This is a genomic window from Rhizobacter sp. OV335 (assembly GCF_900142965.1).
Lineage (GTDB): Bacteria > Pseudomonadota > Gammaproteobacteria > Burkholderiales > Burkholderiaceae_C > Rhizobacter.
Genome location: NZ_FRCQ01000025.1, coordinates 1 through 57,671, shown reverse-complemented (window position 1 = coordinate 57,671; position 57,671 = coordinate 1). Strand labels below are relative to the sequence as shown.

Sequence of the window (57,671 nt, the reverse complement as noted above, 5' to 3'; positions counted from 1 at the left end):
CACCGGATCGACACCGCGAAGCTGAAGCGGGTGTTCGCGCTGCTGCTGTACAGCCTCGCGAGCTACATGCTCTACAAAGGCATCAAGGGGCTGGCCGGCTAGTTCGTCTCGAAGCGGATGCTCGCGAGCGTCACGTGGTTGCCGCCGCGGCGGCGCGCCTCGGCCAGCGCCGCATCGGCAGCGTTCAGCAATTCTTCCTGCGTGTGCGCCGTGTGCGGGAAGCTCGCGACGCCCATCGACACCGTGAACCCGAGGTCGCGCCCGTTCAGCATCACGATCTGGGTCGCGCACTGGCGGCGCAACCCCTCCATCCGCGCATGGGCGGTGGCCAGGCCGACGCCCGACAGCAGCACCGCGAACAGGTCTTCCTCGAGCCGGCACGACGCATCCATCGCCCGGGTGTTGCTGCGCAGCAGCCGGCCCAGCGCCTCGAGCACGCGCTGGCGTGCCTCGGGGCCCAGGGCCTTGACCTCGTCGGCCAGCGGATCGAGCGCCACCGACACCAGCGCGAACTCGCGGTGCTCGCGCGACGACAGGTCGACCTCGCGGCGCAGCTGGTCGTCGAAGTGCGCCCGCTGGTACAGCCCGGTCACCGTGTCGCGCAGGCCCTGGTCCTGCATCTCGCGGCGGAAAGCCTCACTCGCCTGCTGCTGCTGCTCCAGCTGCTGCAGCGCGAGCTGCAGCTGGGTCTCGTGCTGGCGCTGCAGGGTCTGGTCGAGCCACAGGCAGCACAGGTAGCGCGGCGCGCCGCCGTCCTGCGCCGCGAGCGCCTGGCGGGTCACGCTGAACTCGCGCCGCCCGCCCTTGCGCTCGATGCGGTGCTCGCTGACCTGCGGCAGCGTCTGCACCATCGCCGACTGGTCGGCGGTGCGCAGCGTGGCGGCCTGGGCCGGGTCGAGCCAGTCTTCGTCGGACAGGCCGTCGGTGGTGCGGCCGACCAGCGTGTCCATGCGGCCGTTGGCATAGACGTAGCGGCCGGAGGCGATTTCCTTGATGGCCAGCGGGGCGTCGAGCCGGTCGGCCAGCGTGAACACCAGCGCCCCGAGCGCCTGGGGCGCGAGCCCGAGCGATGCGGTGAGCGCGCGCGCGTTGTCCACGCGGGCGGGCACGGCCAGGGGCTTGGTTTCAGTCATGCGGTGGGGTCGGGTGTGCTGCTTTGAAGCGGCTGGGCGTCCTCTTCACCCCTTTCAGCCGCTTCCCATGTCTCTTCTGTTCATCATAGCGGCAGCAGCTTGCGCCGCCCCCCTCACTCGCGGGGTATCTGAGACTTTCAGCCCCTCATTTACAGACCTTCGGCCTGTCAGCCCATCAGCACCTGCATGCTGCGCTCGTATTGCCCGGTCAGCTGCTCGAACAGCGCCAGCAGCGTCTCACTGGCCTCGCCGAGCGCGCGACGCCCGGGCAGCGCGGCCGCCTGGCCGCCGGCACGTGTCAGCGCCAGCCAGGCGTCGCTGGCCGCGGCCAGCGATTCGCGGATGTCCGGCGCACTCAGCGGGATGTCGTCGAGGTAGCGCATCGCGTCGTCGAAGGCGCTGCCGGCCTCGTGGCCGAGCGCGCGCGCCCGCGCCGCCGCGTCGCCGTCCAGCAATTCGGCCAGCAGCACCTGCTTGGCCCAGCGCTGCGACAGCATGCGCTGGCGGCCGCAGACGTTCAGCACATGCAGCGTCGCGACCAGCCCGGCCGTCTCGAGGTTGCTGGTGAGCTGGTCGGCCTGAACCAGCACGCGCTCGGCGAGCACGTCGACGTCGGCCACCAGCGCCCGCACCGGCGGGTCGGCGAGCGCCGCCTTCAAGCGCTGCCACGGCACCTCGACGGCGGTCAGCAGGTCGCCGAAGGTGGCCTGCGACACCGCCTTGCGCAAGGCCACCATGTTGGCGTCGACGCGCGTGCGCGATTCGTCCAGCAGCCCGGCATGCGCGCCGCTGTCGACCCCCAGCGCGCTCAGCGCATACAGCTTGACGATGCGCTGCGACAGCATGCGCAGCTGGCCGGCGCGGTTCACCGCCTCGGCGTAGCGCGCCGCCTCGATCACCTGCTGCGACACCTGGCCGACGCGCTGGTTGCTGTGCATCGAGGCCGTGCGCAGCACGCGGAAGGCCTCGTCCTCGGACACCTGGCGCGCCCGCATCAGGATGCCCTTGGCGCGGTCGACCAGCTTGCGCTCCTCGAAGCGGTGCGTCACGTCGTCGAGCGCCGCCTGCCGCTTCTGCTCGTGCTCGAAGCGCGCCTGCGCGAGCTGCAGCACCGGCCGCAGCCGCGCCGGCGCGTAGCCGTTGACGACATAGGCGTGGATGCCGCTCGCGAGCGCACGCTCGATCTTCTGCGCGTCGGGGTCCTGCGTGAACAGCACCACCGGCCGCGGCGCGGTGGCCGCCAGCAGCGCGCAGGCGTCGAACACCGCCGCATCGCCCGGCGCATCGTGGCAGACCAGCACGTCCGGCCCGAGCCGGATCGCTTCCCGCACCAAGTTGCCGCAGGCCACCGCACCAAGCACGTGAATCCCGCTCGATTGCAGGTCGGCCTGCAAGGCAGGCAGGCCCTGGGACGGGCCGAGCAGGATCAGGGCAGAGGTCATTCGAAAAGGCGGTCCGTCAGAGGAGGATGCACTCGGTCGTGCAAGGACCGAACCATACCAGCGCGCCCTGCGGCGCCCCTTGGCATGGCGCTTGCAATGCATCGGTCGGGTGTGACGCTGCACCCGACCTTGCCACCGCACCGCGGGTGATGCTCACGACGAAGTGGGCATTCATGTGCCAACAGCTTCGGCGCTGCACATGTCAACCTCGTTCAAGAGCTTCCTGCGCGCGGGCCACGGCCCGACGTTGTTCGCGGCCTTCCTGTATTTCGCGTTCTCCTGCTGCATCTGGGTGCTGAACGGCGCGATGGCGCCCTTCATCAGCGAGACCTTCTCGCTGTCGCCGGCGCAGAAGGGGCTGATGCTGTCGGTGCCGATCATCGCCGGCGCGCTGATGCGCTTTCCGCTCGGCGTGCTGGCGCAGTACATCGGCCGCAAGCGTGCGACGCTGGTCGAGATGGGGCTGATCGCGGTCGCGATGCTGTTCGGCTTCTTCTGCGTGCACAGCTTCAACGAGCTGCTCGCGATGGGCGTGCTGCTGGGCATCGCCGGGGCGAGCTTCGGCGTCGCGCTGTCGCTCGGGGCCGGCTGGTTCCCGCCGCAGCACAAGGGCCTCGCGATGGGGCTGGTGGGCGCCGGCAACGTCGGCACCGCGGTGTCGGTGCTGGTGGCGCCGCCGCTCGCGCAGTGGCTGGGCTGGCAGGCGGTGTACGGCGTCGCGGCCGCGGCGATCGCGGTGCCGATGCTGGTGATGATCCTGCTCGCGAAGGAGCCGCCCGATGTCGACAGCCATGCGAGCCTGCGCGAGCACATCGCCTGCCTGTTCGAGGGCGACGGCTGGGCCTTCAGCCTGATCTACGCGGTGACCTTCGGCGGCTTCATCGGGCTCACGACCTTCCTGCCTTCCTATTACTACGACCAGTTCGGCGTCAGCAAGGTGCAGGCGGGGCAGCTGACGATGCTGGCGGCCTTCATGGGCGCGGCGTTGCGCGTGGTCGGCGGCTGGCTCTCCGACCGCTGGGGCGGCGTCAACACGCTGACGGTGGTACTGCTGGTGGTGGCCGTCTGCCTGGTGCTGACCGGCCTCGCGACCGGCTCGCTGGTGGTCACGACGCTGCTGCTGATGCTGTGCTTCGCCGCGCTCGGGGCCGGCAACGGCGCCCTGTTCCAGCTGGTGCCGCTGCGCTGGCCGATGGCCACCGCGGTGGCCGGTTCGATGATCGGCGAGATCGGCGCGCTGGGCGGCGGGCTGGTGCCGAACGCGATGGGGCTGTCGAAGCAGTACCTCGGCACCTATGCGTGGGGCTTCGTGCTGTTCGCCGCGCTTTCGCTGGTGATGCTGGCGGTGATGCGCGCGCTGCAGATCCGCTGGACGCGGACCTGGGCCGAGAAAGGCGGGCGCGCGAGGCCGGTGGTCGAGGCCGGCGACCTCGGGCTGCGCACGACGCGATTGCAGCCGCACGAGGCCGCCCGATGAACGAAGGATTTTCAGCGCGGCAGGAACAGCAGCCAGTAGATGAGCAGCAGGTTCAGCAGCACCGAGACGCCGAGCGCGATGCGCCCGAGCAGCCGCGGGTCGCGCTGCGCGAGCGGCGTGGCGGGCGGCGCGGCGAGTTGCCGCGAGGCGCCGCGCTGCAGCGCGAGCAGCAGTTCCTCGGCGGTCTCGAAGCGCTGCCGCGCATCGAGCGCGACCGCCTTCAGCACGACGTGATCGAGCCAGATCGGCACCTCCGGGCGCAGTCGCGACGGCGGCTTCGGGTCGCTGCGGAAGCGCCCGCGCTGGTAGGGCTGCACCTCGCCGTACGGCAGCCGGCCGGTCAGCCACTGGTACAGCGTGACGCCGAGCGCGAACAGGTCGCTGCGCGCAGTGGCCGCCTCGCCGGCGGCGTTGTCGTCGCTCGCCCACTGCTCCGGGTTCATGTAGCTGGGCGTGCCGGCATGCAGGCTGCGCAGCACGCGCGGCTCGCGGCCCGAGACGGCAACGCCGAGGTCGAGCAATCGCCACTGGCCGTCGTCGCCGCGGTGCAGGTTGGCGGGCTTCACGTCGCGGTGCACGACGCCCAGCCGGTGCAGGCGCGCCAGCGCGCCGGTGATCGCGACCGCCGCATCGACCGCATCGCTGACGCTGCCGCCCTCGCCCGCCGCCAGCAACTGCTCCAGCGTGCGGCCGGCATGCCAGTCGTAGGCGACGTAGAAGGCCGTCGGCTCGCGCAGTTCGCGCAATCGCACGAAGCCGTCCGCAGCACCGACGCGCGACGCCAGCCAGGCCTCGTGCGCCAGCATCGCGCGCTCCTGCGGGTCGTTGGCGCGCGACAGGTGCAGCGTCTTCAGCGCGACCAGCGGCGCGCCGGGTTCTTCGCTGCGCGCCTGGTACAGGCAGTGCACGCCGTTGTCGGCCACGCGCGCAGTGATCGTGAAGCCGTCGAGCCGATCGCCGACCTTCAATCTCGGCGGCACCGGCAGGTCGCGGCCGCGGCGCAGCGCGTCGTTCAACTGGCCTTCGTCGAGCCCGCGCACGCGCAGCACCAGCGCGGTCGCGTTGTCGCGCCCGCCGGCGGCCAGCGCGGCGCGCACCAGCGCCTCGGCCGCCTCGCGGGCCGAGCCATCGCGCGCCAGCGCGGCCAGGCGGCGCGGCGCGAGCAGGCCGTGCACGCCGTCGCTGGTCAGCACGAACAGGTCGCCGGTCTGCAGCTCGGCCTGCAGGTAGTCGACGCGCACGCCGTCGTCCAGCCCGATCGCGCGGGTCAGGCGCCCGCGCTGGTCCGGGTGGTCGAAGCCGTGGTCCTGCGTCAGCTGCACCAGCTCGTCGCCGCGCAGCAGGTGGGCGCGCGTGTCGCCGACGTGCGCCAGCGTGAAGCCGTGGCCGCGCAGCACCAGCGCGGTCAGCGTGGTCATGCCCATCGCGTCGTGCGCGCTGCGCTGGCGGCGCCGGTTGTGGTCGACCAGCCAGCGGTTCTGCGCGGCGATCACGCGGTCGAGGATGGCGGTGGTGTGCCAGGTGTCGGGCGCGGCGAAGTAATCCTGCACGACGCTCATCGCGGTGGTCTGCGCCGCCTCGAGGCCGAGCCCGCCGGACGACACGCCGTCGGCGATCGCCGCGATCAGGCCGCGCGCCGCGTCGTCGCCGTCGGGCACGAGGCAGGCGGCGAAGTCCTCGTTGCGCGGGCGCGGGCCCGCGAGGCTGAAGTGGCCGATCTCGACGTCGAAGCTCATGGGCCGCGAGCGTACCGCGTGTCCGGCTGGCACCCCCTTTGCTTTTATCGCTGCGCACGCAGCTGGAACTGGAGCTTCACATGAAGAAGATGAAACTCGTGATGGTCGGCAACGGCATGGCCGGCGTGCGCACGCTGGAAGAGCTGCTGAAGATCGCGCCCGACCTGTACGACATCAGCGTCTTCGGCGCCGAGCCGCACCCGAACTACAACCGCATCCTGCTGAGCCCGGTGCTGGCCGGCGAGCAGACGCTCGACGAGATCGTGCTGAACCCGCTGAGCTGGTACGAGGAGCACGGCATCACCTTGCACCTCGGCAAGAAGGTGGTCGACGTGGACCGCCTCAAGCGCGTCGTGCGCGCGGCCGACGGCACCGAGGAAAGCTACGACCGGCTGCTGGTGACGACCGGCTCGAACCCGTTCATCCTGCCGATCCCCGGCAAGGATCTTGAAGGCGTGATCGCCTACCGCGACATCGCCGACACCAACACGATGATCGACGCAGCCACCCGCTACAAGCATGCGGTGGTGATCGGCGGCGGGCTGCTGGGGCTGGAGGCCGCCAACGGCCTGATGCTGCGCGGCATGCAGGTCAGCGTGGTGCACGTGGCGCCGTGGCTGATGGAGCGCCAGCTGGACGACACCGCCGGCAAGCTGCTGCAGAAGTCGCTGGAGGCGCGCGGCCTGAAGTTCCTGATCGGCGCGAACACGCAGGCGCTGATCGGCGACCGCGACGCCGGCAAGGGCGGCCGCGTGATGGCGGTGCAGTTCAAGGACGGCACCGAGGTGCCGGCCGACCTGGTCGTGATGGCCGCCGGCATCCGCCCGAACACCGAGCTCGCCGAAAAGATCGGCCTTCATTGCAACCGCGGCATCGTCGTCACCGACACGATGCAGACGGTGACCGACCCGCGCATCTATTCGGTCGGCGAATGCGCGGCGCACCGCGGCATCGCATACGGGCTGGTGGCCCCGCTGTTCGAGCAGGGCAAGGTGTGCGCGACGCACCTGGCGGAGTTCGGCATCGGCCGCTACACCGGCTCGCAGACCTCGACCAAGCTGAAGGTGACCGGCATCGACCTGTTCTCGGCCGGCAACTTCATGGGCGGCGCCGATTGCGAGGAGATCGTGATGAGCGATCCGTTCGGTGGCGTCTACAAGAAGCTGGTGATCAAGGACGACAAGCTGGTCGGCGCCTGCATGTACGGCGACACGGTGGACGGCAGCTGGTACTTCAAGCTGCTCAGAGAGGGCCGCACCATCTCCGACATCCGCGACAAGCTGATGTTCGGCGAATCGAACATCGGCGACACCGGGCACGAGGGCCACAACAAGGCGGCCGCGATGGCCGACAGCGACGAAGTCTGCGGCTGCAACGGCGTCACCAAGGGCACCGTCTGCAAGGCCATCAAGGAGAAGGGCCTGTTCACGCTGGAGGAGGTGCGCAAGCACACGAAGGCGAGCGCGTCGTGCGGCTCGTGCACCGGGCTGGTCGAGCAGCTGCTGATGTTCACTGCCGGTGGCGACTACTCGGCGACGCCGAAGAAGAAGGCGATGTGCGGCTGCACCGAGCACAGCCACCAGGAGGTGCGCGACGCGATCCGCAACGAGAAGCTGCTGAGCATCGACGGCGTCTACAAGACCCTGGCGTGGCGCACGCCGAACGGCTGCTCGAGCTGCCGGCCGGCGGTCAACTACTACCTGATCAGCACCTGGCCGAAGCAGGCACAGGACGATCCGCAGTCGCGCTACATCAACGAGCGCAGCCACGCGAATATCCAGAAGGACGGCACCTACAGCGTGATCCCGCGCATGTGGGGCGGCGAGACGACGGCCGACGAGCTGCGGCGCATCGCGGACGCGGTGGACAAGTACAAGATCCCGACCGTCAAGGTGACCGGTGGGCAGCGCATCGACCTGCTGGGCGTGAAGAAGGAAGACCTCGTCAACGTGTGGAAGGACATCGGCATGCCGTCGGGCCATGCGTATGCGAAGGCGCTGCGCACGGTGAAGACCTGCGTCGGGTCGGAGTGGTGCCGTTTCGGCACGCAGGACAGCACGCAGATGGGCAAGGACCTGGAGCGTGCGCTGTGGCGGATGTATGCCCCGCACAAGGTGAAGCTGGCGGTGAGCGGCTGCCCGCGCAACTGTGCCGAATCGGGCATCAAGGACGTGGGGGTGATCGGCGTCGATTCGGGCTGGGAGATCTACGTGGGCGGCAACGGCGGCATCAAGACCGAGGTGGCGCAGTTCTTCGTGAAGCTGAAGACGGCCGAGGAGGTGCTGGAATACAGCGGCGCCTTCCTGCAGCTGTACCGCGAGGAAGCCTGGTACCTGGAGCGCACGGTGCATTGGATCGGCCGCGTGGGGCTCGACTACGCGAAGAAGAAGATCCTCGACGACGCCGAGGGCCGGCAGGCGCTGTGGGAGCGGCTCAAGTTCTCGCTCGATGGCGAGCCGGATCCGTGGTTCGATTTCGACAAGGCACGGGTCGACACGCGGCAGTTCACGCCGGTTGCCGCTGCACAAGGAGAAGCACGATGAGCCAGTGGCAAGCCATCTGCCGCGTCGACGACATCCCGGTGCTGGGTTCGCGCCGCGTGGCGCGCGATGCCGGCGTCGATGTCGCGATCTTCCGCAACGACCAGGACCAGGTGTTCGCGCTGCTCGACCGCTGCCCGCACAAGGGCGGCCCGCTGAGCCAGGGCATCGTGTTCGGCACCAGCGTCGCGTGCCCGCTGCACAACTGGACGATCGGGCTGGACGACGGGTGTGCTCGTGCGCCGGACGACGGCTGCACGCCTCGGTTTGCGGTGCAGGTCTCGAATGGCGTGGTGCATCTGGATGCGCTGGAGCTTGCTCAGCATGCGATCGATCTGGTACGGCCGGTGGCGGGGCCCAAGGTCATTCCGGTGGTTGCGGGCTGATGGCTCGACACACCGTTCGCCCTGAGCCTGTCGAAGGGCCCGATCGTCCTGAGCTTGTCGAAGGACCTGAACAGGGACTGAGCCTGTCGAAGGCCCGTCCGTCGAAGGGTTGTGCCCGAAGCGCGCAAGGCCTTCGACAAGCTCAGTCCGACCCTTCGACAGGCTCAGGGCGAACGGGGTTTCCTTGCAACTGCCGAGTCCTTTCGAGGACCTCTTGGGCTCAGGGCGAACGGTTCCGTGATGCGACGGGCAAGCAAGATGCGTGAAACCCGCTCCACCTGCCCGTATTGCGGCGTCGGCTGCGGCGTGATCATCGAGTCGCAAGGCGACCAGATCACCGGCGTTCGAGGAGACCCTGACCACCCGGCGAACTTCGGCCGCCTGTGCACCAAGGGCAGCACACTGCACCACACGGCGAGCGCCGCGATCACGATGCAGTCGAGGCTGCTGCAACCGATGCAGCGGCTCGAACGTGGAAAGGCAGCACGACCGATCACCTGGGACACCGCCCTCGACCTCGCCACCGAGCGCTTCGCCAGCACGATCGAGCGGCATGGGCCGGATGCCGTCGGGTTCTACCTGTCCGGCCAGCTGCTCACCGAGGACTACTACGTCTTCAACAAGCTCGCCAAGGGCCTCATCGGCACCAACAACGTCGACACCAACTCGCGGCTGTGCATGAGCAGCGCGGTCGCGGGCTACAAGCTCACGCTCGGGGCCGATGCACCGCCTGCCTGCTACGACGACCTGGGGCTCGCCAGCACGCTGTTCATTGCCGGTGCCAACACCGCCTGGGCGCATCCGATCCTGTTCCGGCGCATCGAGGACGCCAAGCGCGCCAACCCGGCGATGAAGATCATCGTCGCCGATCCGCGCCGCACTGAAACCGCCGAAGCCGCGGACCTGCACCTGCCCCTGCTGCCCGGGTCCGATGTCGCTCTCTTCAACGGCATGCTGCACCTGATGCTGTGGGAAGGGCTGGTCGACCAGGCCTACATCGCGGCGCACACCGAAGGCTTCGCCGTGCTGCGCGACCGCGTGCGCGAGTTCACGCCGAAAGACACCGCCCGCCTCTGCGGCATCGACGAGGCGGCGCTGGTGCAGGCGGCACGCTGGTTCGCCGATGCCAACGGCCGCACGCTGTCGCTGTACTGCCAGGGGCTCAACCAGAGCCGTGCCGGCACCCTCAAGAATGCCGCGCTGATCAACCTGCACCTCGCCACCGGGCAGATCGGCAAGCCGGGGGCGGGACCGTTCTCGCTGACCGGGCAGCCGAACGCGATGGGCGGCCGCGAAGTGGGAGGGCTCGCGAACCTGCTGAGCGGGCACCGCGACCTGGCGAACCCGGCCCACCGCGCGGAAGTCGCTTCTCTATGGGGCGTGCCCGATGTGCCGGCCGTGCCGGGCAAGACCGCGGTCGAGATGTTCCAGGCAGCAGCCGATGGCGAGATCCGCGCGCTGTGGATCACCTGCACCAACCCCGCGCAGTCGATGCCCGACCAGGCCACCGTGCGCCGCGCGCTCGAACGCGCCGAATTCGTCGTCGTGCAGGAGGCGTTCTCCACCACCGCCACCTGCGCCTACGCCGACCTGCTGCTGCCCGCCACCAGCTGGGGCGAGAAGGATGGCACCGTCACCAACAGCGAACGCTGCATCAGCCGCGTGCGCCCGGCCATCGCGGCGCCCGGCGAGACCCGCCACGACTGGGCTGCGGCCACCGATTTCGCGCGCCGGCTCGAGGCGCGGCTGCGGCCTTCGCTGCCATCCTTGTTTGCCTACGCCTCGCCGGAATCGGTCTGGAACGAGCATCGCGAGACCACGCGGGGGCGCGACCTCGACATCACCGGGCTCAGCTACGAGCGCCTCGAGACCGGGCCGGCACAGTGGCCCTTCCCGGCCGGCGCGTCGGTCGGCCTGGCCCGCCTGTACGAAGACGGGCGCTTTCCGACCGACTCCGGGCGCGCCCGCTTCGCCGACACGCCGTTCGAAGCGCTGGCCGAACCGCGCGACGCCCGCTTTCCGTTCTCGCTGACCACCGGCCGGCTGCGCGACCAGTGGCACGGCATGAGCCGCACCGGCACCATCGGCCGGCTGTTCGGCCATGTGCCGGAGCCGTCCATCGAGATGCACGCGCAGGATCTCGCGCGGCTGAAGCTTGCCGACGGCGACCTCGTCCACGTCAGCTCGCGGCGCGGCAGCATCGTGCTGCCGGTGCAGGCCAGCGACCAGGTGTCGCCCGCCCAGGCCTTCGTCGCGATGCACTGGGGCGACGAGTTCGTCGGCGGCCAGACCGGCAGCACGCCGATGCATGGCATCAACGCACTGACGACCTCGGCCTTCTGCCCGCGCTCGAAGCAGCCCGAGCTGAAGCACACCGCCGTCAAGGTGCTGAAGGCCGAGCTGCCGTGGCGGCTGCTCGGCGTCGCGTGGTTGCCCGACGACGAGGCGCTGCGCGTGCGCGAGGCGCTGAAGCCGCTGATGCATGGCTTCGCGTTCGCGAGCTGCGTGCCGTTCGGCCGCGAGCGCAGCGGCGTGCTGTTCCGCGCCGCGGCGTACGAGCCGGTGCCCGACGCCGTGCTCGACCGCATCGAAGCCCTGCTCGGCCTGGCCGCGCCCGAGGTGCTGCACTACGCCGACAAGCGCCGCGGCCAGCGCCGCGCGATGCGGCTCGCGCGCCAGGCCGGCGACGAAGCACGGCTCGAAGGCTTCATGCTCGCCGGCGACACCAGCGCCGAGGTCTGGATCAAGCCGCTGCTGCAGGACGAACTGCCGGCCCAGGCCTACGGCCGCCTGCTGCTGAGCCCCGGCGCGCGCGCGCCGGTCGCGGTGCCGGCCAGCGGCAAGCAGGTCTGCACCTGCTTCAACGTCACCGAGCCGGCCATCGTCGCCCAGCTCGAACGCTGCAGCGGGCCGGCCGACGAGCAACTCGCGCAGTTGCAGGGTGCGCTGAAATGCGGCACCAACTGCGGTTCGTGCATCCCCGCGTTGAAGCGCATGGTTCGGTCACAGCTCGCAGTCTCGACCGCTGCCTAGAATCGCCATCGAACAACAACGATGGAGACAGCATGACGATGATGACGCGCGCAGCCTTGCTGCTGGCCTGCGCCTGCAGCCTGCTCGCCGCCTGCGCCACTGCGCCCGCCTCGCTCGCCGACTACCCGCCGATGGCGGCCGGATCCGCCCCCGGCGCATCGCCCGAGGCCCTGGAGACCGCGCGCGCGATGGGCCGTGGCGTGAACCTCGGCAACATCTTCGACGCGCCCACCGAGGGCACCTGGGGCCTGCGCTACGACAGCGCGCTGGTCGACAAGATCGCCGAGGCCGGCTTCACCAACGCCCGGCTGCCGGTGCGCTGGAGCAACCATGCGTCGGTCGACGCCGAGGCGCGCATCGACCCGGCGTTCTTCAAGCGCGTCGACACGGCCGTCGATGCGCTGCTCGACAAGGGCCTCGTCGTCGTGCTGAACATGCACCACTACCGCCAGCTCGACGGCGATGCGCTCGATGGCGACGAGGCCCCGGTGGCCGCCGGCCTGCATGCGCTGCGCTTCCTGAACATGTGGAAACAGATCGCCCAGCACTACGGCACGCGGGGCCCCAAGCTGGTGTTCGAGCTGTACAACGAGCCGCACGGCGCGCAGACCTCCAGCTGGAACGACCTCGCCGCCCGCGCACTGCAGGTGGTTCGTCAGAGCAACCCGACCCGCATCGTCGTCATCGGACCGACCCAGTGGAACAGCGCCAATGCCTTGTCCAGCCTCGTGCTGCCGAACGACGCGAACCTGATCGTCACGGTGCACAACTACGAGCCCTTCCACTTCACGCACCAGGGCGCCGAATGGGCGAGCGGCGCGTCGGCCTGGCTGGGCACCTCGTGCTGCGACGCGACGCAGCTCGCGCAGATGCGCGGCCCGCTCGACACCGCACTCGCGTGGTCGCTGCGCCACCGCTATCCGATCTACCTCGGCGAATTCGGCGCCTACGGCAAGGCCGACATGGCGGCGCGCGCCACCTACACCCGCCGCCTGCGCGACGAGGCCGAGCGCCGCGGCTTCAGCTGGGCGTATTGGGAACTGGCCTCGGGCTTCGGTGTCTACGACCCCGCGGCACGCGCCTGGCGCGAGCCGCTGAAGAACGCCTTGCTGGGCCCCTGATCCCTCCTCTCTTAATACATGCCTCATCAAATCGTCGACGCGTTGGCCCGGTACTTGCGAAACCCGCTCAGGGAGAGCCCATGAGCATCACGAACTACATCAAGGAAATCGGTCGCGGCAAGGAAGGCGCCCGCTCGCTGTCACGCGAGCAGGCCCTCGACCTGATGAGCCAGGTCCTGGACGGCCAGGTCAGCGACCTCGAACTCGGCGCCTTCGCGATGGCGATGCGCATCAAGGGCGAATCGGTGGATGAACTCGCCGGTTTCCTGCAGGCCACCGCGGCCCGTTGCCTGCCGATCGCCTGCGATCGCACCCTGGTGGTGCTGCCTTCGTACAACGGCGCGCGCAAGCTGCCCAACCTGACACCGCTGCTCGCGCTGATGCTCGCGCAGGAAGGCGTGCCGGTGCTGGTGCACGGCATGCCCGAAGATCCTGGCCGCGTCACCACCGCCGACATCTTCCAGGTGCTCGGGCTGCCGCTCGCGCGCAATGCCGACGACGTGGCCCAGGCCTGGCGCCGCCGCGAGCCGGTCTTCATCCGCACCGACACGCTGTGCCCGCCGCTGGCCCGCCTGCTCGATGCGCGCTGGACCATCGGCCTGCGCAACTCCGGCCACACCGTCGCGAAGCTGCTCGACCCCTGCGCGCCCGGGCAGGCGCTGCGCGTCGTCAACTACACGCACCCGGAGTACGGCACGATGCTGACCGACTTCCTGCAGCGCACCACCGCGAACGCGCTGCTGATGCGCGGCACCGAAGGCGAGCCGGTGGCCGACCCGCGCCGGCTGCCGCGCATGGATGTGTTCATCGACGGCCAGCCGCGCACCGAGCTGTCGCTGTCGGCGCACGACGGCGTGCTGCGCGAACTGCCGGTGCTGCCACGCACCTGCGATGCGGCCACCACCGCGATGTACATCCAGTCGGTCATCAGCGGCGAGAAGCCGGCGCCCTCGCCGCTGACGCAGCAGGTGGCCTGCCTGCTCGACGGCCTCGCGGCACTGGAACGGGCGCACCCGAAGGAGAAGACGGCATGAACGAATCAATGCAGCCCGGCGGCGTGACGCCGGGGAATGTGACCCTGGTCGGCGCCGGCCCCGGCGACCCGGAGCTGCTGACGCTGAAGGCAATCCGCGCGATCCGCGCCGCCAGCGTGCTGCTGGTCGACGACCTCGTCAGCGACGGCGTGCTGCGCTATGCACGGCGCAGCGCGCGCATCGTCCACGTCGGCAAGCGCGGCGGCTGCGCGAGCACGCCACAGGCCTTCATCGAAAAGCTGATGGCCGCCGAGGCGCTGAAAGGCGAACGCGTGGTGCGGCTGAAGGGCGGCGACCCGTTCGTGTTCGGCCGCGGCGGCGAAGAGATGCAGCACCTGCGCGCGCAGGGCATCGCGGTGTCGGTGGTCAACGGCATCACGTCGGGGCTGGCCGCCGCGACCTCGCTCGACGTGCCGCTGACGCACCGCGACCATGCGCACGGCGTCATCCTGGTGACCGGCCATGCGAAGGAATCGGGCGCCTCGCCCGACTGGCCGACGCTGGCCGCCGCGGCCGCGCAGGGGCTGACCCTGGTGATCTACATGGGCGTGGCGCAAGCGGCCTCGCTGCAAGCGGGCCTGCTGCAGGCGCTGCCGGCGCAGACACCGATCGCCGTCGTGCAGCACGCGAGCCAGCCGCAGCAGCGGCATGCCACGAGCACGCTCGGCGACCTGGCCGGCCTGATCGAGCGCGAGCAGCTCGGCAGCCCGGCGATCATCCTCGTCGGCGAGGTGCTGCGCGGGCTGCAGGCCCGTGATGCCCTGCCGGAATCCCTCCAAATGGGGGTCTCCCGCGTCGCCTGAAGTGTGAGGCATCGCCGCATAATCGCCGGCCACGCAAGACCGCTGGCGGAGTGAGGACCTGATGCTCAAGATCGACAAGCTGAACCGCCTGACGGCTTCACACGGCCCGCTGGAACGCGGCCACGGCATGGTGACAGGCGTGATCGCGCTGGGGCTGTCCATCCTGTGCTTCCTGGGCGTGATCGCCTTTCACTTCCCCGAGTACCTGACGACGCCAGAGCTGCGCCCGAACTACAACGTCGGCGTGATACGGCAGGTGCTGCTGGTGGCGCTGGTGATCGCCGGCTCACTGTCGCTGTTCAACATCATCCGCGGCCAGGCACGCTGGCTGGCATTCGCGTCGTTCGTGCTGGTGGCCGCATCGCTGGCCTGGGGCGGCCACAAGGTGCCGGTGAAGAGCGACTTCCCCGACCACACGCCCTACCTCGGCCTCGACTGGTTCATCCTCGACCTGCTCGGCTCGACGCTGATCTTCGTGTTCATCGAGAAGCTGTTCGCGCTGCGCCGCGAGCAGCCGGTGTTCCGCGCCGAATGGCAGACCGATTTCCACCACTTCATCGTGAACCACATGGTGGTGGGTTTCGTCCTGCTGGCAACCAACCTGGTGGTGCACCGGCTGTTCGGCTGGGCCGCGCACGACGGCATCCGCGGCTGGGTTGCCGGGCTGAACTTCTGGGTCGCGCTGTTCCTGATCGTGCTGGTGGCCGACCTGGTGCAGTACTGGACGCACCGCGGCTACCACGAGGTGCCGGTGCTGTGGCGCCTGCATGCGGTGCACCACAGCGTGAAAAGCATGGACTGGCTGGCCGGCTCGCGCCAGCACATCCTCGAGCTGCTGATCACCCGCACGCTGGTGCTGGCGCCGATCTACGTGCTGGGCTTCAGCAAGGAAGTGATCGACGCGTACATCGTCGTGGTCGGCTTCCAGGCGGTGTTCAACCATGCCAACGTCAGCGTGCGGCTCGGCCCGCTGCGCTACGTGATCGTGACGCCGAACTTCCACCACTGGCATCACTCGCAGGACGACGAGGCGATCGACAAGAACTACGCGGCGCACTTCGCGTTCATCGATTACCTGTTCGGCACCGCGGTGAAGGCGGACCGCAAGTGGCCGGATCAGTACGGGGTGGTGGGGGACTACGTGCCCAATGGCTTCTTCAAGCAGCTGAAGTTTCCGTTCGTCTGGAAGGGTTGAGGAGCGCTCCGGCACCAACCCTTCGACACGGGCCCTCGACAAGCTCGGTCCCTGCTCAGGGCGAACGGTTTTTTCCCGTTCGCCCTGAGCTTGTCGAAGGGTCGGGCTGAGCCTGTCGAAGCCCTGTCCGCATCACGCCGCCGCTGGCCTCAGCGCCCGCGGCGCAGCCACCGCCAATATCCCCGCGAACAGCGACACCGTCGCGAGCCCGAGCGTCAGCGATGCGTGCTCCGCGATGATCCCGATCAACGGCGGGCCGGCCATCATCCCGAGGTAACCCACCGACGCGACCACCGCGATGCCATGCGCCGGGTTCGCGTCCACCTTGGCAGCCGCGCTGAACAGCACCGGCACCACGTTCGCAAAGCCGAGCCCGACCAGCGCGAAGCCCACCAGCGCCACCATCGGGTGCCCGATCAGCAGCACCGCCGCCATCGACACCGCGGCCAACGCCGCGCTGCCGCTCATCAGCACGGCCGGCGACACCCGCTCGCGGATCCAGTCGCCACCAAAGCGCGCCGCCGCCATCGCGGCACTGAAGCTCGCATACGCCAGCGCCGCGAAGCTCGCCTCGCTGGCCAGCTCCTGCTTCATGTACAGCACGCTCCAGTCGTACATCGCCCCCTCGGCGATCAGCCCCAGCGCGCCCAGCACGCCCAGCAGCGCCAGCAGCCCGCGCGGCAGCTCGAAGCCGCCCTTGTCGTCGGAGCCCGCGATCGTGCGCAGCATCACCGCCCCGGCCCCGCCGATCGCCGCCGCGCCCAGCACCGCCATCGCCACCAGGTGCGTCGCGCCGCCGACCTCGTGCGACAGCAGCAGGCTGCCCAGCCCCGCGCCGACCATGCCGCCCAGGCTGAACATGCCGTGGAAGCCGCTCATCAGGCTCCGCCCGGCGCGCTGCTCCAGCTCGCCGGCGGCCGCGTTGATCGACACGTCGAACAGGCTGGTGCCGACACCGAACACCACCATCACCGCCAACAACCCCGCATACGCATGCGACGACAGCAGCAGCGCCAGGCACAGCGCGGTCGCACCGCCCGACAGCAGCGCCGCACGCCGGGCGCCCAGCCTGCCCACCCAGCGGCCGGCCTGCGTCAGCGTGGCGACCGCGCCGACGCCGGCGGCCAGCATCGCGATCGCCAGCGCCTGCTCGCCGAGCGCGTAGTGCAGCTTGATGGTCGGCACGTGCACGCCGAAGCTCGCGAACAGCACGCCTGCCACGAAGAACTGCAGGCGCACGGCCCAGGTGGCCCGGGCCACGGTGGTCGAATCAGGATTCATCTTGGATGGGTGTGCAAAAGGGCAAACGGTTGCGGGCACGAAGAGCGGCCGATTCTAGGAAGCCGCGGCACCCTCACCTGTCACAGATTGCGCTGCCCGGATAATCCCGCGATGCATTCGTACGACGTGGTGGTGATCGGCGCAGGCGCGGCCGGCTTGTTCTGCGCAGGGATCGCCGGCCAGCGCGGCGCCCGCGTGCTGCTGGTCGACCACGCGGCCAAGGTGGCCGAGAAGATCCGCATCTCGGGCGGCGGGCGCTGCAATTTCACGAACCGCGACGCCGGCCCGGCCAACTTCCTCTCGGAGAACCCGAACTTCTGCCGCTCGGCGCTGGCCCGCTACACGCCGCAGGACTTCATCGGGCTGGTGCAGCGCCACCGCATCGCGTGGCACGAGAAGCACAAGGGCCAGCTGTTCTGCGACGACTCGGCGGAAGACATCATCGCGATGCTGCTGCGCGAATGCGAGCAGGGCCAGGTCACGCGCTGGCAGCCCTGCGCGGTCGACGCGGTGCGCGGCGATGCCGGGCGTTTCGAGCTCGACACCACGAACGGCACGGTGCGTTGCCGGCGCGTCGTGATCGCCACCGGCGGGCTGTCGATCCCGAAGATCGGCGCCACCGATTTCGGCTACCGCATCGCGAAACAGTTCGGCCACAAGCTGATCGACACCCGGCCGGCCCTGGTGCCGCTGACCTTCGCGGCCGCCGACTGGGCGCCGTTCGTCGAGCTGGCGGGGCTGTCGCTGCCGGTGGCGATCAGCACCGGCGCCGGCAAGGCACGGGCGCGCTTCGTCGAAGACCTGCTGTTCACCCACCGCGGGCTCAGCGGCCCGGGCGTGCTGCAGATCTCGAGCTTCTGGAAGCACGGCACGCCGCTGCAACTCGACCTGGCGCCCGACCGCGAACTGGCCGCGGAATTCCTGCACGCCAAGGCCAGCTCGCGCAAGCAACTGGGCAACGAGCTGGCAACGCTGCTGCCGGCCCGGCTCGCCGCCGCGTGGCTGCAGGCCCGACCGGACCTGTCGGATCGCCCGGTGGCCGACCTGAAAGACCGCGACCTGCAGCAGCTCGCCGCCGGCCTGCAGGGCTGGCAGCTGACGCCCGACGGCACCGAGGGCTACCGCAAGGCCGAGGTCACGGCCGGCGGCGTCGACACCCGGGAGCTGAGTTCGCAAACCCTGGAAAGCCGCCGCATGCCCGGCCTGCACTTCATCGGCGAGGTGGTCGACGTGACCGGCTGGCTCGGCGGCTACAACTTCCAGTGGGCCTGGGCCAGCGCCGCAGCCTGCGCCACGGCCCTCACCGACAGCCGCGACAGCCTGCAGCCCGTTGAAAGCGGTCACTGACACCCCGCTTGCATGACCAGGAACTATGGCTATAATCGCGGTCTTTGCTGGCAAACCCGCGCCGCGATTTCACTACAAATCTTCGTCCATGCCCCAGGCTGGATTCCGGAACCTCCTTCCTGAGAGCCCGGGCGAACGACAGTGAGACACCGAGCGCAAAAACTTCTGGATCTATGACTTCGATTCGCGTCAAAGAAAACGAGCCGTTCGACGTGGCTCTGCGCCGCTTCAAGCGCACCATTGAAAAGCTGGGCCTGCTGACCGACCTGCGCGCCCGCGAGTTCTACGAAAAGCCGACCGCCGAGCGCAAGCGCAAGAAGGCTGCGGCCGTCAAGCGCCACTTCAAGCGCATTCGCAGCATGCAGCTGCCCAAGCGCCTGTACTGATTCTTCGGCGCTGCCGGCCTGAACACCGGGCGCCCCAGATCCCCAAAGCCCGCAGCACGCGGGCTTTGTCGTTTTTGCCCCCTGCGAGCCACCCTCTTCTTCACGAGATCCTGCGATGAGCCTCAAAGACCAGATCACCGAAGACATGAAGACCGCGATGCGGGCCAAAGACGCCGCCCGCCTGCTGACGATCCGCGGCCTGCTCGCGGCGCTGAAGCAGAAAGAGGTCGATGAGCGCATCGTGCTCGACGACGCCGCGGTCATCGCCATCGTCGACAAGCTGATCAAGCAGCGCAAGGATTCGATCACGCAGTTCGCCGCCGCGAACCGCACCGACCTGGTCGACAAGGAAACCGCCGAGCTGGCCGTGCTCGAAGGCTACCTGCCGCAGCGCCTGTCGGCCGACGAGGTTGCCGCCGAGGTCGGCAAGATCGTCGCCGAGCTGGGCGCCACCGGCCCCGGCGACATGGGCAAGGTGATGGGCGCGGTGAAGACCCGCCTGGCCGGCAAGGCCGACATGGGCCTGGTGTCCGCCGCGGTCAAGCAGGCCTTGAGCAAATAGGTCGCTGACCATGAGCGATCCCGTCGTCCAGCAGCTCAGCGCCGAGGTCTGCGTCGCGCCCCAGCTCGAACCGGCCGCGATGGCCTGGGCCGCGCAGCAGGGCTTCAGGAGCGTGATCAACAACCGCCCCGATTTCGAAGGCGGTCCCGATCAGCCCACCAGCGCGGTGATCGAAGCCGCGGCGCGCGCCGCCGGCCTGCAGTACGCGCACCTGCCGGTCGCACCGGCCGTGCAGACGCCCGAGCAGATCGCCGAGTTCGCGTCGCTGCTGGCCGCGCTGCCCAAGCCGATCCTCGCGTTCTGCCGCACCGGCACGCGCTCCGGCAAGCTCTTCCGGGCCGCGACAGGCACCGCCTGATCCCGAGGCACGGCGGCCGTCCATGCGCCTGAAGCTGAAGGTCTTCCTGTTCGCGGTGATCCCGCTGATCGCGTCGCTGCTGCTGATCGCGGTCGCGGTGCGCCAGAAAGAGAACGACCTTGCCGCCCGCGAGCGCGCCGTCGTCGAGGCCGCGACGATGGCTTCCAAGCAGAACGAGCTGCGCCACTATGTCGACCTCGCGCAGAGCACGATCGCGCCGCTCTACGCCTCTGGCCGTGACGACGACGCGACCAAGGAGCAGGCGATCCGCCGCCTCGCGTCGCTCGACTACGGCAGCGACGGCTACTTCTTCCTCTACGACCTGGCCGGCAAGAACCTGATGCACCCGCGCCAGCCCGAGCTGGTCGGCCAGGACATGTGGGACATGCGCGACGCCAACGGCGAGCCGGTGATCCAGCGGCTGATCGCGCAGGCGCGCGAAGGCGGCGGCTTCGTCGAGTACCTGTGGCGCAAGCCCTCCACCGGGCAGATCACGCCCAAGCTCGGCTACGTGGTCGCGCTGCCGCGCTGGAACTGGATGTTCGGCACCGGGCTGTACCTCGACGACGTGCAGGCCACGATGAAGCAGCTCGACCAGCAGGTCACCGCCAACATCGCCGACACGATGTGGTGGATCGCCGGCATCGCGCTGCTGGGCACCGTGCTGATCGGAGGCTGCGGGCTGGCGCTCAACGTCAGCGAGCAGCGCATCGCCGATGCCAAGCTGCGGCTGCTGGCGCGCCAGGTCGTGCAGTCGCAGGAAGACGAGCGCGCCTACCTGTCGCGCGAGCTGCACGACAGCACCAGCCAGACGCTGGTGTCGATCAAGCTGCTGATGGAGTCGTCGGTCGCGCAGCTCGGGCCCGAGGCGCCGGCCACGCTGACCAAGGCGCTGGTGCGGCTGAACGGCGCGCTCGGCGAGGTGCGCGAGATCTCGCACCGGCTGCGCCCGGCCGAGCTCGACGTGCTGGGCCTGCCGGCCGCCCTCGCCCACCTCGGCGAGGAGTTCGGCGAACAGCGCCGCCTGCCGCTGCAGGTGCGGGTGCGCGGCGAGCCGCCCGAGGGCCTGCCGAACGAGATCAACACCGTGCTGTTCCGCGTGACGCAGGAAGCGCTGAACAACATCGACAAGCACGCGGCCGCGTCGCGCATCGCGCTGCGGCTGGCCTTCGGCGCCGGCGGCGTGCGGCTGCGGGTGATCGACGACGGCCGCGGATTCGACGTGGGCGCGATGCAGCAGCACCCGCGCCGCGGCATCGGGCTGCGCAACATGCGCGAGCGGCTCGCGTCGATCGGCGGCAACCTGAGGGTGTCGTCGCGCGCCGGCCGCACCGAGGTCGTCGCCGACGTGCCCGCCTCGGCCCTGCGCCGCTTCGCTGCCACGTCCCCATGACCCACCACGCCAGCGCCACCGTGACCCGCCTGCTGATCGTCGACGACCACCCGCTGGTGCGCGAAGGGCTGAAGGCCCGGCTGTGCACCGTGGCCGGCATCGACGTGGTCGGCGAGGCCGGCGATGCGGCCGAGGCCTTCGCGCAGCTTGCCGCGCACGAGGTCGACCTGGTGCTGATGGACATCGGCATGAAGGACGTCAACGGCATCGAGCTGACGCGCCGCCTGCTGGCCGAGCGGCCCGCACTGCGCGTGCTGGTGCTCAGCATGTACGACAACCCCGAGTACGTGAATCGCGCGATGCAGGCCGGCGCGCGCGGCTACGTGCTGAAGGACGCGCCGTCGACCGACATCATCGACGCGATCGCCGCGGTGCAGGCCGGCGAGACCTTCCTCAGCGCGGCGATCTCGGGCCGGTTGATGCGCGCGCAGACGCCGCGGCCGGTGATGTCGCTGCGCGAGAGCGAGATCCTCGCGTGCCTGGCCAAGGGCCGCTCGAGCAAGCAGATCGCGCAGGACCTGAACCTGAGCGTGCGCACCGTCGAATCGCACCGCCAGAACATCAAGCGCAAGCTGAACCTGGAGGGCCAGGCCGAGCTGATCAAGTACGCGGTCGAGCACTGCCGCGATTTCGGCGAAGCGCCTTCCGCCACGTAGTTTCACTTAGCTGTTTGACCCGTTGCCCGCCACGCCGGGTTGGGGTCTGATTCCACCCTGCCAAAAGAACCAGTCCTGGAGACGCCGTGCAACCCCTGCTGTCCCTGTCACGCCTGATCGATCGGCTGAACGAATTCGTCGGCAAGTGGCTCGCCTGGCTGGTGCTGGCCGCCGTACTGATCAGCGCCGGCAATGCCATCGTCCGCAAGGTCTTCAACGTCAGCTCGAACGCCTATCTCGAGATCCAGTGGTACCTGTTCGCCGCGGTGTTCCTGCTCGCCGCCGGCTACACGCTGCTGCGCCAGGAACACGTGCGCATCGACGTGATCTCGGGCCGCTTCTCGAAGCGCACGCAGATCTGGATCGACATCGTCGGCATCTGCGCCTTCCTGATGCCTTTCGTGATCGTCGCGACCCGGCTGGTGTGGCCGGTGGTGATCAGCAAGTTCAACAGCGGCGAGGTGTCGGGCAACGCCGGCGGGCTGATCCTGTGGCCGGCCTGGGCGCTGCTGCCGGTGGGGCTGATCCTGCTCGGGCTGCAGGGCGTGTCCGAGCTGATCAAGCGCGTGGCCTTTCTGAAGGGGCTGGTGCCCGACCCGACGAAGAAGGGTGGCGGCAAATCGGCTGAAGAGGAACTCGCCGAGTTCCTGCGCCAGCAGGAAGTGGCGGTGCGTGAGAAGGCGGCCCTCGAGACTCTCCAGAAGAACACGCAAGAGCGCAGCCAAGGGAGCACGAAATGATGGAGTTCATCTCCGCCAACATGGCGCCGATCATGTTCGGCAGCCTGATCGTGTTCCTGCTGTTCGGCTACTCGGTCGCGTTCTCGCTGGCGGCCTGCGGGCTGCTGTTCGGCTTCATCGGCATCGAGCTCGGGCTGCTGCCGTCGGCGCTGTTGCAGGCGCTGCCGCTGCGCATGTTCGGCATCATGCAGAACGACACGCTGCTCGCGGTGCCCTTCTTCACCTTCATGGGGCTGCTGCTCGAGCGTTCGGGCATGGCCGAGGACCTGCTCGACACCATCGGCCAGCTGTTCGGCCCGATCCGCGGCGGCCTGGCGTTCGCGGTGATCCTGGTCGGCGCGATGCTCGCCGCGACCACCGGCGTGGTGGCCGCGTCGGTGATCTCGATGGGGCTGATCTCGCTGCCGATCATGCTGCGCTACGGCTACGACCGGCGTGTCGCGTCGGGCGTGATCGCGGCCTCGGGCACGCTGGCACAGATCATCCCGCCGTCGCTGGTGCTGATCATCATGGCCGACCAGCTGGGCCAGAGCGTCGGCGACCTCTACAAGGGCGCGTTCATCCCCGGCTTCGTGCTGACCAGCCTCTACGTGCTCTACATCGTCGGCGTGACGGTGTTCCGCCCGCACTGGGCACCGGCGCTGCCGAAAGAGGCGCGCACGATCCGCGAGGCCGATGGCAGCAGCGGACTGCGCTCGCTGGCCGTGGTGGCGGTGCTGTCGGTGGTGTCGGCCTTTGCGTTCGCGCGCACCCGGCCCGATGCAACACCCACCGATGAGCTGATCGTCACATCGATGTGCGCCGGTGTCGGCTTCGCGTTCCTGCTGGCGGTGATCAACCGCGTGACGCGGCTGAACCTGCTGTCGAAGATGGCCGAGCGCGTCACCTTCGTGCTGATTCCGCCGCTGGCGCTGATCTTCCTGGTGCTCGGCACCATCTTCCTCGGCGTGGCCACGCCGACCGAGGGCGGCGCGATGGGGGCGACCGGTGCGCTGGTGATGGCGCTGGCGCGCCGGCGCCTGAACCTGAGCCTGCTGCGCCAGGCGATGGACACGACGATGAAGCTGTCGTGCTTCGTGCTGTTCATCCTGGTCGGCTCGACGGTGTTCAGCCTGTCGTTCCAGGGTGTCGACGGGCCGAAGTGGGTCGAGCACCTGCTGACCGGCCTGCCCGGGGGGCAGCTCGGCTTCCTGATCGTCGTCAACATCCTGGTGTTCGTGCTGGCGTTCTTCCTCGACTTCTTCGAGCTGTCGTTCATCATCATCCCGCTGATCGGGCCGGTGGCGCACACGCTGGGCATCGACCTGGTGTGGTTCGGCGTGCTGCTGGCGGTGAACATGCAGACCTCGTTCATGCACCCGCCGTTCGGCTTCGCGCTGTTCTACCTGCGCAGCGTCGCGCCGGTCGACGACTACACCGACAAGGTCACGAAGGCGCCGGTCGCGAAGGTGACGACCGGGCAGATCTACCGCGGCGCGATCCCGTTCGTGCTGATCCAGGTCGTGATGGTGGGGCTGGTGATCGCGTTCCCCGGGCTGGTGTCCAGCGGGCTCGGCAAGGAGAACAAGCTGAACAACGACGAGATCATGCAGCAGCTGCAGCAGGACCGTCAGGACAAGCCGGCACCGTCGATGGACGGCCTGATGCCGCAGCCGGCCGAAGAGCCGGCGAGCGCGCCGCCGTCGTCCTCATCGAAGTCGAGCGCCGACGACGAGCAGATGAAGGCGGTGGAGCGCGCGCTGCAGCAAGAGGCCGGCAAGAAGTAGCTACAACTTCTGCTGCTGCATGAACTCGTCGAACCCCGCTTCGGTGAAGCGGAACCACAGGTTCTGGTCTGCGCGGAACTTGCTGAAGTCCTCGTAGACCTTCTTCCAGTTCGGGTTCTTGCCCGACAGCTCGGCGTAGATGGCCATCGACTCCTTGAAGGCGAGGTCCATCACGTCCTTCGGGAAGCGGAACAGCTTGGTGCCGCTGCCGACCAGCTGCTTCAGCGCGCCCGGGTTGCGAGCGTCGTACTTGGCCTGCATGTCGATGTGGGCCACCGCGGCGGCCGCTTCGACCACCGCCTTGTACTCCGGCGTCAGCGCGTCGTAGGCCTTGGTGTTGACGAAGAAGTCGAGCTGCGGGCCGCCCTCCCACCAGCCGGGGTAGTAGTAGTTCGGTGCGACCTTGTTGAAGCCGAGCTTCTGGTCGTCGTAGGGCCCGACCCATTCGGCGGCGTCGATCGTGCCTTTCTCGAGCGCCGGGTAGATGTCGCCGCCGGGGATGTTCTGCGGCACGCCGCCCATGCGTTCGATCACGCGGCCGGCGAAGCCGCCGATGCGGATCTTCAGGCCCTTGATGTCGGCCGCGCTCTTGATCTCCTTGCGGTACCAGCCGCCCATCTGCGCGCCGGTGTTGCCGCCAGGGAAGCTGATGATGTTGAAGTTCTTGTAGAACTCGCGCATCAGCTTCAAGCCGTTGCCCTCGAACATCCACGCCGTCATCTGCCGCGAGTTCAGGCCGAACGGGATCGCGCAGCCGAGCGCGAAGGTCTCGTCCTTGCCGAAGAAGTAGTACGGCGCGGTGTGCGCGATCTCGACGGTGGCGTTCTGCACCGCATCGACCACGCCGAAGGCCGGCATGATCTCGCCGGCCGCATGCACCGAGATCTGGAACTTGCCGCCCGACAGCTCGCCGACCTTCTTCGCGAACACTTCGGCGGCGCCGAAGATGGTGTCGAGGGACTTCGGGAAGCTGGAGGCGAGGCGCCAGCGCAGGGCCGTCTGCGCGTGGACGAGGGCTGGGGCGCCGGCGCTGGCGGCGGCGAGCACGCCGGCCAGGCCGGTGCGGGTGATGAAGCTGCGGCGTTCCATGTCTCTCTCCTCGGATGGTGGGGCGGGGAGATTTTTTACGGAACTGCGATGGAGGCAGGGACGGACTTTCCCCGTTGGGGAAAGCCCCGCATAACCAGGGCCCCGAATATGAAGCTCCGTCGCGCAGGCCTTCCCGTAACTCGGACCGCATATGACCAGCGTTGCGCCGGCTCAGCCGGTCGGAGAGCGATGGAATCCGAGAAAGCCTTCCATAAACTCATGCTTCATGGCTTTAAAATCGACATCAGATAATTTTATTAATCGCAATCGCATGCTTTTGACAAAGACTACTGAACCCGGCGTGATCATTCGTCAACAGATACATGTTAGAAAACTCGAAGAACTGCTTGCGAAATTCACCGACTTGGATTCTACGCTCCCCATCTGAGTTATCATAAATTCGTTTATACATCGTCAAAATATCCGATTTTCCACCCATCAACACCGCCTTCGAGAGATCGTTTGAAATATATCTTCCACTCAGATTAACCCTACCATGCATTTCGTCAGCAATCACCTTAATTTCTTTTGCGAAATCCTTCTTCGTCACGTGACTACTAGCAAGAACACCACGCTTTCGATCAAGCACCCTCACAAATTCCCCACTATAACCAAAATCATCCATCATTAACATGAGTTCTCGCCGGAACAGACTGGAGAACTCTGAAAATTTGTTCTCCGCCAGAAGTGGCAAAGATCTTTCAATGAAAGCCTTCTTCATCCCAGTCAAAGATGATTTAGCCTCCTCTTTCCCCGTCAAGTTTATCCAGCAATCAAAGACGTTATCCATGGTTGCGAGATAGTCCAGCTGTGTATCCGGATAAAACCATGCATGCGGGTCTTCTAGCAGGGTCTTCAGCGAAGACGCAGCATGCTTGATCAATTCAGTCTTGGAGCCCGTGGTAAATTTTCTTTCAGCCCTCTGGGCCAACACACGCTTGTAACTTGACCTCGTCGCCCTGACTCTTGATTTCGTAGCTTTCGCCTCGCGCAATGCCCGGTCCGCAAGCAGCTCTTGCAGATCTTTGGTCTTCGCGGGTTCGCGCGTCAGAGCTTTACCGCCCGGCAGCCCTGAGGAGGTGATTTCACTCTCGGCCGTGAGCGGGGACTTTGCCACTCCCTCATGTCTGCGAGGAGACTTCCCGTCATTTTTCTTTTTACCATTCCCATCCGGCAGATGAGAATTTTTCCGGCCGAGATTTGGGGGAACATCCCGCTCCAACGGGTTCGCCTCAGCTTCACGTATTGCGTGCTGCGCCTTTTTCTCGGACTCAATGTCAGAAATTATTTCATCGAACTCATGAAAATCTGGCTCGGAGGAGCTTCCCGTAGGGGAAATATAAATCCCTTCTCCGATTGGCGCACGACCCCATTGAAACTGCGCGGACCCTAGAAGTTCACTTGGAATCACCGTCTCAGGAGCAGCGCTCGGGTCATGAAATACCTCAGCCGGCGTTCCAAAAGCTGGCCCTGCTTCCTGGAGAACCGACCTAGGGACTTCGGCATTGTCAATGTCAGAAAGCAGGAAATCAAGGTCAGTACCGTCATCGACATCAAAATGACCACCATTTGAACTCTGAAGGGCTATGTACTCGGAGAGCCTTTGCAATGCTTTTCCATACTCAGCAACATCTCCTTGCTCCATGGCCATAGTTGCCTTCTTCTCAAATTCAGAGAACCCGTCATTGAATTCTGCCTGCCCCTTGCTGTCACTCGGCTTATATTTAATGGCATGCATCATCTCAGAAAGTTGCCGGTAGTTGCTCTCGATGGCGAACATCAGAGATGGCCGCTCCAACTTGGGAAAATCAATTTTTCCGAAGCCATCGATCGATCCAGACACAAGTTCGCTCGCCCATTTCAGCGCTTCACTGCGGTTGTTTGTATACTTCCTAGTCACCCAAATGGTGTGAGAGTATCCACCGGTGAATAGAACCTCCTTTTTGCAGAATTCCTCCGCACTTTTTCGCTGTTTGATAAACTTATCATCCAGTGGCCCCACGGGAATCTGCGGCGCTGTTTGGCCGCAAGTGTTCTCCGTCTGAACCGCCGGGCGCGAGGATGTAATGGCGTTGATTGTCATGAACTTGCTCCAGAGCGCAGTAAAACGATGCCCACCCATGCAGCAATCACACAGACCACTCACCAGCAGGCGCTCCCCCTGTGTGACCGATCCGCTTTCCAAGTTCCAAGCCGGGACAAACGGCTTCACTCTCCGTCCAGCCGATTCGCACTCTCAGGTGCGTCGCTCGCGCCTCGGATCCCGGCTCACCCCCCACGCACGCCCAGCTTGAAACTGATCATCGCCCGCAGCTTGTTCGGCACCACCGGCTTCACCAGCAGGTGGAAGTTGTGCGCCTGCGCCTCGACCTCGTGGTTGGTCATCGTGCTGCCGCTCACCATGATGGCCGGCACGCCTGGCCCGAAGCGTTCGCGCAGCGCCTGGATCGCCTCCAGCCCGGTGTGGCCGTGCTCCAGCCGGTAGTCGACGATCAGCAGGTCGGGCACCTCCCGCCCGGCGTCTTCGCTCTGCGCCCAGGCCCGGCTGGCCGCCACCGTCTCGAAGCTGCGCACGCTCGCGCCCCAGCCCTTCAGCAGCACCTCCAGCCCGTCGCGCACCGCCGGCTCGTCCTCGACGATCACGATGCGCCGCCGGTCCAGCGTCAGCCCGATCGGGGCCTTGCCGCCGAATGACGGCGCCACCGCGCGTGGCGCCTTGCCGGGCGGCAGCTCCAGCGAGAACACCGTGCCGTGCCCCGGCCGCGAACGCAATGACAACGGCGCCTCCATCAGCCCCGCCAGCCGCTTGACGATCGCCAGCCCCAGCCCCAGTCCCTTGCGCTGGTGCGGCGCCAGCGCATCGCCCTGCGGCACCTGGTAGAACTCCTCGAAGATGCGCTCCTGCTCGCGCTCGCGGATGCCCACGCCGGTGTCCCACACCTGCAGCAACAGCCGCCCGCCGCGCTTGCGGCAGCTCACCAGCACCGTGCCGTCCTGCGTGTAGCGGATCGCGTTCGACACCAGGTTGCGCAGGATGCGCTCCACCAGCACCGGGTCGGCGAACGCGTTGTTCGCGCCGCCCCTGAAGCGCAGCCCCAGCCCCTTCTCGAACGCCGTCGGCTCGAAGTGCAGCTTGAGCCGCCCGAACATCGCGCCGATGTTGAAATGCTCGGCCTGCGTCTCGACGCCGCCGGTGTCGATCTTGGTGATGTCGAGCAGCTCCGAGAACAGCCCCTCCAGCGCGTCGACCGAGCCGTTGATGCTGTTCACGAGGTGGATCACCTCCTCGTCGTGGCTGCGTTGCCGCAGCGCCTCGGCGAACAGCCCCATCGCATGCAGCGGCTGGCGCAGGTCGTGGCTCGCGGCCGCGAAGAACTGCGTCTTCGAGCGGTTGGCCACCTCGGCCTGCTGGCGCGCCGCATCGGCGGCCGCCTTCTCGGCGCGCAGCTGCGCGCCCAGCTCATCGGCACGCAGCTTCAGCTTCAGCAGGTTCTCGTAGTTGAGCCGGTAGTCGCTCGCGAGCAGCGTCGTCATCGCGACGATCGTCAGCAGCACGCCGGCCAGCACCAGGTCGTCGAAGCCGCCCGGCAGCCCCACGCGCAGCACCGTCGGCCCGAAGCACAGCAGCGCGAAGACGTTGTAGACCTTGCGCATCGGCGCGAGGATCGGCATGCCCGCCACGCAGAAGCTGTAGACGGTGAGCAGCAGCCCGATGCGCTCCGTCGTGCCGCCGTGCGGGTAGAACAGCCACGCGGCCGAGCCCCAGACGATGCCCGAGCCCATCGTCGCGCCGACCCACACGCGGAACCACGGCTGCGCATCGACCAGCGTCTGCACGTTGCGATTGCGAAACACCGCCAGCGCCCACACCCGGAAGAACCACAGCCCCCAGAACATCACCATCCAGGCGGCCAGCAGCCAGCGCGGTGCATGGTCCCAGAACAGCAGCGCCATCACCGACGCGCCGGCCGCGTTGCCGGCCAGCGTGGTCGGCACGTACGAATACAGCCCGTGGATGCGCTCGACTTCGGTCAGCTCGCGCGGCGATGGCGTGGCCGACATCGGGTCACTTTCTCCAGGCCGAGAACCCGCCGTGCGCCTGCGTCATCTGGCTCACCGCCAGCACCGCCTGCGTGCGCGAGCTGACGTTCAGCACCCGCAGCACCGCGGCCACGTGGTCCTTCACCGTCTCCACCGACAGCCCCAGCTCGCGGGCGATCAGCTTGTTCGGGTTGCCCTGCAGCAGCAGCGCCAGCACGTCGGTCTGGCGCGGCGTGAGGCCCAGCGACGCGATCGACGGGTGCTGCTGGAAGCCGCCACCGCGCGCCGCCTCGCCGATCTGGTTGACGGCCGCGGGCACGCCGCCCCACGGCCCGTCCTGCGCGCGTTCGGACGGCCGGTCGTTGCCGATGCTGATCGGCGGCACGTAGATGCCGCCGGACATCACCATGCGCAGCGCGTCGAACAGCGTTTCGTTGGAGGCGCGCTTGGGCACGAAGCCCATCGCGCCCAGGTCGATCGAGCGGATCACGTCGCTCGCGCGGTCGGAGGCCGACACCACCACCACCGGCAGCGCCGGGTAGGTGCTGCGGAACTCGACCAGCAGGTCGAAGCCGTCGGCATCGCCCAGGTGCAGGTCGAGCAGCACCAGGTCGAAGTCGTTGTCGGCGGCCAGCGTCTCGCGCGCGGCGCGGGCACTGCCGGCGCCGACCACGCTGACGTGGTCGCCCAGGCCCTGGATCACGGTCTGCAAGGCCGACAGGATCAACGGATGGTCATCGACCAGCAGCACTTTCATCGCGACATCCTTTTGGTGGGTTGCCGATGCTAGCTGAGCGTGCCGGGCACCCCGTACCCCCCGAAGAGGGAGAAGCCGCATCGGCGCGTTTCAAACGTAGCGCCGTGTCAGCGATTCCGCCACGCACACCGGCTTGGCCGAGCCCTCGCGCTCCATCGTGACCTCGATCGTCAGCTGGGCGCCGCCATCCAGCACCTCGTAGGCCAGCAGCTTGAAACTGCCGCGCAGCCGGCTGCCCACCGGCACCGGCGCCGGAAAGCGCACCCGGTTCAGCCCGTAGTTGACGCCCATGCGGGTGTCGCCCACCTCGAAGGCCGACGCGAACATCTCCGGCAGCAGGCTGAGCGTGAGAAAGCCGTGCGCGATGGTGGTCTTGAACGGCCCGGCCGCCGCGCGCACCGGATCGACGTGGATCCACTGGTGGTCGCCGGTGGCGTCGGCAAACTGGTCGATGCGGCGCTGGTCGACCTCGATCCATTCGCTCAGGCCGATCTGCTGGCCCACCAGGGCCTGCAGCTCGGCCAGCTTCTCGAAGCGCTTCATCAGGCCTCCAGCCACTGGATCAGCGGCTGCCATTGTTCGATGTCGCGCTCGACGCGGCTCGGCGCCACGTCCCACAGCGACAGGCCGCGCGCGGCTAGGTGCACGTAGTTCTGGGTGTCGCGCAGGAAGCCGATCAACGGCACCTGCAGCGTCTCGAGGAAGCTGCGCAGCTGGTCGGCCGAGATGGTGCCGTCGCGCACCCGCATGCCGACGATCGCGATCGTCACCTTGTCGCCACGCCGGCGCGACAGCAGCTCGCGCACGAAAGCGTGCGTCGCGTGGATGTCGAAAATGCTCGGCTGCAGCGGCACAAGCACCTTGTCGGCCAACTTCATCACCTCGTCGAGCCGCTTGCCATGCAGGCCGGCGGGGGTGTCGAGCACCGCGTGGGTGGTGCCCTTGGGCGGGCGGACGATCTCGTCGTGGGCCAGGTCCCAGCCGGTGATGACGGGCAGGTTCGCGGGGCGCAGCGAGAGCCAGGTGCGGGCCGATTGCTGGCGATCCACATCGCCCAGCATCACCGCATGGCCGGCCTGGGCAAGGTACCCTGCGATGTGGGTGGACAAGGTGCTTTTTCCGACCCCGCCCTTCGGATTGGCCACCACGATCACTGGCATGCACTGCTCCTGACGATCCTTGTTTGCGGTTATGTTAACGAACACTATCGTCGTTGGGCTACCAATACTTACCCCCGCCACTCACGCCGCCATGAACCCATCGGAAGTCCTCGTCCTGACCGCCCATCCGCAGATGGAGCAGTCGCGCGTCAACCGCACGCTCTACAAGGCGGCCAAGAAATCCGGCCATGCCACGGTGCGCGACCTGTACCGCCTCTACCCCGACTACCTGATCGACATCGAGGCCGAGCGCGCGCTGCTGCTGCAGGCCAAGCTGGTCGTGTGGCAGCACCCGATCCACTGGTACAGCATGCCGCCGCTGATGAAGCTGTGGGTCGACGAGGTGCTGGGCTTCGGCTGGGCCTACGGGCCCGACGGCCATGCGCTGCGCGGCAAGGACCTGTGGCTGGTGTCGTCCACCGGCGGGCCCGACGACTCGTACCGCCCCGACAGCTACAACCGCTACCACTTCGACGCCTTCCTGCCGCCCTACGAGCAGACCGCGGCGCTGTGCGGCATGCGCTTCCTGCCGCCGCTGGTGCTGCATGGCGCGCACCGCGTCGGCGCGGACGAGCTGCAGGTCCATGCCGACACCTTCGTGCAGCACCTGGGCAGCTACCCGAACTGGCCGGAGCTGGCCGGGCTCGACGATTGCATCGACTGCGAGGTGCCCGAATCGGCGCGCCCGGCGGATGCGGTCGAAGCCGCGCTGGTGGAGAGCGCCTGATGGAACACGGCAGTTGGTTGACGGGCGGGCTGGTGTACCTGGGCGCCGCGGTGATCGCGGTGCCGGTGGCGAAGAAGCTGGGGCTGGGGTCGATCATCGGCTACCTGGCCGCGGGCATCCTGATCGGGCCGTGGGGGCTGCGGTTGGTGACCGACCCGCAGGACATGCTGCATTTCGCCGAGTTCGGCGTGGTGCTGATGCTGTTCCTCGTGGGGCTGGAACTGGAGCCGAAGCGGCTGTGGTCGCTGCGCAAGCCGATCTTCGGCTGGGGCAGCGTGCAGCTGTTCGGCTCGGCGGCGCTGCTGCTCGGCGCGGCGGTGGCGGCCGGCGTGCCGTGGCAGCTGGCGGTGGTGGGCGGACTGGGCCTCGCGATGTCGTCGACCGCGATCGGGCTGGGCGTGCTGGGCGAGCGCAACCTGATGGCGACGAGCTCGGGGCAGAGCCTGCTCAGCGTGGCGCTGCTGCAGGACATCGCGGCGATCCCCATCCTTGCGCTGGTGCCGCTGCTGGCAGGGGCTTCCGATGCGCCGGAGCACGGCAGTTTCTGGCTCGATGCCGCGAAGGCGCTGGGGGTGATCGCGATCATCGTGCTGGGCGGGCGGCTGCTGCTGCGGCCCACGCTGCGCTGGATCGCCGGCAGCGCGACGCCCGAGATCTTCACCGCCGCGTCGCTGCTGCTGGTGCTGGCCACCGCGGCGCTGATGCAGACGGTGGGCTTGTCGATGGCGCTCGGCGCCTTCCTCGCCGGCGTGCTGCTGGCTGAAAGCGAATACCGGCGCGAGCTCGAGACCGACATTGAGCCCTTCAAGGGGCTGCTGCTCGGGCTGTTCTTCATCGCGGTCGGGATGAGCATCGACTTCTCGGTCGTGATGCAGCGGCCGCTGCTGGTCGCGCTGATCGTCGGCGGCTTCCTCGCGGTGAAGGCCGGCGTGCTGTGGGCGATGGGCCGCGCGATGCCGCTGCCGAAGGCCGAGCGGCCGGTCTTCATCATCCTGCTGGCGCAGGGGGGCGAGTTCGGCTTCGTGGTGTTCCAGACGGCGACGCAGGCCGGCGTGATCGATGGGCCGACGTCTTCGCTGCTGGTCGCGGCGGTGGCCTTGTCGATGCTGCTGACGCCGCTGCTGCTGGTGGCGGCCGACCGCTGGTGGACGCCGACGCTGGCCGGCCAGAAGCGCAGCGACATCCCCGAGATCAGCGAGCAGCAGGACGCGTCGGTGATCATCGCCGGCTTCGGCCGCTACGGGCAGATCGTCGGCCGGATGATGTTCGCCAACGGGCTGACGCCGACGGTGCTGGAGCATGACGCCGAGGCGCTGGAGGCGCTGCGCCGCTTCGGCTGGCCGGTGTTCTACGGCGACGCGACGCGGCTCGACCTGCTGCGCACCGCCGGTGCGGCGACCGCCAAGGTGCTGGTGCTGGCGATCGACGACGTGGCGCAGAGCGTCGAGGTGGCGACGCTGGTGCGCGAGAACTTCCCGCAGCTGACGATCGTGGCCCGCGCGCGCAACGTGCGGCACTACTACCAGTTGCGCGAGCTGGGCGTCACGCTGATCGAGCGCGAGACGCTCGACTCGGCGCTGATGACGGCGCGCAGCACGCTGGAGCTGCTGGGCTGGCAGCCGCACCAGGCGCGCAACCTGGCGTTGCGTTTCCGGCGCCACAGCATCGACCAGCTGGAGGCGATGCGTCCGCATGCGCGCGACCAGGAGCGGCTGATCGCGGTCGCGAAGGAAGGCCGGCAGCAGCTGGAGACGCTGTTCGCGCAGGAGCGCGCGGCGGCGGTAGAGCGCAAGCAGCGCGCGGGTTGGGGCGGCGCGCCGGAGAAGCCGGACGAAGATGCCGCGACGTGATCAGCGGAGCGCGTCGTACAGCAGCTTCGCGCCGGTGAGGAACATGCCCACATACACCAGCCGATAGAACAGCGTCGGCTGGATCCGCTTCGCCAGCCGGATGCCGATCCACACGCCGACCGGCGCGAACGGCATCAGCACCAGCGAGGTCCCGAGGTTGCGCATGTCGATCAGCCCGAGGAAGGCATACGGGATCCACTTCGACAGGTTCACGACCGCGAAGAACGTGGCCATGGTCGCGGTGAAGATCAGCGGCGGCAAGCGCAGCGGCAGCACATAGGCGCTGACCGGTGGCGCCCCTGCATGCGCGACGAAGCTGGTGAAGCCCGACGCGATGCCCAGCACGAAGCCGAGCCAGCGCGGCGGCGGCGGTGCATCGGCGCGCGGCGGAAACAGCAGCCGCTGCGCGAGGAACAGCAGCGTGAGCCCGCCGACGATGCCGGCCACCGTCTTCGGCTGCAACAGCCCGAACGACAGCGTGCCGAGCAAGGTGCCGAGCAGCCCGGCCGGGAGCAGCAGCCGGATCAGCGCCTTGTCGCGCTGCTGGAACAGCGCCTTCACCCCCACCGCGTCCATCACGAGCAGCAGCGGCAGCATGATGGCCGCGGCCTGCGGCACGGTGATCGACAAGGCCATCAGCGGTGTCGCGAGCGAGCCGAAGCCGGCACCGAAGCCGCTCTTGGACAAGCCCATCAGCAACACGGCGGGAATGGCGGCCGCATAGAACCAGGGGTCGGTGATCATCGGCGAGAATTCTCGGATGTTTGCACCGACCCAGCACGACGTCCGGCGATTCTTTTGCGAGACCTTCCGCAAGCAGCGCGACGGCTTGCCGCTGACGCCGATGGAGGCGGTGGCCGGCGACTGGATCGCCAGCCACCCGGAGTACCACGCCGAGCTGTCCGACGAAGCCACCGCGCTGGCCAAGGTCTATGAGGTCGAAGATGGCCGCACCAACCCCTTCCTGCATTTGTCGATGCACCTGTCGATCAGCGAGCAGGTCAGCATCGACCAGCCGACAGGCATCAAGCAGGCCTATGCCCTGCTGGCTGCGAAGCGCGGCTCGGCCCACGATGCGCAGCACGAGATGATGGAGTGCCTGGGCGAGATGATCTGGGCCTCGCAGCGCAGCGGCCTGCCACCGGACGGTCACAAGTACATCGACTGCGTGAGGCGCCGCGCCACACGCTGAGCCCGAGTTACCAACGCTACCGTTTGCTGACAACTCCCAGGGCGCAGATCGGTCACCATCGGCCGATGAAAGCCCTTTCAAACCTCCGCCCGAACCGCACCGGTTTCGTCGCCGCGCTTGCCTGCGTGAGCTTCGCGTGCCTGGTCGCCACGTCGCAGGCCGATGCCGCGCCCTTCGTGCTGGCCTACACCGACGGCCAGCTCGGCCAGTCGTACACCAACCTGCAGGCCTACCACGCGCAACTGAGTGCGGTCGGCCTGGGTTCGGCCTACAACCTGACGGCAGCGGGCGCGGTCGGCACCGAGGGCATGACCAACACGACGCGCAGCATCATCAGCTTCGCGAAGGGCAAGGGCCTGCCGCTGTACCCGACCGTCTCCGACTACAGCAACGACGCCGGGGGGTTCGACCCGGCGATCTCGAAGGCGGTGCTGGCGAGTGCTGCGAGCCGCGCCAAGGCGGTGACGAACCTGGTGAGCCTGGCGACCGCGAACGGTTTTGCCGGCATCGACATCGACCTGGAGGCGGTGCAACCGTCGGACAAGGCGAACTACAGCGCGTTCATCTCCGCGCTGGCCACCGGCCTGCATGCGCAGGGCCTGAAGCTCGTGATCAGCATCCCGCCGAAGACCGGTGACAAGGCGCCGGACTACCTGGGCGGCTACGACTACAGCGCGATCGGTGCGGCGGTCGACTACTTCCAGGTGATGACCTACGACGAGGTCGGTCCCGGCTGGGCGAGCAGCGGCTTCAACGGCGAGGTGTGGCCGGGTCCCGAATCGGGCCTGGACTGGCAGAAGGCGATCCTGTCGTACACCGTGTCGCGCGTGCCGGCCTCGAAGGTGCTGGCCGGTTTGCCGAGCTACGGCTACGACTACAGCACCGGCCAGGTGGTGCACTGGTCAAGCTACCCCGCCGTGCTGGCCTCGCATGCCGGTGCGGCGTTGCAGCGCGATGCGGCGTCGGCGACGCCGTATGCGACCTGGGGCACGGTGCGCAAGCAGCCGGACGGCACCGAGTGGAGCAATTCGACGAAGCAGCCGGCGCTCTGGTACGACGATGCACAGAGCATCCAGGCCAAGACCGCGCTGGTGAACGCGTACGGCCTGGCCGGCACCAGCGTGTGGGCGATGGGCTATGAAGACGCGAGTTTCTGGTCGGCGGTGAAGGCCGGGTTGGACAACGGCGCGACGGCACCGCTGAGCATCGATGCCGCGGCGGGCGCCGGTGGATCGATCGTGCCGAGCGGCGCGGTGCAGGTCGTGCAGGGCCGCAGCCAGGGCTTCAGCATCGTGCCGAACGCCGGCTACGACATCAGTGCGGTGACGGTGGACGGCACGTCGATCGGTGCGGTGACGAGCTACACCTTCAGCGACGTGCAGGCCGGCCATTCGATCCGTGCCGCGTTCACCGCGCGCGGCGGCAGCGGCGACACGCAGATCGAAGCCAGCGGCACCGGCCAGGTGTGGATCAAGAACACGACGGCGTTGTCGAACGCGAACCGGCAAGCGCGTGCCGGCATCAACGACGGCAAGCTGGCCACCGGCGTCACGCTGAATGCCGCGGGCGAAGGCGAGGCTGGCAAGTGGGAGGCGGCCGGCGTCACGTGGACGGCGGCGAAGGCGATCTCGAAGGTCACTTTCATCAACGGCGCGATCGACAGTTACGGCAACGGCTACTTCGAAGCAGGTGTGACGCTGCAGTACACGACGGATGGCACCCGCTGGATCGAATCGGGATGGGCGATCACGCCGACGTACCCGAACAGCGCGTCAGCCGGCGGCGCCAGCTACGCATTCAGCGGCACGCCGCTGGCCGGCGTAGTCGGCGTGCGCATCTCCGGCAAGACCGGCCCGCAATCGTGGAGCGCGATCGTCAACGAAGTGCAGGTGACGGGGCGCTGAAAGCCACGAGCAGATTGTTGGACGCGTAGCGAGGCGCGTGGAGGCGGGAAGGCAACAATCCCAATCAAGGAGCGATGTGCAGCGGCGTGGCAGTGTTGTCCGCAGCGTGCAGAACGAGCCGTATGGTGTTGCATTGAGGCTCTTTGCTTTGGTTACTTTCATTTGAGCCCCAAATGAAAGTGACTCGCCCGCCGGGGCGAGACCCGGCAACAGCCCCACGCAGTGAAGCAAATCACCGAATGGTGACCCACCTCCACTCGAGCCAGTTATCCGCCCGATGCACCACATCGACGTTGGACCGAGCCGCCCAGGGAATCACCTGCCGATGCAGCGGAATATTGAGCACCTGCTCGTTGTGCTCCCGCAGCGCCGCCTTGATCAGCTGCTCCCGCTTCTTCGGATCCGCCTCCTTGCTCGAAGCCGCCGCCAGCTCATCGAGCTTCGCGTCCTTCGTGCCGCCGAAGTTCCAGGCGCCGATGCCACCCTCGCCGCGGCTGCGCAGCACCGGCGTCAGCGTGACCTCGGCATCGGTGATGGACCCGCCCCAGCCCAGCATGAACATCGACGTGTCGAACTTCTGCACCTTCGGGAAATAGGTCGAGCGCGGCATCGCGTTGACGCGGATCTTCACGTTCAGCCGGGCCCACATCGAGGCCAGCGTCTGGCAGATCTCCTCGTCGTTGATGTAGCGGTTGTTCGGGCAATCGAGCGTCACCTCGAAGCCTTGCGCATAGCCGGCATCGGCCATCAGCTTCTTCGCGCCCTCGAGGTCATACGGCAACCGCTTCTCGATCTCGGGATCGTTGAAGGCGCCCAGCGGCGATGACGTGATGCCGCCGGTCGGCACGGCCTGGCCGCGCATCAGCTTGGTCTTGATCGTCTCGATGTCGACCGCCTGGTACAGCGCGCGGCGCACGCGCTGGTCCTTGAACGGGTTCTTGCCCTTCACGCTGCCGTACAGCAGCTCGTCGCGGCTCTGGTCCATGCCGATGAACACGATGCGGTTCTCCGGCCCGTCGATCACCTTCACCTGCGGCGTGCCGCGCAGCCGCGCGATGTCCTGCGGCGCCGGGTCGAGCACGAAGTCGATCTCGCCCGACAGCAAGGCCGCCACCCGCGTCGGGTCGCTCTTGATCGGCGTGTAGACCACCTCCTGCACGTTGCCGTCGAACTTGCCCCACCACGCCGGGTTGCGCTTGAACACGGTCTTCACGTCGGGCGCCCGCGAGACCAGCATGTACGGGCCGGTGCCGTTCGCGTTGAACGACGCGTAGCTCTCTTCCTTGTTCTTGAAGTCCAGCGGCTTCGTGACCTTGTTCTTCTCGCTCCAGGTCTTGCTCATGATCTGCACCAGCGTCGCATGCTGCAGGAAGATCGGATTCACCGCCGGCAGGTTGAACTCGACCGTCAGCGCGTCGATCTTCTTCGGCTCGCCGAGCGCGTTCGCATAGGCCTTGATGTCCGAGGTGCCCTCGCGGGCGCGCTGCACCGAGAACACCACGTCGTCGGCGGTGAACGGCGTGCCGTCGTGGAACTTCACGTTCGGGCGCAGCTTGACGCGCCATTGCGTCGGCGTCGTCTGCTGCCACTCGGTGGCGAGCACCGGCTCGATGCCCAGCTGCTTGTCGCGGTTGACCAGCGTCTCGTAGACCTGGCCGTTGATCGCATTCGTCAGCAGCTCGTTCTGCGAATGCGGGTCCATGGTCTGCGCATCGCCCTGGGTGGCCCAGCGCAGGGTTTGGGCGTGCGCGCCGACGCACAGCACGGCGCACAACAACGGAATCCAACGTTTCATGAGGCGATCCTTCGTGATCTGTGGCGTGGAAGGCCGCAGTCTACGGGGATCGGGACCCACCTCTCACCGTTCGCCCTGAGCTTGTCGAAGGACCTGAGCCTGTCGAAGGCCTTCGACAGGCTCAGTCCGACCCTTCGACAGGCTCAGGGCGAGCGGTGTGTGTTCACCGGAAGCGCGATTGCGGCACGGTGTGCAGCTCAGTGGGCAGCGACGCCAGGTACTGCGCCAGCGTCTTCAGCTCGGCATGCGAGAACTGCTTGACCTGCCCGACCATGATCGGGTTGCTGCGGCCGATCTGCGGGTTGCCGTTGGTCTGGTAGGCCTTCAGCGCGACGAACAGGTAATCGGCATGCTGGCCGGCCAGCTTCGGGTAGCTGCCGTCGATCGGCTTGCTGAAGTTCTCGCCGTGGCACGACACGCAGTTGCCCTTCTTCAGCAGCTCGTCGACCTCCGGCGGGGCCTTGGCCTTCTCGGCCAGCTGAGGTTGCTCTTTCGGGAGCTGCTCGTAGAAGGCGGCGAGGTCGGCGATGTCCTGGTCGGTCAGCGGCGCCGCGATCGCGCGCATCGTCGGGTGCTTGCGCTCGCCCTTCTTGTACTCGCCGAGCGCGGCGACGACGTACTTGGCGCCCTGGCCCGCGATCATCGGCACCTTGTGCACTTCGGGGAAGCTCGCCTGGTAGCCCGGGATGCCGTGGCAGCCGATGCACATCGCGGCCTTCTTTTCGCCGGCCTTGGCATCGCCGGCCTTCGCGTCCTGCCCAGCGGCGGTGCCGGCCAGCATCATGGACACAGTGAATGCGGCGATCAGATTCGACAGGGAAACCAGCTTTGTCATGGCAGCTTTTTTGAAGTTGGCGAGGGCTTGTCTTCGAACCGCGGGCGATTATAGGGCCCGCCTTATACTGGCCCGCACCCCTCTCAAACCCTGCGCCGCATGAAGTTCAAAGGCTCTGACAACTACGTTGCGACCGACGACCTGATGCTCGCCGTCAATGCCGCCGCCACGCTGAAGCGGCCGCTGCTGATCAAGGGCGAGCCCGGCACCGGCAAGACGATGCTGGCCGAGGAGGTGGCGCAATCGCTGGGCATGCCGCTCTTGCAGTGGCACATCAAGAGCACCACGAAGGCGCAGCAGGGTTTGTACGAATACGACGCGGTGAGTCGCCTGCGCGACAGCCAGCTGGCCGACGTCGACGGTGGGGCGCGGGTGCACGACATCCACAACTACATCGTCAAGGGCGTGCTGTGGCAGGCCTTCACCGCCGAGCAGCCGGTGGTACTGCTGATCGACGAGATCGACAAGGCCGACATCGAATTCCCGAACGACCTGCTGCGCGAGATCGACCGGATGGAGTTCTACGTCTACGAGACGCGTGAGCTGATCCAGGCGAAGCACCGGCCGCTGGTGTTCATCACGTCGAACAACGAGAAAGAGCTGCCCGACGCCTTCCTGCGCCGCTGCTTCTTCCACTACATCCGCTTCCCCGACGCCGACACGATGAAGCGCATCGTCGAGGTGCACTTCCCGTCGCTGAAGAAAGAGCTGCTGACGGCCGCGCTGCGCAACTTCTACGACGTGCGCAACCTGCCGGGGCTGAAGAAGAAGCCGAGCACCAGCGAGCTGCTCGACTGGCTGAAGCTGCTGGTGGCCGAGGACATCCCGCTCGAGGTGCTGCAGAGCAAGGACGAGAAGGTGAGCCTGCCGCCGCTGGTGGGCGCGCTGCTGAAGAACGAACAGGACGTGTCGCTGTTCGAGAAGCTCGTCTTCATGCAGAAGCACAACCGATGACGCCTGCCGGGCCATTGCGCCGGTAACCCCCGTTTCTCCACCGACTGCCGCTCACGAGGCGGCCACAGACATGGCCCGACACCAGACCCTGAGCATCGATGACCTGTGGGCGCTGCAGCGCGTCGGCGGACTGGCCCTGTCGCCCGACGGTGCGCAGGCGGTCTGTTCGGTCGGCAGCTACTCGATGGAGGACAACAAGGGCACGTCGGCCCTGTGGCTGCTGTCGACCTTCGGCGGCGGGCCGCGCCGGCTGACGCAGGCCGGCGAGAAAGACGGCCAGCCGGCATGGTCGCCGACCGGCGAGCGCATCGCGTTCGTCGCGCGCCGCGAGCAGCAGGGCAAGAAGGACGACACGCCGCAGCTGTACGTGATCGCGCCCGACGGCGGCGAGGCGCGGCGCGTCAGCGATTTCGCGCCCGGCGTCGACGCCTTCAAGTGGTTCCCCGACGGCAAGCGCATCGCGTTCGTCTCGTGGGTGTGGCCCGATGTGCGCGGCGCCGCGGCGCAGGCCAAGCGCCACCAGGCCTTCAAGGACCGCAAGGAAACCGCCTACGTGACGAGCGAGGCCCAGTACCGCTACTGGGATCGCAACCTGCCGATGGAGCGCGTGGCGCACGTGCTGGTGCTCGACGTCGAGAGCGGCCGGGTGCGCGACCTGTTCGAGGGCAGCGGCTACGAATTGCAGCGCGGTGACCCCGACGCGCATTCGTTCGACATCTCGCCCGACGGCCGCCACATCGCGTTCGCCTTCGACCCGGCGGCCGAGAAGCGGCTGGACCATTGCAAGTCGCTGGCCGAGGTGGCGGTGCGCACCGGCCGCATCGAGGTGATCGCGCAGGACAAGGCCTGGGACTTCGAGGCCCCGCGCTACAGCCCCGACGGCAAGCGCATCGCGTTCCTCGCGAGCCACCAGGGCAAGCGCCACACGATGCCCAACCATGCGGCGGTGCTGCAGCGCGGCATCGACGCGCCGGTGAAGCAGCAGGTGCTGAGCGCCGCGTGGGACCACGCGGTGAACGCACCGATCCGCTGGTCGGCCGAGGGCGACGCGCTGTTCTTCACGGCCGAAGACCAGGGCCGGTGCCACCTGTGGCGCTTCGACATCGCGGCCCGCGAGGCGACGGTGGTGGCGCAAGGCGGCTGGGTGCAGGGCTTCGACGTCGCGGGCGACGTGATCGTGACGGCGGCTGACGCGATGGACCACCCGGCGCGGGTGCATGTGCACCGTGCGGGAGAAGAAGCACCGCAGCGCCTGGAGCACTTCAACGACGAACTGCTGAAGCCGGTGCGGCTGGGCAGGCATGAGGACGTGCGGTTCAAGGGCGCGCAGGGCGACGAGATCCAGGCCTGGGTGGTCTACCCGCCGGGGTTCGACCCGAAGAAGAAGTACCCGCTGCTGCACAGCATCCACGGCGGCCCGCATGCGGCGGCCGGCGACACCTTCCACTACCGCTGGAACACGCATGTGTTCGCGGCGCAGGGCTACGTGGTCGTCTGCGTGAACTACCACGGCTCGAGCGGCTTCGGCTACGGCTTCCTCGACAGCATCACGCACCGCTGGGGCGAGCTGGAGCTGCAGGACGTCGAGGCCACGACCGACCTGATGCTGAAGAAGCCGTACATCGACCGCGGCCGCGTCTTCGCGACCGGCGGCAGCTACGGCGGCTACATGGTGGCGTGGATGAACGGCCACGTGAAGCCGGGGCGCTACCAGGCCTATGTGTGCCATGCGGGCTGCTTCGACTGGACGGCGATGTTCAGCGACGACGCCTACACCTGGCACGCGAAGGAGCTGGGGGCGTGGTACTGGGACGACCAGGCCAAGGTCAACTCGCAGAGCCCGCACGCCTTCGCGAAGAACATGAAGACGCCGACGCTGGTGATCCACGGGGCGCTCGATTTCCGCGTGCCCGACCAGCAGGGGCTCGCCTACTACAACACGCTGAAGGCACGTGGGGTGGATTCGCGGCTCGTGTGGTTCCCGGATGAGAACCACTGGATCCTGAAGCCGCGCAACAGCAAGCTCTGGTATTCGGAGTTCTTCGGGTGGCTCAAGGCGCACGACAAGAAGTAGGTTTCTTGTTGTTGTGCGCACGCCAAAAGCCGTTCGCCCTGAGCCCAAGAGGTCCTTGAAGGGACCCGGCAGTTGCAAAGAACACCGTTCGCCCTGAGCCTGTCGAAGGGTCGACTGAGCTTGTCGAAGTCCATGCGCGCTTCGGGCACAACCCTTCGACAGGCTCAGGGCGAACGGAGTGGGGGTGAGCTCACCTCAAGAGATTCGAGATATCCCAGGTGACGGCAAAGCGCGGATCCTCCCAGCCCGGGACCCCAGGCCGCTGCGCCGTCCCGAGATCGAACGACAGCCGCCGCGGCACCAGCCACCAGCGGGCGCCGACCCGGTTGACCTCGGTCTCGCCGGCCGAGAGCCCGGTGCCGACCCATTCGGCGTAGAGCGTGCCGCTGCGCAACGGCTGCCACACGCTCGACAAGGTGGCCCGGTTGCGCGGCACGCCCGCCACGTCGCGCCCCAGGTTCATCTGCAGCGCCCAGCTGTCGGCCAGCCGCACCTGCGCGCCCGCGGCGACTGTCGCCTGCTCGGTGCGCAGCCCCGGTTCGGTCTCGGTGCGCAGGCCCGCCCAGCTCATCCGCAATGACGTCTTGAGGCCGCTGCCCAGCGTTTCGGTCGTGCTGGTCTCCACCCGCGAGCGCAGTTGGCTCGGTCCGACATCGGTCGGCTTGGCTCGCGGCGTCTCGACCTTCCAGTCGAGGCGATCACCACCGCAGCGCCTCGCCAGCAAGGCTTCGCGGTCGGTCACCCCGGCGTCGGCGAACGGCTCGACGCGGCAAGGCACCGGCGGCGCGGCCCACGCGGCAGCAGCACCGCCTGCCGTCAGGACCGTCATCAGGATGCGCTTGAGCGCCGGAAACTTCATGTCACAAGGCGGGGCAGGAATGTCAGCCGGGACATCATGCAAGAAGCTCCCGTAGGACAACGGCAATGCCGCACCGCAACAATGGGGTATGCGCACGAGGACGGTGCGCTCGGACGAAGTCACAATACGCGACACCATTGGGTAAGCCGTCCTCCCAAGCCCGCCATGCTGACCAACTTCTTCTTCACACTGCGCGCCGCCAAGCTGAAGGTCTCCGTCAAGGAATACCTGACCTTGCTCGAAGCGCTGCAGGCCGGTGTGATTGATGACCACGACGGCGACGGCGGCGGCCCCACGATCGACAAGTTCTACCTGCTCGCCCGCACCACCCTCGTCAAGGACGAGGCCAACTTCGACAAGTTCGATCGCGCCTTCGCCGCCTACTTCAAGGGCGTCGAGCTGCTCACCGACTTCACGCAGGACGTGCCGCTCGACTGGCTGCAGAAGAAGTTCGAACTCGAACTCAGCCCCGAGGACAAGGCCGCGATCGAGAAGATGGGCTGGGATGAGTTGATGGCAACGCTCAAGAAGCGCTTCGAGGAGCAGAAGGAACGCCACGAGGGCGGCAACCGCATGATCGGCACCGGCGGCACCAGCCCGTTCGGCGCCTTCGGCTACAACCCGCAAGGCATCCGCATCGGGCAGGACAAGAGCCGGAACAAGAGCGCCGTGAAGGTGTGGGACCAGCGCCAGTTCAAGGACTACGACGACTCGCTCGAACTCGGCACCCGCAACATCAAGGTCGCGCTGCGCCGGCTGCGGCGCTTCGCCCGCGAAGGCTCCGACGAAGAACTCGACCTCGACGACACCATCCGCTCCACCGCCGCCAACGCCGGCTACCTCGACATCAAGATGGTGCCCGAGCGCCACAACAAGGTGAAGGTACTGCTGCTGATGGACGTGGGCGGCACGATGGACGAGCACATCCACCGCGTCGAAGAAGTGTTCAGCGCCGCCAAGGCCGAGTTCAAGCACCTCGAGTTCTATTACTTCCACAACTGCGTCTACGACTTCATGTGGAAGAACAACCGCCGCCGCTACAGCGAGAAGTTCTCCACCTGGGACTTGATCCGCAAGTACAACAAGGACTACAAGCTGATCTTCGTCGGCGACGCGACGATGAGCCCCTACGAGATCCTGCAGCCCGGCGGCAGCGTCGAATACAACAACGAGGAAGCCGGCGCCGAATGGCTGCAGCGCCTCACGCATGCCTTCCCGAAATTCGCCTGGATCAACCCCGAGCCGCAAGGCGTCTGGGGCTACCGCCAGAGCATCTCGATCGTCGCCCAGCTGATGAACCAGCGCATGTTCCCGCTCACGCTGCAGGGCCTGGAAGGGGCCATGCGGCTGCTGAGCAAATGAGGTTGCCCGCACCGCCCCTGCTGGCCGCCAGGCTCGCGCTCTCTTTGTCGATGTCCTTGTCGATCTCGCTGTCCGGCTGCGCGATCTTCAAGCCCGACGCCGATGACGGCAGCAAGCCCGACGCCACCGCTGCCGCAGCACCGGCCGCGGCAGCGTCCGCACCGGCCTTCGCCGCCTACCGGCTCGAGGTCGATGCGCCCGACGACCTGAAGGCCCTGCTCACGACCTACCTCGACCTCGGCCGCTTCCAGTCGTCGACGCAGGAGGGCATCACCCGCGCCGAACTCGACCGCCTCGCCGCGGCCGCACCGGCCCAGGCCAAGACGCTGGTCGAGACCGAGGGCTACTTCAATGCCGAAGCCAGCGTCGAGCGCAGCGAGACGCCCGAAGGCCTGCCGGTCATCAAGCTGGTGCTGCAGGCCGGCCCGCGCACCCGCGTCGACCACTGGGACCTGCAGATCGAGGGCGAGTTGAAGAAGGGCCTCGACGCCAAGGACCGGGCCGCGCGCGAGACCCTCGACCGCCTCGAAAGCCAGTGGCCGCTGAAGCTCGGCCGCCCGTTCCGCCAGAGCCTGTGGGGCGAGGCGAAGAACGAGACCGTGGCCCGGCTGCGGGCCGACGGCTACCCGGCCGCGCAATGGAAGAGCACCGAGGCCCGCGTCGACGCGTCGACGCAGAAGGCCAGCATCACCGCGGTGCTCGACAGCGGCCCGCTGTTCCACCTCGGCGAGATCCGCATCGAAGGCCTGCAGCGCTACGACGAAGGCGCGATCCGCAACCTCGCCGACTTCGGGCCCGGCACGCCCTACACCGAGAAACGCATCCTCGATTTCCAGGAACGCCTCGGCAAGCTCGGGCTGTTCGAGGGCGTCTCGGTCGAGATCGACCCCGATCCGGCGGTGGCTGCCGCGACACCGGTCACGGTGCGGGTGCGCGAGCAGACGCTGCAGCAGGCCACCTTCGGCATCGGCTACAGCGACAACACCGGCGGGCGCTTCACCTTCGAGCACCGGCACCGCCGGCCGTTCGGCTTCAACGCGCAACTGCACAACAAGCTCGAACTCGGCCGCGACCTGCGCTCGTGGGACGCCGATCTCACGTCGAACCCGACCGACGGCCAGTACCGCAACCTGATCGCCACCAGCGTCTCGCGGCTCGACTCGGCCGGCGCGATCACGCTGAACTCGCGCGTGCGGGTCGGCCGCTCGCTCGACACTGAGCACATCGAGCGGCTGATCTTCGTCGAGGTGCTCGACTCCAAGCTGACCAACGACACCGCCGAGCAGGACAGCCGCGCGGTCTCGCAGAACTACAACTGGGTCTGGCGCGACGTCGACAGCATCCTGCTGCCGACCAAGGGCCTGACCGCCTCAATCCAGGCGGCCGGCGGCTACGCGGTGAACAACTTCGCCAGCAACGGCCCGTTCGGCCGCACCTATGGCCGCCTGACCGGCTACTGGCCGCTCGGCCAGCGCTGGTACGGCCAAGCGCGCGTCGAGGTCGGCGGCGTGTTCGCGAAACCCGACGTCGGCATCCCGGATGCGCTGCTGTTCCGCGCCGGCGGCGACGACTCGGTGCGCGGCTACGCCTACCGATCGCTGGGTGTGACCAAGGATGGCGAGCTCTACGGCGGCCGCTACCTGCTGACCAGCAGCATCGAACTCGCACGCCCGATCTCGCCGCGCATGCCCTCGCTGTGGTGGGCGGTGTTCGCCGACGGCGGCAATGCGTCCGACACCTGGGGCCACGTGAACTCGGTCTACGGCTACGGCGTCGGCCTGCGCTGGCGCAGCCCGGTCGGGCCGCTGCGCATCGACTACGCGCACGGGCAGGCGGTCGACGAGAACCGCCTCCACCTCAGCGTCGGCATCGCCTTCTAGAGCACGCATGAGCGACGACACCGAAGCCACGCCCGCTCCGCCGAAGCCGCTGCGCCGCCGCCGCTGGTGGGTGGCGTTGCTGATCATCGGCTTCGTGCTGCTGATCGTGCTGCCGGCCGCGCTGGTCGGCACCGCGCTGTGGGCCGCCGGCAGCGAGAGCGGCACCGCGTGGCTGCTCGGCAACGTCGCGCGCTCGCTGCCGCTGCTGCAGGTCAGCGAGCCGCGCGGGTCGCTGGTCGGCGATTTCAGCGCGAAGCAGGTCGTCGTCGTGCTCGGTGAACACGACCGCGTCGTGATCGACGCGCTGCGCTGGCGCGGCCTCTCGCTGTCGTTCACGCCCTACCCGCGCTCGTGGGCCGCGGTGCATGCCGATGCGATGTCGGCCGACCGCGTCACGGTGCAGATCGGCCCGGGTGATCCGAACGCCAAGCCGTCGGGCCTGCCGACCTCGCTGCGCTCGCCGGTCGAGCTGTATGTCGACAAGCTGACCGTCGGCACGCTGCTGGTGCCGGGGCTGGAGGCGCACCCGCTGCGCGAGATCGCGGCCAAGGTCGCGCTCGGCGCCGAGCGTGGCGCGCTGCACCGCGTCAGCGATGTCTCGCTGCGGCTGGACGCGCTGCAGGTCACCGGCCAGGCGCAGATCGGCGCCGACGGCGACATGCCGATCGAGCTGCTGCTGGCCGGCGTGCAGGGCAGCGGCAGCGATGTGGCACTGCCGACGTGGGCCAAGTCGCTGCGCAACGACTGGCATGCCGACCTGTCGGCGAAAGGCCCGCTCGCGCGCTTCAATGCCAAGGCCGCGTTGCGCGCGCAAGGGCAGTCGCTGGATGCCACCGCCACCGTCGCGCCATGGGACCCCTGGCCGCTGCCGCAGGTCGATGCCAGCACGCAGGCGCTGGACCTGTCGGCGCTGCTGACCAGCGCGCCGGTCACCGCGCTGAGCGGCACGGTCTCGATCGCGCCCACCGATGCGAAGGCCGGCAAGGGTGGCCTCGCCGCGCGCGGCACGCTGCGCAACGACACCCCCGGCCGCTGGGACGAGCAGCGCCTGCCGCTGCGCCAGCTGAGCTTCGATGTGCGCGGGCGCGCCGACCAGCCGCGGCAGTTCGAGCTCGCGGCGTTCGAGGCGGTGCTGGCCGGCACCGCCAAGCCGGCCGGCAGCTTGAGCGGCACCGGCCGCGTCGACGGCGGCAACTTCGAGCTGAATGCGGTGCTCGACAAGGTCGCGCCGTCCGAGCTGGACCCGAACCTGCCGGCGATGACGCTCAGCGGCCCCGTCACGCTCTCCGGCCAGACGCACCCGCCCTTGCCCGACGGCAGCGCGCAGCCGCCGAGCTTCAAGGCGCTGGTCGACCTGAAGGGCCAGTTGCTGAAGCCGGCGCGCGCGGTGCAGTTGAAGGTCGATGCGCAGGGCGATGAGCGGCACATCGAGCTGCGCGAACTGCGCGCCTCCGCCGGCGCCGCACAGGCCAGCCTGAGTGGCAGCGCCGAACGCGGCGAAGCACTCTGGCAGGCCAAGGCAAAGGGGGCGCTGGTCGATTTCGACCCCGCTGCATGGTTCCCCGGGCCGCCCGAATCGAGCTGGCACCTCGGGCCGCACCGGCTGAACGTGAAGGGCGAGCTGGCCTTGACCGTGCCCGACAGCGTGACCGCCCCGGCCCCGCGCGGCGCGACGCTGCTCGACCGCCTGGCCGCGCTGCGCGGCGACATCACCGCGGTGATCGGCGACAGCGTGCTGGCCGGCGTGCCGCTGACCGGCGACATCGCGCTGCACCACCCGAGCGCAGCCGCGCCGTTCGCCGCCACCGTGAAACTCGATGCCGGTGGCAACGCGCTGAACGCCGAAGGCACGCTCGCCACCGATGCGAAGGGCGCCGCCGACCGCTGGCATGTCGACGCCCGCGCGCCGGTGCTGGCGCGCCTGCAGCCGCTGCTGAAGCTGCTGCCCGGCGCGCAGGCGTCCGGCCTGCTCGAAGGCCTGAACGGCAGCTTCACCGGCGAGGCCGAACTCACCGGCCGCTGGCCCGACGTGAAGACGCAGGGCAAGGGGAACCTCGCGAAGCTGCGCGCCGGCCCGCTGGCGGTCGGCCAGGCCGACCTGCACTGGCAGGCCGGCAGCAGCGCCGACGCGCCGCTGGAACTCAACGCCGACATCACGCAGGGCGCATGGCACGGCCAGGGCCTGGACAGCAGCCGGCTGCAGCTGCAGGGCACGGCCCGCTCGCACACGCTGAACTGGCGCACCGAACTGAAGGCCTTGCCGCCGGCCTGGGTCGACAACGTGCAGCCGCCGCCTGCCGCCCGGGCGGCCAATGCACCGGCTGCCAGCGCTCCCTTGGCCCGAGCAGCGGCGAGCGCGGCGCCGGCAGCCAGTGCGCCGCCCGCGTCGGCCGCCGCGGCATCGGCCCCGGCCGCCCCCACCGGCCGCACGCTGGTGCTGATCACCGCGCGCGGCGGCCTGAGCGGCGCGCCGTTCGACGGTTCGTCGCTGCACCCCGGCAGCGGCAAGCCGCCGACCCCGTTGAACTGGAAGGGCACGCTGCAGCAGGCCGAGGTGCGCAGCAGCCAACCCGGCAGCACGCCGTGGCTGCTGGCGCAGAACGTCGACGTCGAGGTGCAGGCCGGCGACGCGCCATGGGCCAGCGTCTCGGCCGGCCGGGCCGACATCCTCGGCGCCGGGCTGCGCTGGGACGCCATCCGCTGGCAGGCCGGCCAGGGCGTGCAGACACAGCAACTCGACGTGCAGGCCGAGCTGCAGCCGGTCGCGATCGCGCCGCTGCTGCGCCGGCTGCAGCCGGATTTCGGCTGGGGCGGCGACCTGCAGATCGGCGGCAAGATCGTCGTGCACCAGGCGGCCGAATTCAGCGCCGACATCGTGCTCGAGCGCGTCAGCGGCGACCTGTCGGTGACCGACGAAACCGGCACGCAGCCGCTCGGCCTGACCGACCTGCGGCTCGGCCTGAGCGCGCAGGACGGCGTCTGGAACTTCACGCAGGGCCTGGCCGGCAACCAGCTCGGCGTCGCGGCCGGCGCGATCGTCGTGCGCACGTCGCCGAAGCGCGCCTGGCCCGAACCCGACGCGCCGGTGCAGGGCGTGCTCGAGGCGCAGGTGGCGAACCTGGGCACCTGGGGCGCGTGGGTGCCGGCCGGCTGGCGCCTGGGCGGCAAGCTCGGCACCACCGCGACCATCGGCGGGCGCTTCGGCGCGATCGAATACACCGGCCACATGAAAGGCTCCGGCCTGTCGGCGCGCAACATCCTGCAGGGCGTCAACGTGACCGACGGCGAGGTCGACATCGCGCTGCAGGGCGACAACGCGAAGATCAACACCTTCCAGGCGCGCGCCGGCAACGGCACCGTCAAGCTGAGCGGCGCGGCCGAGTTCGGCGAGAAGCCGCATGCGCAGATGACGCTGGTGGCCGAGCGTTTCCAGCTGCTGGGCCGGGTCGACCGCCGCATCGTCACGAGCGGCCAGGCGCAGGTGGAGCTCGACCGCGACAACCTGAAGGTCGACGGCAAGTTCAAAGTCGACGAAGGCCTGTTCGACTTCAGCCTGTCGAGTGCGCCCAGCCTGTCGGGCGACGTGGTGGTCATCAACCGCACCGCCGACATCGAGACCACCGCACCGACCGGCGCACCGAGCAACCGCAACGTCGCGGTCGACCTGACGGTGAACCTGGGCGAGGCGCTGCGGCTGCGCGGGCGCGGCATCGACACCCGGCTCGAAGGCGAGCTGAAGCTGACGACGCCCGGCGGCAAGCTGGCGCTGAACGGCAGCGTGCGCGCGGTCGACGGCACCTACAACGCCTACGGCCAGAAGCTGGACATCGACCGCGGCGTCATCACCTTCACCGGCACGCCGGAGAACCCGCGGCTCGACATCGAGGCGACGCGGCCGAACACCGACGTGCGGGTCGGCGTCGCGATCACCGGCACCGCGCTGACGCCGCGCGTGCGGCTGTTCTCCGAGCCGGAGTTGTCCGACATCGACAAGCTCTCGTGGATGCTGCTCGGCCGCGCGAGCGACGGGCTGGGCAAGTCGGACACCGCGCTGCTGCAACGCGCGGCGCTGGCGCTGCTGTCCGGCGAAGGCGGTGGCGCCGATCCGCTGAAGGTGCTGGGCATCGACGACCTGTCGGTGTCGCAGAACACGAACAGCGCGACCGACGTGCGCGAGACCGTGGTGTCGCTCGGCAAGCAGTTGTCGCGGCGCTGGTACGTCGGCTACGAACGCAGCCTGAACGCGACCACCGGCAACTGGCAGCTGATCTACCGCATCGCCCAGCGCTTCACGCTGCGCGCGCAGTCGGGGCTGGACAACTCGCTGGACTTCATCTGGACGCTGCGCTGGCAGTGAATCCGGCAGCGAAGTTGGCAGCAAACGCATGGACCTGAACTTGCAACACCTGCCCGTGTCACCACGCTGACACGCCGGCAGCGCAACCTGCGCGGCTTTGCCAAACCGGCTTTCCGGCCGGATTGCTTGTCGAAATTTGCGGACGGAAATTCCGTGAACAGGGAGAACTTGCATGTCGAATTCCAGATGGCACGCTTCATGGACGTCCGGCGTGATCGTCGGCCTGCTGGCCGCGCTGTCGGCCTGCGGCGGCGGCGGTGGTGATGACGCACCGCCCCCCGGCGGTGGCGGGAACCCGCCCGTCACGACGCTGCCCGAGTGCCCGGCCGCGCCCAACACGCTGCGCGACATCACCGCGGTGCAGGGCCCCGGCGCGCTGAGCCCGTTCGACGGCCAGGCCGTCACGGTGCGCGGCGTCGTCACCGCCGATTTCCAGGGCGATGCGCAGCTGAAGGGCTTCTTCATCCAGCAGCCGGTCGCCGATGCGGACCCGAAGACCTCCGAAGGCCTGTTCGTCTTCGCGCCCGGCGGCGCCGACGTGAAGCTCGGCGACTACGTGCAGGCGAGCGGCACCGTCAGCGAGTTCAAGAGCGGCAGCACCGATCCCGAGCGGCTGACCGAGCTGACCACCGTGACGGCGATCAGCACCTGCGGCGCCGGCCCGGCCATCGCGGCGCGCGAGATCACGCTGCCGCTCACGAGCGCCACCGACCTCGAAGCGGTCGAGGGCATGCTGGTCGAGTTCAAGCAGACGCTCACCGTCTCGGAGGTCTACAACCTCGGCCGCTACGGCGAGCTGGTGCTGTCCACCGGCGGCCGGCTGTTCCAGGCCAACAACCACCCGGGCAGCGCGACGCGCGACGAGGTCAACGCCGCCAACGCGCTCGCGAAGATCGTGCTGGACGACGGCGCCGGCATCCAGAACCCGGTGCCGATCCCCTACCTGTCGGCCGCCGACAGCACCGGCACGCGCCGCGTCGGCGACACCGTGGCCGGCGTGCGCGGCGTGGTGACCTGGACGGCCGATGCCTTCCACGTGCACCCGGTCGCCGCCCCCGTCTTCACCGCCGCCAACCCGCGCCCCACCGCGCCGGCAGCCGTCGGCGGCACGCTGCGCGCCGGCAGCCTGAACGTGCTGAACTACTTCACCACGCTCGGCCAGCGTGGCGCCAACACCGCCGATGAACTGGTGCGCCAGCGCGCGAAGCTGGTCGAGACCATCGTCGGGCTGGATGCCGATGCGCTCGGGCTGATGGAGATCGAGAACAACGGCACCGTGGCACTCGCCGACCTGGTCGGCGCGGTCAACGCCAAGCTCGGCGCCAACACCTATGCGTGGATCGACGCCGGCAAGCCGGGCACCGATGCGATCACCGTCGCGATGATCTACAAGCCGTCACGCGTGACGCCGCTCGGCAATGCGGTGGTGCCGACCGATCCGGACTTCGCGGTCGACGGCGGCCTGCGCCCGCCGGTCGCGCAGCGCTTTGCCGCGGTCGACAACCACGGCGGCTTCTGGCTGGTGGTGAATCACCTGAAGAGCAAGGGTTCGTGCCCGGCCTCGGCCGCCGACCTGGATGCCGACAAGGGCCAGGGCTGCTGGAACGTCTCGCGCTTCCGGCAGGCGCTGGCGCTGCAGAAGTGGGTGACCGGGCTGACGGATGCCTCGGGCGAGACCGACGTGCTGATGGTCGGCGATTTCAACTCGTACCTGAACGAGGACCCGGTCAAGAGCCTGGAAGGCGGCGGCTTCGAGGCGCTGCTGAAGCGGCTGCCGGAAGACGCGCGCTACAGCTATGTGTTCAACGGCGAATCGGGCGCGCTCGACCATGGGTTCGCGAGCGAGACGCTGGGCGCGCAGGTGAACGGCGTCACCGTGTGGCACGTCAACGCCGACGAGCCGCTGGTGCTCGACTACAACACCGAGTTCAAGACCGACGACCGCTACGCCGCCACCGCGTTCCGGTCGTCGGACCACGATCCGGTGCTGGTCGGCCTGACGCTCACGGCCGATGCGCCGGTGATCGTGCCGGCGCTGGCGGCGACGCTGCCGGCCAGCGCGGTCGTCGGCACTGCCGTCAGCGTGACCGGCATCGCGGCGACCAACGGCACCGCGCTGTCGGTCGACTGGGGCGACGGCACGGTCGAAGCCCCGGCCGTCGGCGTCACGACGCTGACCCACACGTACGCCGCGGCCGGCAGCTATGCGCTGAAGCTGGTGCTGAGCGGCGCCGGCGGCCTGACGGCCGAACGCAGCGGCACGGTCGCGGTCAGCGCCGCGCCAAGCACCGGCGACACGCCGGAGCTGTTCTTCAGCGAGTACGTCGAAGGCAGCAGCAACAACAAGGCACTGGAGATCTACAACCCGACCGCGGGCACGGTGGACCTTTCCGTCTACACGGTGCGGCTGTATGCGAACGGCGTCACCGCGCCGACGCAATCGCTCCCGCTGACCGGCACTCTGGAATCGGGCAAGACACTGGTGCTGATCCACACCTCGTTCACGACGAGTGTCACGCTGCCGGGCGCGCTGAAGGTCGCTGTCGTCAACTTCAACGGCGACGACGCGGTGACGCTGGAGAAATCAGGCACGGTGATCGATTCGTTCGGGCAGGTCGGCTTCGACCCCGGCACTGCCTGGACTGGCGGCACGCTGTCGGCGCTGGACCGCACGCTGCGCCGCAAGCCGGGCCTCGTGCATGGCAGCGTACCGGCCGCGGCGCCGGCGGCCTGGGACCTGAGCAGCGAATGGCTGGGCTTCCCGATCGACACCTTCGACGGACTCGGGAGCCACGTCGCGCAGTGAGCTTGGCAGTGAGGTCTGCAATCGAGGGCTCAGTAACGGCAGATGTGCTGCAACATCTGAGACACCGTTGAAACATCGCTGATACCGGGCGCGAGCATCCTTGCGGGCTTCATCAACAGGGAGCCCAAACATGCATACCCCCACCGACCTCACCCGCCGCTTCATCGCCATCGCCGCCGGATCCGGCGTGCTCGCCCTCGTGCTGTGCCTGACGCCGATGCTGAGCGACACCGCTCCCGATGCCGGCGCCTTCGCCGCATCGGGCGGCCTCGTCGCCGACGCCGTACCCGCCGCACCGGCGGGCGATGCCGGCATCTACGCCGGCCCGGCAACCAACGAATCCGCCGCCACGACGCAGTGACCGGAGCGCAGGATGCGTTCTTGCATCTGCGTCACTTCGCCACCGGCGTGTACACCTTCGGTTGCGCCGGCTTGCCCATGCCCGCGCCGAGGAAGAAGCTGGTGTTCGGCGGCTGGTTGTAGGCCGAGTTCTGGTTCGCGATCGCCGAGCGGTACTGCGTGTCGTGCATCAGCGTGCGCAGCCGTTCGGTGGTCGGGATCGTCGTCGTGAAGATCATCAGCTCGCTGTTGTTGGCGTTGCGCCAGATCACCTCTTCGCGCCAGTCGCCGAACAGGTCGGCCGACAGGTTGGGCGTCGCCTTCGTGGTGTTGTTCGACGCGGCGTCGTAGTTCGACGCCGTCAGCAGGCGGTCGAGCTTCTCGGTCGCCGGGTTCCACTTGTCGATGGTCGTGCCATCGAGCAGCTCGCGCAGCAGGTCACCATCCCAGTACACGCCGAAGTTGACGCGCGACGGACGGCGGTCCGAGATCGACTCCCCCTTCGCGCTGGTCAATCCGCCCACCGTGGCCCAGCTTTCGGCACCGGGGTAGCGCGCATCGATGTCCATCACGACGCCGCGGCCCACGTCGGCTCCGCCGCCCGGCAGGCTCCACAGGATCTTGCCGGTGGCCGCGTCGTGCATCTCGACGCCGTGCGCACCGTAGCGGCCCGGCTCCTCGTGCACCATCATCACCTCCTTGCCGGGGCGTGCCGGGTCGAAGTCGCTGACGTGCAGTGCGTCACCGTGGCCGAGGCCGGTGGAATACAAGCCCTTGCCGCTCGAATCGATCGCGGCGGCGCCGAACACGATGTCGTCCTTGCCGTCGCCGTTCACGTCGGCGATCACCAGGCTGTGCGCGCCCTGCCCGCGGTAGGCCGAGTTGCCGCTGGTGTTGGAGTCGAAGGTCCAGCGTGACGCGAGCTTGCCGTCGCGCCAGTCCCAGGCCGCGATCACCGCGCGGGTGTAGTAGCCGCGGCTCATGACCAGGCTCGGACGCTGGCCATCCAGGTACGCCACGCCGGCCAGGAAGCGGTCGACGCGGTTGCCGTAGCTGTCGCCCCAGCTCGACACCGTGCCGCGCGCCGGCACGTAGGCGGTGCTCGCCATCGCCTTGCCGGTCAGGCCGTTGAAGATGGTCAGGTACTCGGGGCCGCTCAGGATGTAGCCGGTGCTGTTGCGGTGGTCGGCGGTCGCGCTGCCGATCACCACGCCGGTGCCGTCGATCGTGCCGTCGCCGGTCTTCATCGCGAGTTCGGCCCGGCCGTCGCCATCGAGGTCGTAGACGATGAACTGCGTGTAGTGCGCACCGGCGCGGATGTTGCGGCCGAGGTCGATGCGCCACAGCCGCGTGCCGTCGAGCTTGTAGGCCTCGACGAACACGTTGCCGGTGTAGCCGGATTGGGAGTTGTCCTTCGAGTTCGACGGGTCCCACTTGACGATCAGTTCGTAGTCGCCGTCGCCGTCGAGATCGCCGACGCTGACATCGTTCGGGCTGTAGTCATAGGCCACGCCATCGGGCGTGGTGCCGCCGGCCGGGCGCTGCAGCTTGACGGTGAGGTACTGCTGCGGCCACGTCGCGGTGGCGCTGCTCGGCGCCTGCTCGACGCCGTTGACGACCGCGGCCACGCTGTACTTCGCGCTGGCGCTGCCGCCGGCATCGACGTAGTTGGTGCTGCTGGTGATCGGGCTCGCGTTCAGCCTGGCGCCGTTGCGGTACAGGTTGTAGGCGACGCCGTCGGCTTCGGTGCCCAGCATGCGCCAGCTGACGAAGACACCGTTGCCGGTGGCGACGGCCACGACGCCGCGGTCGAGCAACTCGACCTGGCGCGAGCCGGCGACCGGCCCGGTGGATGGCGTGGGTGCGGGGGCAGGACTGGGCGCGGGTGCCGGGGTCGGTGCAGGCGCAGGTGCCGGCGTTGGTGCCGGTGCGGCCGCCGAGGTCGCACAGAAGCCGATCGACTCGTTCGTCGCCTTCGCCGCGAGCGTCCTGTTCCACTCGACCCCGCTCAGGGCCAGCGTGGACCCACTCTGCTTCCACACGCCGTTCCACAGGTTGCCGACCGTCCCGGGCACGGTCAGCGTGCCGCTCCACTGCACCGCCTCGCTGTTCGGGTTCGAGACACGCACCGTGGCGCAGTAGCCCGAACCCCACTGGTTGTTGACCACGTAGGTCAGGCTCACGGGGCTGGCGGCGTGAACAGCGGGCACGCACAGCCCCGCGATGGCCGCGCAAACGGCCAACGGCTTGGATCGGATCATGGTCGTGTCCTCAGGGCCGCCAGGTCAGCGTCGTCTTCGTGTTGATGTCGGTGGCCGACCCCACGTTGGACGTGGCATCGACGAAGCCCGACCGGTTGCCCGAGCTCAGGTTGAGCCCCGTGCCGCGGTACTCGACGTCGCCATGCAGGTTCAGGCTGCCCGATGCGCCCTGGTTCGCCTCGAAGAAGCCGAGCGGATAGAAGGTGGTGCGCACCTGCGCCGAACCCGACACCGAGAAGCTGTTGTTGCCCCACGGGCTGCCGGTCACGCCGATCACGCTGAGGCCGCCGACCGTGCCGCCGGTGACCGAGCCGTTCGCGACGATGGCCTGGTCTTCGATGCGCGCGTTGCCGGTGGCACTGCCGCCCGGCAGGATCGTCGCGTACGGCCCGACGTACACGCTCGCCGCCGTACTGGTGGGCGCGCAGCCGCCGCCGTTGGCGTGGCGCAGCGTGCCCGACGGGCAGGCATCGCGCTGCCCGTTCTGGAAGCCCTGCGGCCACGCGTTCGCCAGCTCGATCATGTACGGGTAGCGCCAGACCGTCTCGTACGCCTGGTCCCACACCACCGTCTTGAACACCGACGGCGTCGCGCTCACCACCAGGAACAGCGGCTCGCCCGCGTTCACCTTGAAGGTCAGGTCCGCGTCCAGCCCCTTCTGCAGTCCGCTGTAGCGCGCTGACGTGAACTGCGTGTTGGTGGCGACGAGGCCCCAGCGGAAGTCGGCATCCGAGCCGCTCTGGTTGACGCCGCGGAACTTGACCGTCACGGTCGTCGATCCGTTGGTCGGGTACAGCCGCACGACGTTGTAGCCGAAGCGCTGCGGTGCGCCGTAGAACGGCGACGCGAAGCGGCGGTTGGTCGCCCAGTTGCTGTCCAGCGCCTCCAGCGGCATCAGCCGGTGCAGGCGCTCCGCCCTGTCGGTCAGCGTGATGTTGCCGTAGGTGTTGCGGAAGGTGTCGGGCGTGGCCTTGTAGTCCCACACCACGTTGTGCATCGCCCAGTCGCCGATGAAGTCGTTGAGCTGCGGCAGCGTCCAG

Annotated in this window: 44 protein-coding genes (1 of these 44 running past the window's edge); 28 read left to right on the top strand and 16 right to left on the bottom strand. The window is 68.3% G+C overall.

Annotated elements, in window-relative coordinates:
- Positions 1–102, top strand: the final stretch of a protein-coding gene (locus tag BUE42_RS23020) for a sulfite exporter TauE/SafE family protein (RefSeq protein ID WP_073467634.1). It extends 726 nt beyond the left edge of the window; 102 of the gene's 828 nt are visible here — the last part of the coding sequence; its start codon lies beyond the left edge, outside the window; it ends in the stop codon at positions 100–102.
- Here the strand turns inward: BUE42_RS23020 and BUE42_RS23015 are convergent.
- Together BUE42_RS23015 and BUE42_RS23010 are read right to left on the bottom strand one after the other, a co-directional pair.
- Positions 99–1,133 (bottom strand): sensor domain-containing diguanylate cyclase, encoded by a 1,035-nt coding sequence (locus tag BUE42_RS23015; protein ID WP_073467633.1) that lies wholly within the window; start codon positions 1,131–1,133, stop codon positions 99–101. The two genes, BUE42_RS23020 and BUE42_RS23015, sit on opposite strands and share 4 nt — an antisense overlap.
- A 167-nt stretch (positions 1,134–1,300) precedes the next feature.
- A complete protein-coding gene (locus BUE42_RS23010) occupies positions 1,301–2,575 on the bottom strand; it encodes an ANTAR domain-containing protein (protein ID WP_073467632.1) in 1,275 nt (424 codons plus the stop codon).
- A gap of 199 nt (positions 2,576–2,774) precedes the next feature.
- Here BUE42_RS23010 and BUE42_RS23005 point away from each other — a divergent pair, with 199 nt between their 5' ends.
- Entirely contained in the window at positions 2,775–4,052 is a 1,278-nt protein-coding gene (locus BUE42_RS23005) for an MFS transporter (protein ID WP_083614443.1), read from the top strand.
- An 11-nt stretch (positions 4,053–4,063) separates the two neighbouring features.
- On the opposite strand, the gene BUE42_RS23000 is transcribed toward BUE42_RS23005, so the two are convergent.
- The gene (locus tag BUE42_RS23000) at positions 4,064–5,788 is read right to left on the bottom strand and encodes a bifunctional protein-serine/threonine kinase/phosphatase (RefSeq protein WP_073467631.1); all 1,725 of its coding nucleotides are present in this window, start codon (positions 5,786–5,788) and stop codon (positions 4,064–4,066) included.
- 80 nt (positions 5,789–5,868) lie between these two features.
- Between BUE42_RS23000 and nirB the strand changes: the two genes are divergently transcribed.
- From nirB to BUE42_RS22965, 7 genes are all read left to right on the top strand, one after another.
- Entirely contained in the window at positions 5,869–8,331 is a 2,463-nt protein-coding gene (gene nirB / locus BUE42_RS22995; RefSeq protein WP_073467630.1) for a nitrite reductase large subunit NirB, read from the top strand.
- Entirely contained in the window at positions 8,328–8,714 is a 387-nt protein-coding gene (nirD, locus tag BUE42_RS22990; protein ID WP_073467629.1) for a nitrite reductase small subunit NirD, read from the top strand. Before nirB ends, nirD begins: the two co-directional genes overlap by 4 nt.
- Before the next feature lie 258 nt (positions 8,715–8,972).
- Positions 8,973–11,747, top strand: coding sequence for a nitrate reductase (locus BUE42_RS22985; RefSeq protein ID WP_073467692.1), 2,775 nt, complete (start codon positions 8,973–8,975; stop codon positions 11,745–11,747).
- A gap of 32 nt (positions 11,748–11,779) precedes the next feature.
- The gene (locus BUE42_RS22980) at positions 11,780–12,868 is read left to right on the top strand and encodes a glycoside hydrolase family 5 protein (RefSeq protein ID WP_200799015.1); all 1,089 of its coding nucleotides are present in this window, start codon (positions 11,780–11,782) and stop codon (positions 12,866–12,868) included.
- 80 nt (positions 12,869–12,948) lie between these two features.
- Positions 12,949–13,902, top strand: coding sequence for a DNA-binding protein YbiB (gene ybiB / locus BUE42_RS22975; protein ID WP_073467628.1), 954 nt, complete (start codon positions 12,949–12,951; stop codon positions 13,900–13,902).
- Complete coding sequence (gene cobA / locus BUE42_RS22970; RefSeq protein WP_143171703.1) at positions 13,899–14,705, top strand: uroporphyrinogen-III C-methyltransferase; 807 nt, start codon at positions 13,899–13,901, stop codon at positions 14,703–14,705. The genes ybiB and cobA overlap by 4 nt, the downstream gene beginning before the upstream one ends.
- A gap of 61 nt (positions 14,706–14,766) precedes the next feature.
- Positions 14,767–15,900, top strand: a complete 1,134-nt coding sequence (locus BUE42_RS22965) for a sterol desaturase family protein (RefSeq protein WP_073467626.1) — start codon at positions 14,767–14,769, stop codon at positions 15,898–15,900.
- A gap of 132 nt (positions 15,901–16,032) precedes the next feature.
- Here BUE42_RS22965 and BUE42_RS22960 read toward each other — a convergent pair whose 3' ends face one another.
- Positions 16,033–17,181, bottom strand: coding sequence for an MFS transporter (locus BUE42_RS22960; RefSeq protein WP_073467625.1), 1,149 nt, complete (start codon positions 17,179–17,181; stop codon positions 16,033–16,035).
- Between the two features lie 111 nt (positions 17,182–17,292).
- On the opposite strand from BUE42_RS22960, the gene BUE42_RS22955 reads away from it, so the two are divergent.
- The 8 genes from BUE42_RS22955 (at position 17,293) to BUE42_RS22920 (ending at position 24,389) form a co-directional block, all read left to right on the top strand.
- Entirely contained in the window at positions 17,293–18,528 is a 1,236-nt protein-coding gene (locus BUE42_RS22955) for a BaiN/RdsA family NAD(P)/FAD-dependent oxidoreductase (protein WP_073467624.1), read from the top strand.
- Positions 18,529–18,701: 173 nt separating this feature from the next.
- Positions 18,702–18,914, top strand: a complete 213-nt coding sequence (rpsU, locus tag BUE42_RS22950; protein WP_047503026.1) for a 30S ribosomal protein S21 — start codon at positions 18,702–18,704, stop codon at positions 18,912–18,914.
- Between the two features lie 115 nt (positions 18,915–19,029).
- The gene (locus BUE42_RS22945; protein ID WP_073467623.1) at positions 19,030–19,476 is read left to right on the top strand and encodes a GatB/YqeY domain-containing protein; all 447 of its coding nucleotides are present in this window, start codon (positions 19,030–19,032) and stop codon (positions 19,474–19,476) included.
- 10 nt (positions 19,477–19,486) lie between these two features.
- A complete protein-coding gene (locus BUE42_RS22940; RefSeq protein WP_073467622.1) occupies positions 19,487–19,834 on the top strand; it encodes a protein tyrosine phosphatase family protein in 348 nt (115 codons plus the stop codon).
- A 22-nt stretch (positions 19,835–19,856) separates the two neighbouring features.
- Complete coding sequence (locus BUE42_RS22935; protein ID WP_073467621.1) at positions 19,857–21,227, top strand: cache domain-containing protein; 1,371 nt, start codon at positions 19,857–19,859, stop codon at positions 21,225–21,227.
- Positions 21,224–21,883: a response regulator transcription factor gene (locus BUE42_RS22930; RefSeq protein WP_073467620.1), complete on the top strand. Its 660-nt coding sequence runs from the start codon at positions 21,224–21,226 to the stop codon at positions 21,881–21,883. The genes BUE42_RS22935 and BUE42_RS22930 overlap by 4 nt, the downstream gene beginning before the upstream one ends.
- Before the next feature lie 86 nt (positions 21,884–21,969).
- Positions 21,970–22,623 (top strand): TRAP transporter small permease subunit, encoded by a 654-nt coding sequence (locus BUE42_RS22925; RefSeq protein WP_073467619.1) that lies wholly within the window; start codon positions 21,970–21,972, stop codon positions 22,621–22,623.
- Complete coding sequence (locus tag BUE42_RS22920; RefSeq protein ID WP_083614441.1) at positions 22,623–24,389, top strand: TRAP transporter large permease; 1,767 nt, start codon at positions 22,623–22,625, stop codon at positions 24,387–24,389. Before BUE42_RS22925 ends, BUE42_RS22920 begins: the two co-directional genes overlap by 1 nt.
- Here BUE42_RS22920 and BUE42_RS22915 read toward each other — a convergent pair whose 3' ends face one another.
- From BUE42_RS22915 to BUE42_RS22895, 6 genes are all read right to left on the bottom strand, one after another.
- Complete coding sequence (locus BUE42_RS22915) at positions 24,390–25,478, bottom strand: TRAP transporter substrate-binding protein (protein ID WP_073467617.1); 1,089 nt, start codon at positions 25,476–25,478, stop codon at positions 24,390–24,392.
- A gap of 244 nt (positions 25,479–25,722) precedes the next feature.
- The gene (locus tag BUE42_RS32530) at positions 25,723–27,561 is read right to left on the bottom strand and encodes a hypothetical protein (protein ID WP_143171702.1); all 1,839 of its coding nucleotides are present in this window, start codon (positions 27,559–27,561) and stop codon (positions 25,723–25,725) included.
- A gap of 185 nt (positions 27,562–27,746) precedes the next feature.
- A complete protein-coding gene (locus tag BUE42_RS22910; protein WP_073467616.1) occupies positions 27,747–29,540 on the bottom strand; it encodes an ATP-binding response regulator in 1,794 nt (597 codons plus the stop codon).
- A gap of 4 nt (positions 29,541–29,544) precedes the next feature.
- Positions 29,545–30,276 (bottom strand): response regulator, encoded by a 732-nt coding sequence (locus BUE42_RS22905; protein ID WP_073467615.1) that lies wholly within the window; start codon positions 30,274–30,276, stop codon positions 29,545–29,547.
- Between the two features lie 90 nt (positions 30,277–30,366).
- Positions 30,367–30,819 (bottom strand): MaoC family dehydratase, encoded by a 453-nt coding sequence (locus tag BUE42_RS22900; protein ID WP_073467614.1) that lies wholly within the window; start codon positions 30,817–30,819, stop codon positions 30,367–30,369.
- Positions 30,819–31,436 carry a ParA family protein gene (locus BUE42_RS22895; RefSeq protein WP_073467613.1) on the bottom strand — a complete coding sequence of 206 codons (618 nt, stop codon included), beginning with the start codon at positions 31,434–31,436 and terminating at the stop codon, positions 30,819–30,821. Before BUE42_RS22895 ends, BUE42_RS22900 begins: the two co-directional genes overlap by 1 nt.
- 91 nt (positions 31,437–31,527) lie before the next feature.
- Between BUE42_RS22895 and BUE42_RS22890 the strand changes: the two genes are divergently transcribed.
- Together BUE42_RS22890 and kefC are read left to right on the top strand one after the other, a co-directional pair.
- On the top strand, positions 31,528–32,163 hold the full coding sequence (locus tag BUE42_RS22890) for a glutathione-regulated potassium-efflux system oxidoreductase KefF (RefSeq protein WP_073467612.1): 636 nt from the start codon (positions 31,528–31,530) through the stop codon (positions 32,161–32,163).
- Entirely contained in the window at positions 32,163–34,013 is a 1,851-nt protein-coding gene (gene kefC / locus BUE42_RS22885) for a glutathione-regulated potassium-efflux system protein KefC (protein WP_073467611.1), read from the top strand. Before BUE42_RS22890 ends, kefC begins: the two co-directional genes overlap by 1 nt.
- Here the strand turns inward: kefC and BUE42_RS22880 are convergent, their stop codons facing one another.
- Positions 34,014–34,757: a sulfite exporter TauE/SafE family protein gene (locus BUE42_RS22880; protein WP_073467610.1), complete on the bottom strand. Its 744-nt coding sequence runs from the start codon at positions 34,755–34,757 to the stop codon at positions 34,014–34,016.
- Between the two features lie 16 nt (positions 34,758–34,773).
- On the opposite strand from BUE42_RS22880, the gene BUE42_RS22875 reads away from it, so the two are divergent.
- Both BUE42_RS22875 and BUE42_RS22870 read left to right on the top strand, forming a co-directional pair.
- The gene (locus BUE42_RS22875) at positions 34,774–35,205 is read left to right on the top strand and encodes a DUF1841 family protein (RefSeq protein ID WP_073467609.1); all 432 of its coding nucleotides are present in this window, start codon (positions 34,774–34,776) and stop codon (positions 35,203–35,205) included.
- Between the two features lie 65 nt (positions 35,206–35,270).
- On the top strand, positions 35,271–37,109 hold the full coding sequence (locus tag BUE42_RS22870; RefSeq protein ID WP_083614439.1) for a glycosyl hydrolase family 18 protein: 1,839 nt from the start codon (positions 35,271–35,273) through the stop codon (positions 37,107–37,109).
- 232 nt (positions 37,110–37,341) lie between these two features.
- Here BUE42_RS22870 and BUE42_RS22865 read toward each other — a convergent pair whose 3' ends face one another.
- Both BUE42_RS22865 and BUE42_RS22860 read right to left on the bottom strand, forming a co-directional pair.
- Entirely contained in the window at positions 37,342–38,904 is a 1,563-nt protein-coding gene (locus BUE42_RS22865; RefSeq protein ID WP_073467607.1) for an ABC transporter substrate-binding protein, read from the bottom strand.
- Between the two features lie 163 nt (positions 38,905–39,067).
- Complete coding sequence (locus BUE42_RS22860; RefSeq protein WP_073467606.1) at positions 39,068–39,739, bottom strand: c-type cytochrome; 672 nt, start codon at positions 39,737–39,739, stop codon at positions 39,068–39,070.
- A 99-nt stretch (positions 39,740–39,838) separates the two neighbouring features.
- Between BUE42_RS22860 and BUE42_RS22855 the strand changes: the two genes are divergently transcribed.
- Together BUE42_RS22855 and BUE42_RS22850 are read left to right on the top strand one after the other, a co-directional pair.
- Positions 39,839–40,693 (top strand): AAA family ATPase, encoded by an 855-nt coding sequence (locus BUE42_RS22855; RefSeq protein WP_073467605.1) that lies wholly within the window; start codon positions 39,839–39,841, stop codon positions 40,691–40,693.
- Positions 40,694–40,763: 70 nt separating this feature from the next.
- On the top strand, positions 40,764–42,767 hold the full coding sequence (locus BUE42_RS22850) for a S9 family peptidase (RefSeq protein WP_073467604.1): 2,004 nt from the start codon (positions 40,764–40,766) through the stop codon (positions 42,765–42,767).
- Between the two features lie 190 nt (positions 42,768–42,957).
- On the opposite strand, the gene BUE42_RS22845 is transcribed toward BUE42_RS22850, so the two are convergent.
- A complete protein-coding gene (locus BUE42_RS22845; protein WP_073467603.1) occupies positions 42,958–43,626 on the bottom strand; it encodes a hypothetical protein in 669 nt (222 codons plus the stop codon).
- 165 nt (positions 43,627–43,791) lie between these two features.
- Here BUE42_RS22845 and BUE42_RS22840 point away from each other — a divergent pair, with 165 nt between their 5' ends.
- The 5 genes from BUE42_RS22840 to BUE42_RS22820 all read left to right on the top strand — a co-directional run bounded on the left by BUE42_RS22840 (position 43,792) and on the right by BUE42_RS22820 (position 54,392).
- Entirely contained in the window at positions 43,792–44,988 is a 1,197-nt protein-coding gene (locus tag BUE42_RS22840) for a vWA domain-containing protein (RefSeq protein WP_073467602.1), read from the top strand.
- A 2-nt stretch (positions 44,989–44,990) separates the two neighbouring features.
- Positions 44,991–46,868, top strand: a complete 1,878-nt coding sequence (locus tag BUE42_RS22835) for an autotransporter assembly complex protein TamA (RefSeq protein WP_143171701.1) — start codon at positions 44,991–44,993, stop codon at positions 46,866–46,868.
- A 7-nt stretch (positions 46,869–46,875) separates the two neighbouring features.
- The gene (locus tag BUE42_RS22830; RefSeq protein ID WP_073467600.1) at positions 46,876–51,225 is read left to right on the top strand and encodes a translocation/assembly module TamB domain-containing protein; all 4,350 of its coding nucleotides are present in this window, start codon (positions 46,876–46,878) and stop codon (positions 51,223–51,225) included.
- 172 nt (positions 51,226–51,397) lie between these two features.
- Positions 51,398–54,031, top strand: coding sequence for an ExeM/NucH family extracellular endonuclease (locus BUE42_RS22825; protein ID WP_143171700.1), 2,634 nt, complete (start codon positions 51,398–51,400; stop codon positions 54,029–54,031).
- A 130-nt stretch (positions 54,032–54,161) separates the two neighbouring features.
- The gene (locus tag BUE42_RS22820) at positions 54,162–54,392 is read left to right on the top strand and encodes a hypothetical protein (protein ID WP_073467598.1); all 231 of its coding nucleotides are present in this window, start codon (positions 54,162–54,164) and stop codon (positions 54,390–54,392) included.
- A gap of 31 nt (positions 54,393–54,423) precedes the next feature.
- On the opposite strand, the gene BUE42_RS22815 is transcribed toward BUE42_RS22820, so the two are convergent.
- Positions 54,424–56,631, bottom strand: a complete 2,208-nt coding sequence (locus BUE42_RS22815) for a rhamnogalacturonan lyase (RefSeq protein ID WP_073467597.1) — start codon at positions 56,629–56,631, stop codon at positions 54,424–54,426.
- Between the two features lie 10 nt (positions 56,632–56,641).
- The coding region (locus BUE42_RS22810) for a DUF6055 domain-containing protein (protein WP_200799014.1) at positions 56,642–57,671 on the bottom strand (1,030 nt) is incomplete at its 5' end.

Coding starts and splice junctions, on each gene's coding strand:
- BUE42_RS23015 (WP_073467633.1), bottom strand. CDS start 1,133: ATGACTGAAACCAAGCCCCTGGCCGTGCCCGCCCGCGTGGACAACGCG.
- BUE42_RS23010 (WP_073467632.1), bottom strand. CDS start 2,575: ATGACCTCTGCCCTGATCCTGCTCGGCCCGTCCCAGGGCCTGCCTGCC.
- BUE42_RS23005 (WP_083614443.1), top strand. CDS start 2,775: ATGTCAACCTCGTTCAAGAGCTTCCTGCGCGCGGGCCACGGCCCGACG.
- BUE42_RS23000 (WP_073467631.1), bottom strand. CDS start 5,788: ATGAGCTTCGACGTCGAGATCGGCCACTTCAGCCTCGCGGGCCCGCGC.
- nirB (WP_073467630.1), top strand. CDS start 5,869: ATGAAGAAGATGAAACTCGTGATGGTCGGCAACGGCATGGCCGGCGTG.
- nirD (WP_073467629.1), top strand. CDS start 8,328: ATGAGCCAGTGGCAAGCCATCTGCCGCGTCGACGACATCCCGGTGCTG.
- BUE42_RS22985 (WP_073467692.1), top strand. CDS start 8,973: ATGCGTGAAACCCGCTCCACCTGCCCGTATTGCGGCGTCGGCTGCGGC.
- BUE42_RS22980 (WP_200799015.1), top strand. CDS start 11,780: ATGACGATGATGACGCGCGCAGCCTTGCTGCTGGCCTGCGCCTGCAGC.
- ybiB (WP_073467628.1), top strand. CDS start 12,949: ATGAGCATCACGAACTACATCAAGGAAATCGGTCGCGGCAAGGAAGGC.
- cobA (WP_143171703.1), top strand. CDS start 13,899: ATGAACGAATCAATGCAGCCCGGCGGCGTGACGCCGGGGAATGTGACC.
- BUE42_RS22965 (WP_073467626.1), top strand. CDS start 14,767: ATGCTCAAGATCGACAAGCTGAACCGCCTGACGGCTTCACACGGCCCG.
- BUE42_RS22960 (WP_073467625.1), bottom strand. CDS start 17,181: ATGAATCCTGATTCGACCACCGTGGCCCGGGCCACCTGGGCCGTGCGC.
- BUE42_RS22955 (WP_073467624.1), top strand. CDS start 17,293: ATGCATTCGTACGACGTGGTGGTGATCGGCGCAGGCGCGGCCGGCTTG.
- rpsU (WP_047503026.1), top strand. CDS start 18,702: ATGACTTCGATTCGCGTCAAAGAAAACGAGCCGTTCGACGTGGCTCTG.
- BUE42_RS22945 (WP_073467623.1), top strand. CDS start 19,030: ATGAGCCTCAAAGACCAGATCACCGAAGACATGAAGACCGCGATGCGG.
- BUE42_RS22940 (WP_073467622.1), top strand. CDS start 19,487: ATGAGCGATCCCGTCGTCCAGCAGCTCAGCGCCGAGGTCTGCGTCGCG.
- BUE42_RS22935 (WP_073467621.1), top strand. CDS start 19,857: ATGCGCCTGAAGCTGAAGGTCTTCCTGTTCGCGGTGATCCCGCTGATC.
- BUE42_RS22930 (WP_073467620.1), top strand. CDS start 21,224: ATGACCCACCACGCCAGCGCCACCGTGACCCGCCTGCTGATCGTCGAC.
- BUE42_RS22920 (WP_083614441.1), top strand. CDS start 22,623: ATGGAGTTCATCTCCGCCAACATGGCGCCGATCATGTTCGGCAGCCTG.
- BUE42_RS22915 (WP_073467617.1), bottom strand. CDS start 25,478: ATGGAACGCCGCAGCTTCATCACCCGCACCGGCCTGGCCGGCGTGCTC.
- BUE42_RS32530 (WP_143171702.1), bottom strand. CDS start 27,561: ATGACAATCAACGCCATTACATCCTCGCGCCCGGCGGTTCAGACGGAG.
- BUE42_RS22910 (WP_073467616.1), bottom strand. CDS start 29,540: ATGTCGGCCACGCCATCGCCGCGCGAGCTGACCGAAGTCGAGCGCATC.
- BUE42_RS22905 (WP_073467615.1), bottom strand. CDS start 30,276: ATGAAAGTGCTGCTGGTCGATGACCATCCGTTGATCCTGTCGGCCTTG.
- BUE42_RS22900 (WP_073467614.1), bottom strand. CDS start 30,819: ATGAAGCGCTTCGAGAAGCTGGCCGAGCTGCAGGCCCTGGTGGGCCAG.
- BUE42_RS22895 (WP_073467613.1), bottom strand. CDS start 31,436: ATGCCAGTGATCGTGGTGGCCAATCCGAAGGGCGGGGTCGGAAAAAGC.
- BUE42_RS22890 (WP_073467612.1), top strand. CDS start 31,528: ATGAACCCATCGGAAGTCCTCGTCCTGACCGCCCATCCGCAGATGGAG.
- kefC (WP_073467611.1), top strand. CDS start 32,163: ATGGAACACGGCAGTTGGTTGACGGGCGGGCTGGTGTACCTGGGCGCC.
- BUE42_RS22880 (WP_073467610.1), bottom strand. CDS start 34,757: ATGATCACCGACCCCTGGTTCTATGCGGCCGCCATTCCCGCCGTGTTG.
- BUE42_RS22875 (WP_073467609.1), top strand. CDS start 34,774: ATGTTTGCACCGACCCAGCACGACGTCCGGCGATTCTTTTGCGAGACC.
- BUE42_RS22870 (WP_083614439.1), top strand. CDS start 35,271: ATGAAAGCCCTTTCAAACCTCCGCCCGAACCGCACCGGTTTCGTCGCC.
- BUE42_RS22865 (WP_073467607.1), bottom strand. CDS start 38,904: ATGAAACGTTGGATTCCGTTGTTGTGCGCCGTGCTGTGCGTCGGCGCG.
- BUE42_RS22860 (WP_073467606.1), bottom strand. CDS start 39,739: ATGACAAAGCTGGTTTCCCTGTCGAATCTGATCGCCGCATTCACTGTG.
- BUE42_RS22855 (WP_073467605.1), top strand. CDS start 39,839: ATGAAGTTCAAAGGCTCTGACAACTACGTTGCGACCGACGACCTGATG.
- BUE42_RS22850 (WP_073467604.1), top strand. CDS start 40,764: ATGGCCCGACACCAGACCCTGAGCATCGATGACCTGTGGGCGCTGCAG.
- BUE42_RS22845 (WP_073467603.1), bottom strand. CDS start 43,626: ATGAAGTTTCCGGCGCTCAAGCGCATCCTGATGACGGTCCTGACGGCA.
- BUE42_RS22840 (WP_073467602.1), top strand. CDS start 43,792: ATGCTGACCAACTTCTTCTTCACACTGCGCGCCGCCAAGCTGAAGGTC.
- BUE42_RS22830 (WP_073467600.1), top strand. CDS start 46,876: ATGAGCGACGACACCGAAGCCACGCCCGCTCCGCCGAAGCCGCTGCGC.
- BUE42_RS22825 (WP_143171700.1), top strand. CDS start 51,398: ATGTCGAATTCCAGATGGCACGCTTCATGGACGTCCGGCGTGATCGTC.
- BUE42_RS22820 (WP_073467598.1), top strand. CDS start 54,162: ATGCATACCCCCACCGACCTCACCCGCCGCTTCATCGCCATCGCCGCC.
- BUE42_RS22815 (WP_073467597.1), bottom strand. CDS start 56,631: ATGATCCGATCCAAGCCGTTGGCCGTTTGCGCGGCCATCGCGGGGCTG.